Annotated in this window: 32 protein-coding genes and 2 pseudogenes; 17 read left to right on the forward strand and 17 right to left on the reverse strand. The window is 73.1% G+C overall.

All coding sequences use genetic code 11. The features are described from left to right. Window positions 1–562 precede the first annotated feature (562 nt). Window positions 563–1,144 carry a DoxX family membrane protein gene (locus tag IE294_RS39935; RefSeq protein ID WP_373315933.1) on the reverse strand — a complete coding sequence of 194 codons (582 nt, stop codon included), beginning with the start codon at window positions 1,142–1,144 and terminating at the stop codon, window positions 563–565. 414 nt (window positions 1,145–1,558) lie between these two features. Between IE294_RS39935 and IE294_RS39940 the strand changes: the two genes are divergently transcribed. Both IE294_RS39940 and IE294_RS39945 read left to right on the forward strand, forming a co-directional pair. Continuing rightward, window positions 1,559–4,876, forward strand: a complete 3,318-nt coding sequence (locus tag IE294_RS39940) for a phosphodiester glycosidase family protein (protein ID WP_189894298.1) — start codon at window positions 1,559–1,561, stop codon at window positions 4,874–4,876. Between the two features lie 12 nt (window positions 4,877–4,888). Further along, window positions 4,889–5,008 (forward strand): annotated as a pseudogene (locus IE294_RS39945) (Ig-like domain-containing protein); the annotation flags it as partial. A 147-nt stretch (window positions 5,009–5,155) separates the two neighbouring features. On the opposite strand, the gene IE294_RS39950 reads toward IE294_RS39945, so the two are convergent. From IE294_RS39950 to IE294_RS49445, 7 genes are all read right to left on the reverse strand, one after another. Then, window positions 5,156–5,437, reverse strand: a complete 282-nt coding sequence (locus tag IE294_RS39950; RefSeq protein ID WP_189894300.1) for a WhiB family transcriptional regulator — start codon at window positions 5,435–5,437, stop codon at window positions 5,156–5,158. A gap of 79 nt (window positions 5,438–5,516) precedes the next feature. Then, on the reverse strand, window positions 5,517–6,233 hold the full coding sequence (locus tag IE294_RS39955) for an alpha/beta fold hydrolase (RefSeq protein ID WP_189894301.1): 717 nt from the start codon (window positions 6,231–6,233) through the stop codon (window positions 5,517–5,519). Window positions 6,234–6,426: 193 nt separating this feature from the next. Further along, window positions 6,427–7,242 (reverse strand): helix-turn-helix domain-containing protein, encoded by an 816-nt coding sequence (locus IE294_RS39960; RefSeq protein ID WP_229917820.1) that lies wholly within the window; start codon window positions 7,240–7,242, stop codon window positions 6,427–6,429. A gap of 86 nt (window positions 7,243–7,328) precedes the next feature. Then, window positions 7,329–8,198, reverse strand: a complete 870-nt coding sequence (locus IE294_RS39965) for an alpha/beta fold hydrolase (protein ID WP_229917822.1) — start codon at window positions 8,196–8,198, stop codon at window positions 7,329–7,331. A gap of 313 nt (window positions 8,199–8,511) precedes the next feature. Next, entirely contained in the window at window positions 8,512–9,765 is a 1,254-nt protein-coding gene (locus IE294_RS39970; protein WP_189815172.1) for a PucR family transcriptional regulator, read from the reverse strand. Between the two features lie 322 nt (window positions 9,766–10,087). Then, the gene (locus IE294_RS39975) at window positions 10,088–10,378 is read right to left on the reverse strand and encodes a DUF6355 family natural product biosynthesis protein (protein ID WP_189894303.1); all 291 of its coding nucleotides are present in this window, start codon (window positions 10,376–10,378) and stop codon (window positions 10,088–10,090) included. A 223-nt stretch (window positions 10,379–10,601) separates the two neighbouring features. Further along, window positions 10,602–10,841, reverse strand: a complete 240-nt coding sequence (locus tag IE294_RS49445; RefSeq protein WP_306433517.1) for a hypothetical protein — start codon at window positions 10,839–10,841, stop codon at window positions 10,602–10,604. Window positions 10,842–11,059: 218 nt separating this feature from the next. On the opposite strand from IE294_RS49445, the gene IE294_RS49930 reads away from it, so the two are divergent. Continuing rightward, the gene (locus tag IE294_RS49930) at window positions 11,060–11,383 is read left to right on the forward strand and encodes a hypothetical protein (RefSeq protein WP_229917824.1); all 324 of its coding nucleotides are present in this window, start codon (window positions 11,060–11,062) and stop codon (window positions 11,381–11,383) included. On the opposite strand, the gene IE294_RS39990 is transcribed toward IE294_RS49930, so the two are convergent. Continuing rightward, on the reverse strand, window positions 11,340–12,110 hold the full coding sequence (locus IE294_RS39990) for a GNAT family N-acetyltransferase (protein WP_189894325.1): 771 nt from the start codon (window positions 12,108–12,110) through the stop codon (window positions 11,340–11,342). The two genes, IE294_RS49930 and IE294_RS39990, sit on opposite strands and share 44 nt — an antisense overlap. Window positions 12,111–12,381: 271 nt before the next feature. Here IE294_RS39990 and IE294_RS39995 point away from each other — a divergent pair, with 271 nt between their 5' ends. Continuing rightward, a complete protein-coding gene (locus IE294_RS39995; RefSeq protein ID WP_189894304.1) occupies window positions 12,382–13,674 on the forward strand; it encodes a ThuA domain-containing protein in 1,293 nt (430 codons plus the stop codon). A 127-nt stretch (window positions 13,675–13,801) separates the two neighbouring features. On the opposite strand, the gene IE294_RS40000 is transcribed toward IE294_RS39995, so the two are convergent. From IE294_RS40000 to IE294_RS40010, 3 genes are read right to left on the reverse strand one after another with little or no spacing between them, the layout of a single operon-like run. Then, complete coding sequence (locus IE294_RS40000) at window positions 13,802–15,079, reverse strand: protein kinase domain-containing protein (RefSeq protein ID WP_189894305.1); 1,278 nt, start codon at window positions 15,077–15,079, stop codon at window positions 13,802–13,804. 1 nt (window position 15,080) lies between these two features. Continuing rightward, window positions 15,081–18,584 carry a WD40 repeat domain-containing serine/threonine protein kinase gene (locus tag IE294_RS40005; RefSeq protein WP_189894306.1) on the reverse strand — a complete coding sequence of 1,168 codons (3,504 nt, stop codon included), beginning with the start codon at window positions 18,582–18,584 and terminating at the stop codon, window positions 15,081–15,083. A gap of 10 nt (window positions 18,585–18,594) precedes the next feature. Next, window positions 18,595–19,242, reverse strand: coding sequence for a DUF7019 family protein (locus IE294_RS40010; protein ID WP_189894307.1), 648 nt, complete (start codon window positions 19,240–19,242; stop codon window positions 18,595–18,597). Window positions 19,243–19,440: 198 nt separating this feature from the next. Here IE294_RS40010 and IE294_RS40015 point away from each other — a divergent pair, with 198 nt between their 5' ends. Further along, entirely contained in the window at window positions 19,441–20,229 is a 789-nt protein-coding gene (locus IE294_RS40015; protein ID WP_189894308.1) for an SAM-dependent methyltransferase, read from the forward strand. A 220-nt stretch (window positions 20,230–20,449) separates the two neighbouring features. On the opposite strand, the gene IE294_RS40020 is transcribed toward IE294_RS40015, so the two are convergent. Further along, a complete protein-coding gene (locus tag IE294_RS40020; RefSeq protein WP_189894309.1) occupies window positions 20,450–21,550 on the reverse strand; it encodes a PP2C family protein-serine/threonine phosphatase in 1,101 nt (366 codons plus the stop codon). Window positions 21,551–22,420: 870 nt separating this feature from the next. On the opposite strand from IE294_RS40020, the gene IE294_RS40025 reads away from it, so the two are divergent. Continuing rightward, window positions 22,421–25,066, forward strand: a complete 2,646-nt coding sequence (locus tag IE294_RS40025) for a SpoIIE family protein phosphatase (RefSeq protein ID WP_189894310.1) — start codon at window positions 22,421–22,423, stop codon at window positions 25,064–25,066. Window positions 25,067–25,093: 27 nt separating this feature from the next. On the opposite strand, the gene IE294_RS40030 is transcribed toward IE294_RS40025, so the two are convergent. Continuing rightward, entirely contained in the window at window positions 25,094–25,822 is a 729-nt protein-coding gene (locus tag IE294_RS40030) for an SDR family oxidoreductase (RefSeq protein WP_189894311.1), read from the reverse strand. Window positions 25,823–26,006: 184 nt separating this feature from the next. Between IE294_RS40030 and IE294_RS40035 the strand changes: the two genes are divergently transcribed. The 6 genes from IE294_RS40035 (at window position 26,007) to IE294_RS40060 (ending at window position 32,850) form a co-directional block, all read left to right on the forward strand. Continuing rightward, window positions 26,007–27,029 (forward strand): LacI family DNA-binding transcriptional regulator, encoded by a 1,023-nt coding sequence (locus IE294_RS40035; protein WP_189894312.1) that lies wholly within the window; start codon window positions 26,007–26,009, stop codon window positions 27,027–27,029. 254 nt (window positions 27,030–27,283) lie between these two features. Beyond that, window positions 27,284–28,411, forward strand: a complete 1,128-nt coding sequence (locus IE294_RS40040) for a glycoside hydrolase family 12 protein (RefSeq protein WP_189894313.1) — start codon at window positions 27,284–27,286, stop codon at window positions 28,409–28,411. Window positions 28,412–28,565: 154 nt separating this feature from the next. Further along, entirely contained in the window at window positions 28,566–30,752 is a 2,187-nt protein-coding gene (locus tag IE294_RS40045) for a glycoside hydrolase family 3 N-terminal domain-containing protein (RefSeq protein WP_189894314.1), read from the forward strand. Window positions 30,753–30,809: 57 nt separating this feature from the next. Beyond that, entirely contained in the window at window positions 30,810–31,067 is a 258-nt protein-coding gene (locus IE294_RS40050; RefSeq protein WP_189815184.1) for a hypothetical protein, read from the forward strand. Between the two features lie 22 nt (window positions 31,068–31,089). Then, window positions 31,090–32,178 (forward strand): lytic polysaccharide monooxygenase auxiliary activity family 9 protein, encoded by a 1,089-nt coding sequence (locus IE294_RS40055; protein WP_189894315.1) that lies wholly within the window; start codon window positions 31,090–31,092, stop codon window positions 32,176–32,178. A gap of 111 nt (window positions 32,179–32,289) precedes the next feature. Then, window positions 32,290–32,850 carry a DinB family protein gene (locus IE294_RS40060; protein ID WP_189894316.1) on the forward strand — a complete coding sequence of 187 codons (561 nt, stop codon included), beginning with the start codon at window positions 32,290–32,292 and terminating at the stop codon, window positions 32,848–32,850. Window positions 32,851–32,863: 13 nt separating this feature from the next. On the opposite strand, the gene IE294_RS40065 is transcribed toward IE294_RS40060, so the two are convergent. Continuing rightward, entirely contained in the window at window positions 32,864–33,775 is a 912-nt protein-coding gene (locus IE294_RS40065; protein ID WP_189894317.1) for a LysR family transcriptional regulator, read from the reverse strand. A gap of 177 nt (window positions 33,776–33,952) precedes the next feature. Here IE294_RS40065 and IE294_RS40070 point away from each other — a divergent pair, with 177 nt between their 5' ends. Together IE294_RS40070 and IE294_RS40075 are read left to right on the forward strand one after the other, a co-directional pair. After that, window positions 33,953–34,291 (forward strand): SH3 domain-containing protein, encoded by a 339-nt coding sequence (locus IE294_RS40070; protein ID WP_189894318.1) that lies wholly within the window; start codon window positions 33,953–33,955, stop codon window positions 34,289–34,291. 30 nt (window positions 34,292–34,321) lie between these two features. Beyond that, window positions 34,322–34,693, forward strand: a complete 372-nt coding sequence (locus IE294_RS40075; RefSeq protein WP_189894319.1) for a hypothetical protein — start codon at window positions 34,322–34,324, stop codon at window positions 34,691–34,693. 48 nt (window positions 34,694–34,741) lie between these two features. Here the strand turns inward: IE294_RS40075 and IE294_RS40080 are convergent, their stop codons facing one another. Then, window positions 34,742–36,925, reverse strand: a complete 2,184-nt coding sequence (locus tag IE294_RS40080; protein WP_229917826.1) for an FUSC family protein — start codon at window positions 36,923–36,925, stop codon at window positions 34,742–34,744. Window positions 36,926–37,141: 216 nt separating this feature from the next. Between IE294_RS40080 and IE294_RS40085 the strand changes: the two are divergent. The 3 genes and pseudogenes from IE294_RS40085 (at window position 37,142) to IE294_RS40095 (ending at window position 44,070) form a co-directional block, all read left to right on the forward strand. Then, window positions 37,142–38,356, forward strand: a pseudogene (locus IE294_RS40085) (glycosyltransferase). A gap of 190 nt (window positions 38,357–38,546) precedes the next feature. Beyond that, complete coding sequence (gene helR / locus IE294_RS40090) at window positions 38,547–40,703, forward strand: RNA polymerase recycling motor ATPase HelR (RefSeq protein WP_189894320.1); 2,157 nt, start codon at window positions 38,547–38,549, stop codon at window positions 40,701–40,703. Between the two features lie 577 nt (window positions 40,704–41,280). Then, window positions 41,281–44,070: an AAA family ATPase gene (locus tag IE294_RS40095; RefSeq protein WP_189894321.1), complete on the forward strand. Its 2,790-nt coding sequence runs from the start codon at window positions 41,281–41,283 to the stop codon at window positions 44,068–44,070. A 101-nt stretch (window positions 44,071–44,171) separates the two neighbouring features. Here the strand turns inward: IE294_RS40095 and IE294_RS40100 are convergent. Beyond that, on the reverse strand, window positions 44,172–48,293 hold a 4,122-nt coding region (locus IE294_RS40100), incomplete at its 5' end, for a type I polyketide synthase (RefSeq protein ID WP_189894322.1).

Below are 48,293 nucleotides of genomic sequence, written 5' to 3' on the forward strand. Positions count from 1 at the left end.
CTCGACCAGCCGTTCGGCCATCCGCGGTGCCTTCGGACGTATCAGGGTCACGAGCCTGCGGCGCCGCGCTGCACCACCCCTGGTCCGCCGGCCTGCCCGGTGGCCGACCCCACCTCGGGCCGCAGGCGCCGGCCCACATGGAGACCACCCTCACCGCCCTGACCGGGGTCCTGCCCGACGTCGACGCCGTGGCGCGGGCCGCAGAAGCGGTGAGCGCCTACGCGACCGGAGCGATCCGGCGCGATCCGGCGCGAGATCGGACAGACGAGAGTCGTCGGCAGGCCGGGTCCGGCGCGTATCCACCCGGACGCCGGCGACCGGGCGACACCCGCGGCCGGGCCGCTTCGTCACCGAGGCCGACCCCACCGATCCGACGGCGACGTCCGACGCGGGTCTACGGCTGGTCCTGGACGGGATCACCGGCTCTCACGGCTGGGGCCGGACGCCTGTCAGGGCGGTCGCCTCCTCGCTCGTGTGGCCGACTCGACAACCGAGCCGTCTTCGAGCGCGCCTTCCGTCGGCAGGGCCCGCTCATCCGCTGCGCAGCCGCCCCAGAGGGGCGTTAGACGCTGAGTGAGATCGCGGCGCCGATGCCGCCCAGGCCGAGGGCGACGGCCGCCTCCGTCCAGCCGCCCCTGCCCCAGGGGAGGAAGCGGTCAGCGGCCAGCCGGCCGGGGCCGATGGCGGCGACGGCCAAGGCGGCGACGGCGATCGCCACGTTGTACTCCACACCGCCGTACGTGTCCCACAGGCCGTGGGCGGCGGTCACCGTGACCATCGCGTTGATCATGACGCCGATCAGGGCGGCAGCGGCGAGCGGGGTCAGCAGCCCCAGCGCCAGACCGAGACCGCCGAGCAGCTCCGACAGGCCCCCGATCACGGCGAAGAGCTTGCCCGGGCGATACCCCAGGGACTCGAAGGCCTTGCCGGTCGCGGTCAGGCCGCCACCTCCGAAGAGACCGAAGACCTTCTGAGCGCCGTGCGCGGCCATGAACAGGCCGAAGGTCAGCCGGAGGAGCAGCAGCCCGCAGTCGGCCGCGGTCACCATCGGCCCGGTGGCCCTCGCCGTGGGCGCCGTGGCGGTGGGGTGCGCTGTCGACTGCGGGGACTGAGGAGAACGGTTCAGGATGCGTTTGATCAACATGACAATGGTCCGGTTGGAGCGCCGAGACGGGCGTTTCCCCCAGCTCGCGCGGATGCCGAGCGACCGATGACGTGTGGGTGCGCGCGCCGCACACCAGCGCAGGGCACACACGCCTCACAAGCGATCCTTGCCGTGCGGGCCGCGTTGTGCATCTGGGAGGTCCGACACCGAGGTGGGCGGCCGGGCCGACGGCACACCGCTCGCGGCGCGACACCGACAGCGTTCCGGCAGAACAGCGACACCGCCTCGGCGCCCCCACCTCGATGGTGAACGCCGTGTGACCGAAGGTCCGTGGGCGCGCTCCTGATGGTCATCTTCGCCACCGGGTCCGGACACCTGTGCTCCGCCGCACCGGTGTGCGGTGGTCGTGCGCGTCGGTGACCATCGGCGCGCACGTCTTCGAGGAAACGCGTGATGACACTTCGTAACAAGAGACCCGTGGCGGCCGGCTCACGCCGTACCGCGGTGGCGGCGGCGCTGGCGCTGGTGCTCGCCGGTGCCGTGGGCGGGGCGGGAACCGCCTTCGGCTCCGCCGCCGACCCGGCAGGGTCCCGGAACACGGCGCACCGTGACTGGCTGCCGGACACACCGCAGAACTGGCCGGTGGTGGTGAACCACACCCGTACACCGGCCGAGACCGTCACCCGTGGGCTGCGGCACTACAGCGAGACCTACGACACCGTCGGCGGTCGCCAGCACATGCAGGTACTCACGGCTGATCTGACCGATCCGAATCTCCGGGTCGGGATGGTGGAGGCCGGTGACACCCTCACCGACCCGGCGGACGAGACGCCGTCCTCGATGGCCCGGCGCACCGGCGCGGTGGCCGGCGTCAACGGCGACTACTTCGAGATCCACGGCAGTGGACGCCCGCTCGGCGGCATCGTCTCCGACGGGCACATGCTGAAGAGCCCCAAGCCGGGTTTCGCCTCCCAGCTGGGCGTCAAGCCCGACGGCACCATGGTGATGGGCCCGCAGACGTTCTCCGGCACCGTCACGGCCGGTTCCGCGACCCGCTCGCTCACCTCGGTGAACACGGTGAACGACGTGTCGACCGGCGGCATCACCGAGGTCACCCCCGATCTCGGCGAGACCCCGGACCTGGCCGAGCCGTCCACACTGGTGCTCGGCCGGGCCACGGACGGCGGCTTCGTCGTGGACGGTGTGCGGACCGGCGTGACCACCGTGCCGCGGTTGGCCGAGGGCCGGCTCGGCCTGCTGGGCGCCGGCGACGGCGGGCAGTGGCTCGCCGACAGCCTGCACACCGGTGACACGGTCGGCATCGCCACCCGCCTCTCCCCCGACAACGATGTCACCCAGCTGATCAGCGGTGTCGACACCCTGGTCAAGGACGGCAAGGTCTACCGGGACCCGACCGGCACCCCGCCGAGCGGCGCCAACCCGGAGACGGCCGTCGGTATCACCAAGGACGGCGAGCACGCCGTCGTCGTCGCCGTCGACGGCCATGGCGGCGCTGCCACGGCCTTCGGCGTGACCAGGGACGAGGTCGCCGGTTACCTGGTCGCCCACGGCGCCTGGACCGCCATGCTGTTCGACGGCGGCGGCTCCACCACCATGGTCAGCGGTGCTCCCGGCGCCGACCGGGCCGAGGTCGTCAACACGCCGTCCGACCTGCCCGGCAACACCGAACGCCCGGTCGCCAACGGCATCTTCTTCTACTCCACCGCCAAGGAGTCCGGACCGGCCGTCAAGGTCGTCGTGAACGGCGGGAAGACACTCACCACCGTCGCCGGCGGCTCCGTCCCGCTCCCGGTGTACGCCGTCGACCGGTTCGCCAACCCGGCGGCCGGCCACGTCCGGGTCCGCGTCGAGCCCGCCGACCTCGCCACGTACGACAACGGCGTGCTGACCCCGCACCGCACCGGCACGGGCCGGATCATCGCCTCCGACGGCACGGCCTCGGCCGCCGGGAAACTGGAGGTCGTCGGCAGGCTAAAGACCCTCACGGTCGCGCCCGACAAGGCCGACCTCGACAACGGCGCCACCCAGCAACTCACCGTGTCGGCAACGGACAAGGACGGCGACCAGGTGCGGATCCCCGCCGAGGCGGCCACCTGGAAGGTGAGCCCGGCGGGTCTCGGCAGCGTCGACGCCCACGGCCTGTTCACCGCCGACGCCGACGCCGGCGGGCTCGCCGAGGTGACCGCGACGGTCGCGGGCGCCACCGGCAGCACGTCGATCGCCGTCGGCAGCGTCCACAAGGTCATCGACCCCATGACCAGCCTGGACGTCTGGCGGCTCAGCAACAACACCACCGGCAAGCCCGCCACCCTGGCCGCCGACCCGGGCGTCGTCCCGCCGGGATCCGACGAGCCGGGATCGCTGAGGCTGGACTACTCGATGCCGGCCGGGTCCGGCGTGAAGCAGCTGGTGCTCTCCCCGAAGACCACCCTGAGGACCGACACGAACAACGGCCAGGTCCCCACCGGCATCGGCGTGTGGATCAAGGGTGACGGCAACGGCATCGAACTCGCCGAGAAGTACATCGGCGTCAACGGCTCCTCGACCACGCTCTACCCGACGTACGTCACCTGGAAGGACTGGCACCTGGCGGTCGCTCAGCTGCCCGCCGGCATGCAGTTCCCGCTGACGATCAGCTTCATCGACTTCCTGGCGATCAGCCCGAGCACCCCCTACAGCGGCTCGCTCAACGTCGCGGGCCTCCAGGCCCTGTACTCTCCGCGGCCCGTCACAGCGCCCGCGTACCACGCCGTCCCGGAGAATCCGGCGTGGCTTTCCTTCGAGGAGGACTCCGCGGACTTCGCGAGGCGCGGCACCACCCTCCTCACCGGTGACGACGCCCATCTGCTCGCCTCCGACCCCGGGTCGGTGAGCAGCAACGTGATGGACTCGATCGCCGGGCGGCTGCCCACACTCGCCCCGCAGGCCCGGCCGGACGCGGCCCAGTTCCTCGGCGACATGGCCGACGACGGCAAGCTCCCGGATCTGCGGTTCGCCAAGTCGAAGATGGACGCGCTCGGCATTCCCGAGCGTGACATCGTCGGCAACCACGAGATCACCCAGGGCGCCGACGCCGAGAACGGCAACTACAGCGACACGTTCGGCGACACCCACTACGCCTACACCCAGGGCGCGGCGCGGCTGATCGTCACCGACAACTCACACGGAAGCCTTCAGTCCTCGGACCCGTTCCAGGACCCGGAGGGCGCCCAGTACCCGTGGCTGGTCCAGCAGTTGACGGACACCACCGCCAAGGACGTACTGGTCGTCACGCACATGCCCGCCTACGACCCGCACCCTGCCGCGAACAGCCAGTTCACGGACCGCTGGGAGGCCCGTATGTATCTGCGGCTGGTGCAGCGCTACCAGCAGGCGCACCCGGAGCAGCACGTGATCATGATGTACGGTCACGCCCGCGGCTTCGCCGAGCAGATCCTCGATCCCGAGGGGCGGAGCGTGACCGCCGACGAGGGCGGCATCCCGCAGTTCACCTTCGCCGACCTCGGCATGCCGGCCTACGCGCCGGCCGACCAGGGCGGCATCTACCACTTCGGGCTGATCCGGATCGGTGACGACGGTGACCTCCAGTACACCGTGGAGCCGGCGCTCGCGTCGATCACGGTCCACGGTCCGAAGGACCCCGTCGCCCAGGGCGACCGCATCGACCTGAGCGCGACGGGCGAGCAGATCGGCGGCGACAACATCGCGCCGCTCACGATCCCGGTCGCGGACCCGGTCTCCCACGTCTGAACGTCGAGCGATCCCAAGGTCGCCTCGGTGGATCCCGCCACCGGCGCCCTGACCGCCCACCGCCCCGGCACCGTCACCGTCTCGGTGACCGCCGGCGGTGTCACGGGTCGTACCGGGGTCGTCGTCCGGTGACCTGACCCACGGCCGGGGTGCCCGGGTCTCCTCGGGCACCCCGGCCCACCGGGACCGCATCCGGAGCCGGCCGGCCGACCGGCCTCACCGCGCGGATCAGGGCGCCCCGCCTCCGTGCTGCCGACGGCCCACGCCGAGACTGGAAGTTCAGGGGTTCGGCGTGTCCGGGGTGGCGGGGGCGGCGCGGCGATCGGCCTCCGTGCTGCCGCCCCACACGCCGTACCGCTGTTCGGACGTCGCGGCGAATCCCGCGCACGGAACGCGCACCGGGCACTGCCGGCAGATCTCCTGCGCCCTCTGCTCGCGCCGGCGCCGCGCGGAGCCCCGCTCACCGGGCGGTGAGAAGAACACCGAGCTGTCCATGCCCCGGCAGGCGGCCTCGGCCTGCCATTCCCACGTCCGCAGAAGCGGCTTGAGCTGCGTCGTCATCGGCTGGTGCTTCCTTTCGGCTGCGGTCTCATGCGGGGGGGGATTGGCAGGGGGGCCGCGCGGGCGGTCGCATGCGGGGTCAGCTCACCGCGTGGACGGCGTCGCGGATGAGCCGGGCCACGGCCGTGGGCTGCGAGAGGGTGACGGCGTGCGAGGCACCGTCGATCTCGACCACCGTCGCCCCGGCCCGCGCGGCACCGAAGCGCTCCGCATCCGGGGCGATCACCCGGTCCGCGCCGGCCACCAGGGCCCACGACGGTTTGGTCCGCCACGCGGCGGCAGTGGCCTTCTCCTCGACAGCGGCCAGGGCCAGCGGAGGTTGACAGGAGGCGAGCACCTCGGCGACCGGGGCCGAGACATCGGTGGCGAACACGGCCGCGAACGTCTCCACGCCGAGGGTCACTTCGACGCCCGCTCCGCCACCGGGGACCGGGTAGCTCCACCGCCGGAGGCCGCCCGCCGGTCCGGCGGCGGGGAAACGGCCCTGGAGTTCGCCGAGGCTCTCCCCCTCCTGCGGCACATGGGCGGCGACGTAGACCAGGGCGACGACGTTGTCGGCGGTGCCCGCGACGGTGATCACCGCGCCACCGTAGGCATGCCCGACCAGGACGACAGGGCCGTCGATCTGCGCGGCCAGCGACGCGATGCGCGCGGCATCGGCCGCGAGGCCGCGCAGCGGGTTCGGCGGAGCGACGACCGGGATGCCGTAGCTGTGCAGCTCGGCGACGACGCCGAACCAGATCGCCGTGTCGGCGAACGCTCCGTGAACCAGGACGACGGTGGGGGTTGGGGGCATGGCGGTGTTCCTTCCCGGCTCACGGGTGTGTCGGCGAGGGGTGGCCGGCCAGGGGGCGGACGCTGGCGTGCCCGGCGGCCTCGACGGCTTCGCATGGATGGCCTCGTGGGCGGTGGTGGGATGCGGGGCTGCGGCGGCGGGAGATGCCGGCGGACGGGCCCGCGGGTGCGTCTGGCGGTGGCGGGTGGCCGGCTCAGGCGTCGCAGGACACGGCGGCCTGCCACTCCTTGGGGGTGATGCCGTAGGTCTGCCGGAAGAGACGGCTGAAGTGGGAGGGGCTGGCGAAGCCCCAGCTGTTGGCCACGGCGGCCACGGTACGGCGCCGCCCGCGCAGTTCGGCGCGGCAGGCGTCGAGTCTGCGCTGCCGTATCCAGGCGCTCACGGTGGTGCCGCCGGACTGGAAGAGCTTGTGCAGGTAGCGCACCGAGATGTGGTGTGCCCGGGCGATCGACTCGGGCGCGAGGTCCGGGTCCATGAGGTTGTCCTGGATGTGCTGCTGGATCCGCGCCAGCATCTCCTGGGCCCCGGGTGCGGAGCGCCGGCCGCGCGTCTGGAGGACGTCCCCGACGAGGAGGGCCACGAGGTCGGCCGTGTTCAGGGCGAGGCGACGGCCGCCGGTCAGGCGCTGGTGGCGCGGCGTTCTGGCGAGTGCGGTCAGGAACTGCGAGACCAGCGACGTCAGGCCGCTCCGACCGCTGAGGCGGGTGTGCGAGACCTCGTGCAGATCGGCCGCCGACGCGTCCAGCAGGCACAGGGGGATACGGAAGAGGGCCAGCTTCTCGCCGCTGGAAAGGAGCTGGGGGCGGCGGAAGGCGGCGCCGATGACGATGTCACCGGGCTCCAACCGCAGAGGGGAATCGTGCGGGAAAAGCACCGTCTCGTCGGAGACGTTGACGGCCAGATACAGGTGGTCGTCGTCGCCGACGGTCGGCCAGGGCAGGTTGATGAATGGGCCTGAATCATTTCCCGGGGCCGTGGTGGACGGCTCGTGTTCGGGGGTTTCGGGCATGGCAGGGGTGATCGACCGGGTCACATCGGGCTCCCGTCGCTTCTTTTTCATGTTCGGTTTTCCAAAGAGGAAGCCGGAAGGCGGATTCAGACGTCCACGTCGGTGTGATCCACCGGATCCGGCTGCTCGGAGAGGAATGCGCCGACGACGTCGTTGAAGGCCGGCGGATTCTCCAGGAAGGGAAAGTGCGAGTTGGCCACCGTGGCCGGGAAGACATGGAGTCGCGCGCCCGGGATCCGCTGGGCGACGAACTGCTGCGAGCGCGGGTGGACATGACTGCCGTCGCATCCGATGACCAGCGTCGGCACATCGATACGGGGCAGCACGTCCCGCCAGTCCTGGGCACAGTGGTCGAAGAGCAGCGGCACTCCCGCGTGCGCGGGGGTGGCTCTGATCTGCTCGGCCACGAAGGAGAGGATCCCGGGGTCGGGGTCACCGGAGAACATGCCGCGGACGAACTCGTATCGCGCCTGTTCACCGCCCGGACCGGCGAGCTCCGCACCGAGCGCGAGCAGACCGGCCACGTCGAAGATGGCACCCGACTGCCGTTGCTCCTCGACCGACATCCACGGCACCGCGGCGACGGCCGCGGGCTGGTCCACGGCGACGAAGCGCCGGAGACGGCCGGTGCCGTACTGGTCGACGAAGCTCCACCACACCGAGGCCCCCATCGACCAGCCCAGGGCGTCGAACCGGTCGAGACCCAAGTGGTCGACGAGGTCCAGCACATCGGCCGCGAAACGAGCGACGCGATAACCGTGGTACGGCTTGTCGGACACCCCGTGCCCCCGGAAATCCAGGGTGATGACGCGGTGCGCGGGGGAAAGTCCCCGCACCTGGTGACGGAACATCTCCTGCGTCTGTCCCCAGCCGTGCAGCATGACCAGAGGGAATCCCTCTCCCCCGCTGTCCCGGTACACCAGGCGCACTCCGTCGCCGGTCGTCAGCTGTTCCACGGCCCCCACGTCAATCCTTCCTCGTGCTCCACCGCTACGGCGTGCTCCGCGTCGGCGAGTTGCTTCTGTTTCACGGAGCCGGCCTCAGCACGGCTCCCGCATACCGGAATTCTGTGCCACCCGACACCTCGCGCACCACCGCGCTCCGTAGTGATCGACCGGCGGAATCTTCGTCATTCTGTAGGGGGCTGGTACCGCACCCCGGCGCCGCGTAGTGATCGGCCGGCGCGCATTTCCTCACTCTGTAGGGCGGGCCCGGTTCCGCCCGGCACCGGTGGGGTGCCGCGTTCTCGCGCACCGGGAGGCGGCCCGGTCAGACGGCGGCCTGGACATCGGTCTCCGCCTGGAGCAGCTCAAGGGTGCGCAGGCCCAGGTGCAGGACCAGGCGGTCACCGCCGCTGTCGAGGTCGAGGCCGGTGATCTCCTGGATCTGGCGCAGCCGGTAGTACAGGGACGTGCGGTGGATCTGAAGGGCCTCGGCCGTGCGCGGGATGGACCCGGCGTGTTCGAGGAAGCACCGCAGAGTGTCCACCAGCCGCTGGCCGCCGGGGCTGTCCAGCAGCCGGTGCAGCGGTGTGGGCACCAGGGACGGGGTCAGGGCGTGGTCGGGTACTTGAAGGAGTACGGCGAGTTCGCCCAGCGATTCCCACGCGCCGACGCCCTTGAGGTGGGGCAGCCGGCGCGCGGCGCGGGACGCGACCAGGGCCTGCGCGTGCGAGGTCCAGGCGTCGGCGAGGCCGTCCTGGGTGCCGCCGATGCCGAGGACGGGGGCGGCCGAGGCTTCCAGGTAGGCGGCGAGGGCCTCCCGGACGGCCGTGGCCTGGTCTGCCAGTTCCTGTGCCGTCAACGGCCGGGCCGAGACCTGGAGGAGGACCGCGCCGTCCGGCGTGGCGGCCATGGCGCCGTCCGCCGAGCGCGTACGCAGGAACCTCTCCAGGGACGCGCGCAGCGCGATCTCCACCTGTCCCGGCGGCTCCACCGAGCGGGAGACCTGGACGACGCTCACCACCGCGTGCGGGGCGTCGGGCAGAACGCCGCCGTCCAGGATCTGCCGGCGCGCCGCGGCACGGGCCGCCTCGCCGGTGCCGAAGAGGGAGTGCAGTGTCTCGTGCAGGTCCACCTCGTCGGCGGAGGCGGCCAGTTGGTCCGCGCGAAGCTGGGCGCTGATCGCCGGCACCGCCTGCGCGACACGGTCGGTCTCCTCGCGGGTGAGCGTTCCCTCCGGCGCGACGACCATCAGCAGGCCGAGCAGTTCGCCGCGCTCGCGCAGCGGAACGCAGTAGCGGGTGAGCAGCCCCAGGTCGTCGCGGCCCGGGATGAACCCCGGCTTCGTCCAGCGGGCGACGCCCTGGTCGAGGACGTACCGGATGGCGACGTCGTCGGCCCGGCCCCGCAACAGGCTGCGGATGCGGACCGGGTCCTCGTCGCCGAAGTGCTGGCTGGAGCAGATGAGCCGTACCAGGGGGTCGTCGACGACCACGGACCGCTCCAGCCGTTCCGCGAGTTCCTCGATCAGTTCCTGGAGCGCGTCGCTGCCCACCCGGACGCGCAGTCGCCGCTCGGCCATGGCGTCTCCCTCCCTCTGCCCCGGTCTTTCTACAAGGCGTGGAAGGAGAGGTTCAAATGTTCAACAAGGTGCGGAAGACCTTGCCGGGGGCCGCGGGAGCTGCCGGGTGGAGGCGGTACGGAGGCGTACGGACGCGTCGGCGGCCCCGCCGGGGCGGGGAAACGCCGGGTGATTGCCTCAGAGCGCACCGCCCCTGGTCCCCGAGCGCACAGAAGGGCCGGCGTTCTTGCCGTGGCGGGTCGGCCGGCACCCGCGCAAGAGTGCACTCACGGGACAGTCCCGGTGCGCTCGGAGAACACGGGGCCGGAGTGACGCGCCAGGGTCAGCAGGTGCGGCCCACGTAGTGGGCGCCCTGGATCTTGGTGGCGGAGCCCAGCCAGGTCTTGCCGGGGGCGACGCACCGCTCGTAGTCGGGCGCCAGGGCCACCTCGACCTTGATCACCACGTGGGAGCCGTCGGAGGTGCAGTGGTTGTAGTAGGCGTCGGAGCCGGTCTCGTAGAAGCCGCACGGATCGGCCGCCGCCGGGGTCGCGGTGGCGGTGCCGGCGCCCAGGAAGGCGAACGCGAGGGCGAAGGAACCGAGAGTACTGGTGAGCTGACGACGGACACGCACGACGAACTCCTCGTGGGATGCGGGAGGGAGGAAGACGTGCCGCCGGGACGGCGGGGCCGGCCGGGCGGGCACGCGCCCATGCTCACGGACCGCGCCGGCCCGGTACGCCTCCTGCCCTCCCGATTCACCCGCCGAATCATTTCCTCGGTACGCCATCCGGGTCACGTATCCGGACGCGCGCCCCGGAACTGCCCCCGGCCGCCGAACGAAGGGGCCGCTCTCCTCAGGCCGCGGCTCGTCGGCCGAGGGAGTCCGGTGCCGCCGTCACCGTCCGCTTCAGCGCCTGGGCGCCGGCGCCCGCGCGGGAGCGCAGGTTCACTCCGTGGGCGAGCAGGGCCGGCAGGTCGGCCGCGGCTGCCGGACCGGCCCCTGTGGCGAGCTGCCCATGGGTCCGGGCCGTGACGAGCGCCGTGTACATCGCGTCCCGCACCTCCTGGTGGTGCTGGTCGAGGAGCGCGCGCACGCCGGGGTCGCCGTTCCCGGCGCCGGCGTGCGCGTGGGAGACCCGACGGCGGGCAGTCCGCGGTCGTCCCGCGCGAGCCGACGGAACGCCGGCTGGGACCGCCGCTCGACAGAGCGGCGGAGCGCGGCGAGATACAGCTCCTGCTTGCCGCCGAAGGCGGCGTACAGGCTGGACCGGTTGAGGCCGGTCGCGGTCACGACGTCCTTGTTCCAGGAAACGTGACATCACCCTGCGGCCCGCCGTCAGCGCCCTCACCGTCGGCGGCCGGACGGACGGTCGCCCTGGACGACCTGCTCGCCACGGGCCCCGTGGTCCTGACGTTCTTCGACGGCGGCCACCCGCGCACCCTGCCGCTGCCGGCGACGTACGTGATCGACCGGGCGGACACCATCCGCCGGGCCCTCGTGAACACCGACTACACCAGCCGCGCCGAGCCGGCCGGCATCATCACGGCCCTCGACGCACTGGACCGACGCCTGGCACCCGGCGCGGGGTCGGTCACTGCTTCAGCGTGTAGAAGTGGATCGGCGAGTTCGGCCTGAAGCCGATGCGGGGATACACGGGCGCTCCCGCCTCGGTCGCGTGCAGTGTGGCGCGGGTCAGGCCGGTGGCCCGGGAGCCCTCGTACAGAGCCTTGCGCGTCACCGCCTCCCCGTAGCCCCTGCGCTGCCAGTCCGGCGAGGTGGCGACCAGCACGACGAACAGGCGGCCCTCCGCCTCGACGGCTCCGGCGCACGCCACCGGGACACCGTCCCGCAGCCCCAGGTAGGCATGCACCTGGTGCTTCCACAGCGCCGAGCCGAGGAGTCCGTCGCGGCCGTCCTCCAGCGGGAAGCCGTACGCGCGCGAGTTCAGGTCCGCGTACGCCCGCACGTGTTCCTCGGTGCTCACGCGTACGAACGTCAGGTCCGGGTGGGACGGCTCGGGGATGGGGAGGAGGTCGCCGGCCATGCCGGTGCCGGGGAAGGCGTACGCAAGGCCCGCCTCCTCGGCCGCGGTCCGTACGCCCGCGCGCGCCTCGCCGCCGAGGAGGTCCTCGAAGAGCCACAGGAATCCCGGGTGCCGCTTCGCGCGCATGATGTCCGCCGCCTGGCCCAGGCGTTCCCGGACCAGGGCCGTGTCCGCGTCGACGTCCGTCAAGGTGACGCAGTTCCAGAAGGAGAACCGGCAGTCGGCCCAGCGGACGGCGATGCCCGGGAGGTCCCGCACATCGGCGTCCGTGTCACGGTCGAGCACCATGGAGCGCCAGACCACGGCGAGCTGCTCCATCGATTCGACCGACTCGGCACGGCTCTCACGATCCGTCACATCGCCTCCTCAGCAGTGAAGTTGTCGCAGCCTATCCCTGTCCGTTGGCTACAAGTGCTTAACGCATCTGGTCTGCCAGGGACATTCTTGTCGTCGGCTCTTGACTGGTCTGGTCCAGACCTTTAGGTTCACCGGCCAACAGCATCTACGCATACGACCAGCACTCACGTTCATGAACGCCTTCGTTCATGCCTGGCCCCCTTCCCGGGCCCGGCCGAGAAGGGAGCATCGGATGCAACAGGTGAGATCCGGCGTGGCACGCATCCCCATGTGGCTGGCCTTTCTCCTCGCGGCCCTGGTCAGCCTGACAGCACAGCCACCCGCCCAGGCCGCGCCGGCCGCGGAGCCCTTCCGCGTACTGGCGCTGTACAACGGCACCTATGACGCCGCACACATCAGCTTCGTCCACGAAGCCAACCAGTGGTTCCCGCAGCAGGCAGCCGCGAACGGCTTCACCTACACCGCCAGCAACAACTGGGACCTCCTGGCGAACGGCGGTGTCAACAACTACCAGGTGGTCCTCTTCCTCGACGACCTGCCCCAGTCGGCCGCCCAGCGGGCGGGCTTCGAGCAGTACATGCGCAACGGCGGCGCCTGGATGGGCTTCCACGTCTCCGCCTTCACCACCGACGCGCAGAGCTGGCCGTGGTACCACAACCAGTTCCTGGGCAGCGGGAACTTCGTCTCGAACACCTGGGGACCGACCAAGGCCGTCCTGCGTGTGGAGGACCGTACGCACCCCTCCACCCGGAACCTGCCCGCCACCTTCACCTCGTCGGTGAGCGAGTGGTACAGCTGGTCCAACGACCTGCGCCAGAACCCCGACATCAAGATCCTGGCCTCCGTCGACCCCAGCAGCTTCCCGCTCGGCACCGACCCCAACCAGACCTGGTACAGCGGGTACTACCCGATCCTGTGGACGAACACCAAGTACAAGATGCTGTACGCGAACTTCGGCCACAACGCGATGAACTACGACACCAACACGGCCCTGTCGTCCACCTTCGCCAGCGCCACGCAGAACCAGTTCATCCTGGACGGGCTGAAGTGGCTGGGCGGAGCGGCATCGTCCCAGCCGCCCGCGGACGGCATCTCCGAGACCGCCTGGTACACGCTGAGCAACGCCGGGAACGGGACGTGTGTCGACGCCCGTGCCGCCGGCACCGCCAACGGGACCGTCATCCAGCAGTACACCTGCAACTCCACGACGGCACAGCAGTTCCAGTTCCGCTCCACCGACAGCGGCTACACGCGCATCGCCGCTCGCGGCAATCCGCAGCAGGTCATCGACGTCGTCGACCGTTCCACAGCCGACAACGCCCCCTTGCAGCTGTGGTCCTACGGTGGTGGCACCAACCAGCAGTGGCTGCCGGTGAAAGAGGCCACCGGGCGGTACCACTTCACCGCCCGGCACAGCGGAAAGTGCCTGACCGCGTCCGGCACGGCCGCCGACAGCGTCCAGCTCACCCAGCGGACATGTGACGGCTCCGCCGCCCAGAGCTTCCAACTGGCCGCCCAGCCCTGATCACTCGGCCCCGGACCCGCCCCCCTGGCCGGACACCGCCGCCCCGGTGCCACGTCCGCCGCGCAGCCGCGGACACCGCATCGGGGCGGCACTCGTCGCGGCACCCGCCCGCGGGCGGGTGCCTCGTTCACAGCGCCTGACGGATGGCGCGTGCCAGGTCGGCCGCACTGGTCAGGGTGATACGGGGCGTGTCGACGAGAGCGGTGTCGATGACCGCGGCGAGTCGGCGGGGCAGGGTGGGCAGCCGGTCGCGTACGGGCACGACCGGCTCGCGCAGGACCACGGCGACGGGATCGGCACCGGCCGGGAAGTCCCGTGGCGGCGAGCCGGTGAGCATCCAGTACAGACAGGCCGTCATCGCCCACAGATCGACTTCGGGCAGCGCGTACTTGAAGTCGATGACCTGGCCCCGCGGCATGAAGGCCAGGCTGCCGCCCATCGCACCGGTGAGGGTGTGGCCGGACAGGCCGGCGCTGTCGAACGCCTTGGACAGGCCGAAGTCGGCGACTTTGACGGTCGCGCCGTCCCTGGCCCCGGTGAGCAGGAGGTTCTGCGGCTTGATGTCGCGGTGCACCAGTCCCCGGTGCGTCGCCGAGGTCCCGTCGGCCAGCCGTACCGGCACCTTGGCCGCATGCGCGTAGTGCAGTCCCCGGAGCGCCTGGAGGGTCACACCCACCGCCTGGTCCACGCCGAGTCTGCCGCCGGCGCGGGCCACGAGGTCGGCGACGCTGCCCAGACGGCAGAACTCGCAGGTGAAGTAGAAGGTGCTGTCGTGCACGCCGCCGCCGTGGAAGGCGACGACGTGGGGATGGCGCAGGGCGCGCGTGCAGGCGAACTCGCGCAGGAAGCCGTCGCGGGCTGAGGGGTCGACGGCACGGTGGGCCGGCAAGGTCTTCAGGGCGAGGAGTTCGCCGGTCTCCTCGTTCCGGACGAGGTGGACGACGCCCTGTCCGCCGCGGCCGAGTTCCTGGAGCAGCCGGTAGCCGCGGATGCCGGTGAGTCCCGGCTCCCCGGCCTCGGCCGCGTCGAGCAGCGTGTGCAGTGCGTCGACGGGGTCCCGCGCGTCGGCGCGCGCCGGCGAGGGCTCCCCCGCCTGGACGGAGACGCGCAGTACCGCGCCGCCGACGCGGATCTCGTCGTCGTCGGCCAGGTCCCGCCCGGCCGAGCCCGACGGCAGCCGTTCGCCGTTGACGTAGGTGCCGTTGCGGCTGCCGAGGTCCCGCACCCGCAGGTGCGGGGGATTGACGTCGAGCAGGCAGTGGTGCCGGGAGACCTTCGTCTCGGTGCGGGCCAGCCGGATCCCGCACTCGCTCGCCCGGCCGACCAGGCAGGTGGTGCGGTGGGTGAAGACGTACGCCGCGGCCGTGGGCGCGCCGTCGGGGGTCAGGGTGACGGAGGACGGCATGTCACCAGTCGTAGTCCCAGTCGAGTTCCCAGCAGCGCACGGAGTCGACCCCGGCTGCCAGCAGGTGCCGGGCGTCGGCGCTCAAGGCCAGGCCGAAGACCTGGCCCTGGTGTCCTGACAGGACGCGCAGCCGCCGCCCCTGGTCGAGGTCCCACACGTGTACCTCCTGGTGTGCGAGGCCGGCGAGGGCGAACCGGCCGTCGGAGGTGAGTGTGAGGGCGTTGACCAGGCCGGGGTCGCGGATCTCCCGGAGCACGCCGCCCATGGCCAGGTCGAGGACGACCAGGGTCCCGTATCCGGCGATCACCGCGCGCCGGCTGTCGGCGGAGGTCACCAGCGTCCTGACGCTGTAGTGGCCGTCCACCGTGCAGAGCCGGCGCCCGCTCGCGGCGTCGTAGGCGTGCACGCTGGAGAGGCCGTACTCCAGCAGGGTCCGGCCGTCCGGGGTGAACCGCAGGCCCGCTCGGCCGGGGCGCCCGGTGTGCCGCCACAGACGCTCCCCGGAGACCAGGTCCCATCCGCAGAGGTCGTCCTGGTCGTAGCGCCGCTGCCGGTCCTCCGCGGCGCCGGCGAAAGCGTTCGACGCGCCGTACCGGCCATCGGGGCTGATCGCGGCCGACTCCACCTGCCCCTGGTGGGCGCGGAACGCGAGGGAGGGCTTCGCGTGGTCGCGGCGCCTCGCCACGTCCTCGATGTCCCAGCGGCACAGGTGTCCGCTGTCGTCGCCGGTCAGCAGCCATCCGCTGTCGTCGGCCAATGCCACGGCCCTGACGTCGTCGTGCGGCAGCGTGACGGTCCTGTCGTCCCGCAGATCGAGCAGGGCCGCCTCTCCCATGCCGTGGACGACGGCTCGGGTGCCGTCGCCGGTCATCACAAGGGCCACGTCGGCCGTGGCCGTCGAGTCGATCACGCGGTACTGCCGTGCGTTGGCGGCGTCGCACAGCAGGAATTTGTCACCGTGCAGCGCCGCGAGGAACAGGCTCGTGTCCCCGACGAACGCGAGCGCCGAAGGGTGCGCCACTCTGCCGGTGAAGTCGAACGTCTGCCACGCACCGAGCAGTCCGGTACGGCGCCCGTGCCGGCCCAGCGCGTTCCACGCGTGCCGCAGGTCGGGATGCCGTGCGTGGCCGGGCACCGCCCGCGCGGTGCGCAGACAGGCGGCCGACCGGGCGTAGCGGCCTTCGTCCAGGAGCCGTTCGCCCTCGCGCATGGCCGCCCGGAACCGCCCGGCGTGATCGGACAGTTCACCGGCGGCCCGGGGCCGGGCGTACGCCCACGGCGCACGGTAGCCCGGGACCGGAAGGGGTTGCACCCTGATCCGCACGCCGTCCGTCGTGGGCAGTACGGCGTAGCGGCCGTCGGCGCTCACCGCCAGATGGCACACGTACCGTGCCGTGCCGTCGTCGAACGTGCGCAGGCAGCGGCCGGTCGCCGTCTGCACCACCAGGAGCGGGGTGCCGCCCCCGACGACGGCGAGGGAGCCGTCGGGGGTGAGGGCGAGCGCCGTGACATCCGTCAGGTGGTGAGGCGCCTGGGTCGCGATCCGGCCCGTCCGCACGTCCCACAGCACCATCGGTCCACCCCACACCTGCACGGCGTACCGCGCGCCCGGGGCCGCGGCGGCTCTCCGCACGAAGCCGCCCCAGGCCGAGTGGAGGGGATTGGCCCGCGGCTCGGTGAGGACTGCCCCGCAGACGCCCGTGGCGACGTCCCACAGGCGGATCTTGTCGTCTCGCAGGTCGCCGGCCGTCAGCGCGACGGCGCCGTCGTCACTGAGCGCCAGCACGGTCATCAGCTCCACCTGGCTCTGGACCGGCCCCAGGACTCGTCCCGTGCGCAGGTGCCAGAACAGGAGGGTGCCGTCCGCGTGCCCGGTGGCGGCGACCGACCCGTCACCGCTGAGCGCGACCGCGGTGACGCCGGCGGCAACGGGGCCCTGCGGCAGGGGAAGCCGCTCGCCGTGCGCGAGGTCCCATGCCTCCGGCGGACCCTGCTCGCGTCCGACCAGGCCGATCCGCCCCTCGGCGTCCAGGGCGGTCACCACGACGGCCGGGCCCTCGGAGGTCAGCTCCCGCAGGCAGCGGCCTCCGGCCGTTTCCCACACCCGCAGGCTGCCTCGATGGTCGCCGGACAGCACCAGGCCCCCGTCGGCCGACACCGCCACCGCGCTCACGCCGGCCTCGTGGCCGGCGAGGACCACGGGGCGCGTCCCCGGATCGTGTGTCAGCTCCGCCAGCGCGGCCTCGGTCTCGGCCGGGTCCGGTTCGCCCGGGGCCGCCGGGCGCAGCAGTTCGGCTGCGCGCTCGCGGTCGTCGCGCTCAAGGTGGACCAGACCGATCAGCCGCGCGCCCAGGACGTCGTCCCCGCTGATCTCACGGGCGGACTCCAGTTCGGCGATGAGGTCGAGATCGGTCTTCTGCGCCGTACGCCAGCGGTGCAGGCCGAAATTGAAGGTCGCGATCAGGTGGTGGGGTTCCGCCGTCATCGCCTCCCGCCACCGCGCCTCGGCCTCCTCGGTCCGGCCGAGGTCGAGCAGGGACAGCGCCTGGTTGGAGAGCCCGTCCGCCAGCAGGGCGGCGGCCTCCGGAGCCCGCCGCGGGAACGGTGTGCCGGTGAGGTCGCCGTACTCGGCGCGCAGCACGCCGGCGACTTCGTCCAGCCGAGCCGGCCGCGCCGTCGCCTCGGTCTGGAAGCACTGGCGCAGCAGTCCCACGACCGCCGGCGGCATGGGCGGCACGCGGGGGTCGGCCGGGCCGGCGTCCAGCAGCGCTTCGAGTACGGCTGCGGCGGCTTGGCCGTACCGGGTGGGACGGCGGCCGGTGAACATCTCCAGCACGGTCAGCGCCCACGACCACACGTCCGTGGCGGGGGTCAGCCGGATCTCCCGGCGTCCGGCCGCGGCGAGCGCCTGCTCGGGGGAGCAGTAGGCCGGCGTCATACCGCCGAAGGTGACGGCGGACGGGGCGGCGGGTGTCCCGCCGGTGTCCGCCGGACGCGCTCCGGCCAGCCCGAAGTCGGTGACCTTGGCGGTCCCGTCGGGTTCGAGCATGACGTTGGCGGGCTTGACGTCCTGGTGGACCAGGCCGGTGTCGTGGGCGTGCTGGAGGCCCCACGCGGTCTGGACGGCGATGTCCAGCACGCGCGCGAGGGCGGCCCGGGGACCGCCCTCGTAGAGGCTGCCGCCGGTGATCGCCTCGGCGAGGCTGCCGCCGTCGACCCACTCGGCGAAGACACGGGGCAGGCCGTCGACCGTGCGGACGTAGGCGCAGTTGACGGTGTGCGGGTGCAGGCCCAGGCCCACCCAGGTGCCGGCTTCGGCTTCGAACCGGCGCCTGCCCGTCTCGGAGGCGACCAGCTCCGGGCGGGGCGTCTTGACCGCGAGGTCCACGTTCCAGCCGCGGTGCCGGACGCGGTGGACCACGCCCATGCCGCCGCTGCGCACGTCGTCGAGTACCTCGTACAGATCGAGGACCACCTCGCCGGGCCGCCAGGTGCCGAGGGCCATCGCCGCGCCGTCAGTCGGCCAGGGCCACGTACAGGGGGCTGCCGAGCAGTACCCGCATGCCGGGACGGGCGTCGAGTTCGGGGTAGGGGCTGGGGCCGGACAGCAGGCGCCGGGCGACGAACTCCACCTGCTGCCGGGGGCCGCGCAGCAGGCGTCCGGCGGTGTGCACCCAGGCCAGGGACGACTGCTCGGCAGGCAACTCGGCGCTGTCGGCGGCGAACGCCGAGGCCAGGCCGGCCAGGAGCGTCGGCACCGAGGAGGGTGCGAACTCCTGGGCCTGCGGGGCGCTCGCGCCGAGCACATGGCCACTGGCGCCGCCGAGACCGAGGATCGTCTGCTCCGTCCGGCCGCCGAAGTACACCAGCGACCCGCCGTTCTCGCCGTTCAGGGGCCCCCACTGCATGGGCACGCTGCCGCGGAAGTACGGTCCCGGGTCGTCCACCGATCCGGTCTGCCCGGTCTCCTCCAGGTGCCGCAGGACGCGCTCCAGCTTGGCCGTCCGGTCCGGCGCCGGTGCTTCGACACTGCGTCTGACGCTGAACAGCTTGACGCTCACGCCGGCTTCGGTGGTGCTCCTGCGGCCGAAAGCGGGGTCGATCTGGGAGAGCAGCATGTCGACCTTGGAGTCGCTGATGTACACGTAGTACCGGACCGTCACCCCCCGAGGCTATCGCGCAACCGCCGTCCGGGTCCCCGGTTTTGACCCCGGCATCGGAAGTCGCCGGGAGCCGGGGAGCCGAGGACGACCGCCGTCCGCTTCAACTCCCCTTCCTCGCGCGGCGCGAGGCACGGCCGGGGCGCGAGTAGGATGATCGAACACATGGCCTGAACCGCTCACCCGCGCAACGGAGCTGCTATGACGACCGATTCACTGCCGCCCCTGGGGATCGACACCAGCAGGGCGCACCCCGCGCGGGTCTACGACTGGCTGTTGGGCGGCAAGGACAACTACCCGGTCGACGAGGCCGTGGGCAAGCGGCTGCCGGCCGAGGCGCGGGACGCGGCGCGGCAGAACCGCCAGTTCATGCACCGGGCCGCCGCCTGGCTCGCCGGGCAGGGAATCGACCAGTTCCTGGACATCGGTACGGGCATCCCCACCCAGCCCAATCTGCACCAGATCGTCCAGGCGATCGTGCCGACGGCGAAGGTCGTCTACACCGACTACGACCCGATCGTCCTGCGCCACGCCGAGGCGCTGCTGATCAGCGGCGACGACGGTGTCACCGACTACATCCAGGCCGATGTGCGGGAGCCGGACTCCATCGTCCGGCACGCCCGCCGGATCCTGGACTTCGACCGGCCGATCGCGCTGTCGCTGATCGCGCTGATGCACTTCGTCACCGACGAGCAGGACGCCCACGGAATCGTCCGGAACCTGATCGCCACGCTGCCTCCCGGCAGTCACCTGGTGCTGTCGCACGCCGCGTCCGACATCCATCCGGAACTCGCCGCGCAGGTCACGGCCGAGTACGCCAAGGGCGGCATCCAGCTCGGTTTCCGCTCGCGCCAGGAGGTGGAGCGCTTCTTCGACGGCCTGGATCTCGTGCCGCCCGGCCTGGTGACCGCCACGGAGTGGGGCGTGTCGGGTACGGACGCGGTGCCGGAGGACAGCGGGATCTATGCGGCGGTGGCCCGCATTCCGTGACTCCGCTTCCGCCCTGCGGCGGTGCGCCGCCGGTGCACGGGCCCCGGTGACACGGCCGGCGGGGCGGCGACGGGTACGGCTGGACGCGAACGGCTCCCGGCCGCTGCCGGCCGGCGACGACGCCGAGTCCGAGCCGGAGAGGGTGGCGGTGCGCGGGGAGGCTGCGGGTCCTCTGCCGCCCTCCTGATCCGGTGGCGGCCCGGGGCACCGCGTGCCGTGCTCAGCCGGGCGGCGGCGTGGCCGGTACAGCCGGCTCGTCGGCCGGGAGGCGGACGGCGAGCGCCGCGATGTCGTCCTGGAGCCGGTCGCCGCTGTAGGCCAGCAGGTCGCGGTGGAGGCGTTCCAGGAGCTCCCGGGGCGGCAGGGCGGACCAGGAACGCAGGCGCTGGAGCAGGGGGTAGAAGGAGCCGGCCGCGTCACGTGTCTCGGTGATGCCGTCCGTGTACAGCAGGAGCTGGTCACCGGGCCGGAAGGTGTAGGCGTCCACGTGGTACGGCTCCCCCAGCAGCACCCCGAGGTTCAGCGGCGGCGCCGACCGCCCCCGGTCGAGTTCGCACACCTCGCCGGAGCGGATGCGGACCGGGGGCGGATGGCCGCAGTTGACGACGCGGATCAGCGCCTCTCCGAAGGGGATCTCGGCGAAGACCGCGGTGACGAACCGTTCGCCCACCTCGCTGCCGCCCAGCAGCACGGCCCTGCGGTTCATGCTCGTCTCCACCCGGTCGGCCAGGGCGGGCAGAGTGGGTTCGTCCTGCGCCGCCTCGCGGAACGCGCCGAGCAGGGCCGCGGCGGTCTCCACCGCGAGCAGCCCCTTGCCCCGGACGTCGCCGATGAGCAGTCGGACGCCGTACCGGGTGGGGACGGCCTCGTACAGGTCGCCGCCGATGCGTGCCTCCGCGGCGGCGGACCGGTACAGGCTCTCCAGGTGGAGGCTGCCGATCTGGTGCGGAACCGGCCGGAGCAGGACCCGCTGGGCGATGTCGGCCACGAAGCGCAGGTCGGCCAGTGTGCGCTCACGGCGGACGCGGTGCGCGGCCAGGATCATGCCGAGGACGCCGACCAGGCCGGTGCAGATGTAGGAGGCCACGTAGTGGCGGTCCCACAGGTAGCCGACCTCACGGCCCGCGCAGCACGGGGTGCCGGCCAGCACCCCTTCCAGGACGACGGCGAACACGGTGGCGCCGCCGACGACGGCCGGGCCGTGGGCGAAGGCGGCCACGAGGGGCAGGGCGATCAGCACGAAGCTGACCGGCCACTCCACGGGCGTCGCGGGTTCCAGCAGCAGGAGGGCCGCGACGTACAGGACCGGTAGCCATCGCATCCATGCCGGAGGGGCCGACAACCGCGTGCGCGCACCGGCTCCGTCCTCCGGATCCCGACCGGTATGTCCAGGCTTCGGCATACGTGGTCTTCGCACACGGACTCCTGTCACAGGAACTCGACAAGACGTCCAGCCTGGTGCGCGGGGCCGCGACGCGCCGTGATTGCTCCACTCAGCGGCATGTTCCATGGGGTGGCCACGCGCGTACGGGACGTCCTGCGCCGGGGCGGAGCCGATCCGCTGCCCCTGCTCGTGCGCCGCAGCCCCGACCGGATCGGATCGGTGGGGTCTTCGAGGCCCGCCGCGGTAGCGGTGCGTCGACCGCCGAACGTGCCGCGGCCCGCCACGGGCCACCGCGTCTCCGTGCTGCCGACCAGCACCTGGTTCACCGCGTACCCGCCGGTGCGCGCCACGCCGGCCGGACCGTTCGAGGACCCCGGGCCGCGCACGACCGCCCGGCACGGGTCGTCGGGGCGGTGGCCAGGTTCGTGGGCACCCTGGACCCGTCCGTCGGCGGTTCCGGGTCCCGAGGCCCGGCGGAGCACACGACCGCCCCGGCCTCGATCCCCGCCGCCCGTGCCACGCCCCGCCCCACGCATCGGCGGCCACATCACAGGCCGGCCGCCCGCCCACCCCGGCACAGCACGCCCCGCCCCCACCCATCGGCGGACGCACCGGTCGCCGAGCGTGGAGGCGCAGTGCTAGAAAAGGGAGATGAGCGGACGTTCCCGCTGGCCATGGGCGAGCGCGGCGTCGCCGCCCGGTTCACGGGGGTCATCCGGTCCGACCCGTGACCGCGGGCTCTGGCCGCCACGCAGACGCCGTCTTTCGCCGTCCCTGAGCGTCCGCACGCTCGCCGCGCAGGTCTTCGTGCTGCAAGCGCTGATCATGCTGGTGCTGGTGGCGGCGGGGGCCACCGCCCTGGTGGTGCAGGGGCGGTACGACGCCCAGCGCACCGCCGAGGACCGCTCCCTGGCCGTGGCGGAGGCGTTCGCGCACGCGCCCGGAACGGCGCCCGCCCTGCGGTCACCGCATCCGGCCGTCCAGTTGCAGCCGGCGACGGAACAGGTGCAGAAGGGTTCCGGCGTCGACTTCGTCAGCGTCCTCGACCGGCGCGGAACCCGGATCACCGACAACGACCCCACCCTGATCGGCACGAAGGCCGAGGGCGTCGGCCGGGCCGCCATGGGCGAGATGTACACCGAGACGTTCCACGGCCCGCCCGCCGACGCCGTGCGGGCCGTCGTACCGGTGACGGACCCCGGCAGGCGCGTGGTCGGCATCGTCACCGCCGGGATCCGGTACAGCAACGTCGGCCAGGTGCTGAACCAGCAGCTGCCTCTGCTGCTCGGCATGGCCGCGGGGGCGCTGCTGCTGGCGACCGGGGGCACGGCGCTGGTCAGCCGGCGGCTGCTGCGGCAGACCCACGGGCTCGGGCCGGCCGAGATGACCCGGATGTACGAGCACCACGACGCCGTGCTGCACGCGGTGCGCGAGGGGGTGGTGATCGTCGGCGGCGACGGGTGCGTGGTGCTGGCCAACGACGAGGCGCACCGGCTGCTGGGTCTGCCCGGGGACGCCGACCAGCGGCATGTGCGGGAGCTGGGGCTGGGGCCGGTCCTGGCGCGGCTGCTGCTGTCGGGTGAGACGGCGTCCGACCAGGTCGTCCCGGCCGGGGACCGGCTGCTGGCGGTGAATATCCGGCCCACCGCCCCGTACGGCGGCGCCCAGGGCCTGGTCGCCACCTTCCGTGACACCACGGAGCTGAGGGCGCTCTCCGGGCAGGCCGAGGTGGCGCGGAGCCGGCTGTCGTTCCTGTACGAGGCGGGGGTGCGGATCGGCACCACACTCGACGTACGGCGTACGGCGGAGGAGCTGTCCGAGGTGGCGGTCCCCCGCATGGCCGACATCGTCACCGTGGAACTGCTCGACTCCGTGCTGCGCGGTGAGGAGCCCACGAGCGCGGTCCGCGAGATGCGCCGTACCGCGCTGCGGGCCTCGCGGGGCGGACACCCCTTGCAGCCGGTGGGCGAGGTGATCCGGTTCCTGGCGGCCGACACGCCGAGGGCGGCGGCGCTGCGGCGGGGCAAGGCCGTCCTGGTCCCGGACCTGCACTCCGCCGGGGACTGGCGGGCGCAGGACCCCGAGGGGGCGCGGCGGGCGCTGGACTACGGCATCCATTCGCTGATCACGGTGCCGCTCCGGGCGCGCGGGGTGGTCCTCGGCATGGTCAACTTCTGGCGTGGTGCGAGCTTCCCCCGGTTCGATGAGGAGGACGTCGCCGTGGCCGAGGAGCTGGTGGCCCGCGCCGCCGTCGCGATCGACAACGCGCGCCGGTACTCCCGGGAACACGCGCTCGCCGTGACGCTGCAACGCAATCTGCTGCCGCTGGGCCTGCCGGACCAGGACGCGCTGGAGGTCGCCTCGCGGTATCTGCCGGCGGAGTCGGGCGTGGGCGGCGACTGGTTCGACGTCATCCCGCTGCCCGGGTTCCGGGTGGCGCTGGTCGTCGGGGACATCGTGGGGCACGGGCTCCAGGCCGCGGTCACCATGGGACGGCTGCGCACGGCCGTGCTGAACTTCTCGTCGCTGGACCTGGCCCCGGACGAACTGCTCGGGCATCTGGACGAGATGGTGACCCGGCTGGACACCCAGCTGGACACCCCGAGCGCGACCGCCGGCGACGACGACCGGGTACCGCTCACCGGTGCCACCTGCCTCTACGCCGTCTACGACCCGGTCGGCGGGCACTGCACCGTCTCCCGCGCCGGGCACCTCGCACCCGCCGTGGTGGATCCGCAGGGCAGGGTGTCCTTCCCCGACCTCCCGCTGTCGCCGCCTCTGGGGGTGGGCGGTCATCCCTTCGAGGCCGGGGAGCTGCAGCTGCCCGAGGGCAGTCGCCTCGTCCTGTTCACCGACGGGCTGATCGAGAACCGTGGACGGGACGTCGACGAGGGCCTGGCGATGCTGTCCTCGGCCATCGCCGACGCGGACCGGACGCCGGAGGAGACCTGCCGCGCCCTCGTGGAGACGATGCTGCCCGGGCATCCCAGTGACGACGTGGCGCTGCTGGTCGCCCGGACCCGGCTGCTCGACCCGGCGTGCGTCGCGACCTGGGACGTCCCCTTCGACGTGGAGGCCGTGCCCCAGGTGCGCGGCGAGGCGGGCCGGCGGCTCGCCGACTGGGGGCTGGAGGAGACGGCGTTCGGCACGGAGCTGATCCTCAGCGAACTCCTGACCAACGCGATGCGCTACGGCGCTCCGCCCGTACGGGTGAGGCTGCTGCTGGGCCGCACCCTGGTGTGCGAGGTGGCGGACGGCAGCAACACCTCACCCCGGCTGCGGCGCGCGGCGAGCACCGACGAAGGGGGCCGCGGTCTGTTCCTGGTCTCCCAGTTCGCGGACATGTGGGGGACGCGCTACGCGCCGCGGGGCAAGGTCATCTGGGCGGAGCAGCGGCTGGAGGGCGTCCCGGAACCGGACCCTTCGGCCCTCCTGGACGTCCTGGGCATCTGACGTCCCGGCCCGGCTCCGGGGGGCGGGTCAGGAGAGCCAGTCCTCGTAGCGGGTGGGGGCGAGCCGGGCCTGCGGGTCGGTGAGCACGTCCCCCTTGACGACGGCGAACATGCCGGCGGTCGGATCGGTGACGACGCCGCGGTTGTCGCCCTTGCGGGACAGGGTCGTGCGGCCCAGCTCGTCCAGGGTGAAGACCTCGGGGCCGGCGATGTTGCGGATGCCGTTCAGCGGGGCGCCCACGGCGACCTCCGCCACCGCGTCGGCCACGTCCCGGGCGGCGATCGGCTGGATCGGCGTGGCGGGCAGCCGGACGGTGTCGCCGTCGGTGGTCCAGGACAGGACGTCGTCCATGAACTCCATGAACTGCGTGGCGCGGACGATCGAGTACGGGACGCCGCCGGCCGCGAGGATGTCCTCCTGGAGCACCTTGGCCCGGTAGTAGTCCAGCTCCGGCACCTGGTCCACGCCGACGATCGAGAGGATCACGATGTGGCCGACGCCGCCCTTCCGGGCCGCGGCCAGGAGGTTGTCCATCGAGGTCTGGAAGAACGCCAGGGAGGCCGCGTCGAAGGTCGGGGAGTTCGTCGTGTTGACCACCACGTCGGCTCCCGCCACGGCCGCGTCCAGCCCCTGGCCGCTGATGACGTCGACCCCGGTGGAGTGCGAGTGCGGCACCGCCTCGTGCCCTGCGGCCTTCAGATTCCTGACGACCTGCGACCCGATCAGCCCGGTACCGCCGATGACTGCCACCTTCATGACACACCTTTCGTCGGGATTACCCGCAATATGGCATACGCGCCACGGAGGAGCGCGGGCTGGGACGGTGAGCGGGGCAAGGGGGTGACCGGTCACGACGCCCGTCCGGCAGCCCGTTCGAAACTTTCCGTGGGCCCGCCGTCGCCGGACCCGTACTATCGGTGATCTCTTGGGGGAGGTGGTCATGGGCAAGCGGCGCCCTGGCTCGCCGACGCTGGAGGAGGTGGCCGCTCACGCCGGAGTGGGCCGGGGCACGGTCTCCCGCGTCGTCAACAACGCGGCCGGCGTGAAGGAGTCGACACGCCGGGCCGTGCAGCAGGCGATCGCGGAACTGGGCTACGTCCCCAATCTCGCGGCCCGTTCACTCGCCGGGCGACGGGCCGACGCGGTCGCGCTCGTCATGACGGAGCCGGACTGGCGGAAGTTCGCGGAGCCCTTCTTCTCCGAGATCGTCCGTTCGCTCGGCGACGCCCTGACCGACACCGGGATGCAGCTGCTGCTCACCCTGGTTCGCTCGGACACCGACCGGGAGCGCTTCCTGGAGTACGCCCGCGGCGGCCGGGTCGACGGGGTGCTGGTGATGTCCGTGCACGCCGACGATCCGCTGCCCGACATGCTCGCCGAGGCCCGGCTGCCGACCGTCCTGCTGGGCCGCCGTTCGGCCGACGAGCACGTCAGCTACGTCGACGCGGACAACGTCGGCGGCGCCCGCAGCGCGGTCGCCCACCTGCTGGACAAGGGCCGGCGGACGATCGCCACGATCACCGGGCCGCTCGACATGTACGTCACCCGGTGCCGGCTGCGCGGTTACCGCGAGGCCCTGGCCCACGCCGGGCTGGACGCCCCGCCGTCCTGGGTCGCGGAGGGCGATTTCACCGCGGAGAGCGGCCGGCGCGCCATGGCCCGGCTGATCGAACGGCACCCGGAGATCGACGGTGTGCTCGCCGCCTCGGACACCACCGCCGCCGGCGCCCTTGAGGCGCTGCGCGCGGCGGGACGCCGGGTGCCGCAGGACGTCGCCGTCATCGGTTTCGACGACTTCCCGCTGGCCGAGCGGACCGAGCCGCGGCTGACCACGGTGCGACAGCCGCTGGAGGAGATCGGGCGGGCCATGGTGCGGCTGCTGCTGGAGGAGATGGAGGAGTCGTCCGTGGCGTGGCGGCACGTGATCCTCCGTACGGAGCTGGTGGTGCGCGAGTCGGCGTAGCGTCGTCGGGAACACCGGGTGCGCTGCGGCCGGTCCCTGTTTCGGGAGCGCTCCCAGGCGGCGGCGACCGCACCGACCGGGCCGCTTCGGACCTGCGGCTTCGAGATTTCTTCGACACTCACCCTGCACGGAGCCTTGTCAGGGACATGAACTCTCCCTACAGTCCCTGCCCAACGGAGGGAATGGGAGCGCTCCCATTCAGCTGCGCCCGGGAGCGCTCCCCAACTCCCCTCACCGTCATGGAGAGGACCCGCATGCGACCGTACAAGCACCCTGTCCGTGGAGCGCGCGGCCTGCTGGGCGCACTGCTCACCGCGCTCGCCGCCCTGGCGGCGCTGCTCACCGTCGCTCCCGCGGCCCAGGCCGGCACCACGATCTGCGAACAGTACGGCTCGACGACGATCCAGGGCCGCTACGTCGTCCAGAACAACCGCTGGGGCACCGGCGAGGCCCAGTGCATCGACGTCACGGACTCCGGATTCCGCGTCACCCAGGCCGACGGCTCCGTTGCGACGAACGGGGCCCCGAAGTCCTACCCGTCCGTCTACAACGGCTGTCACTACACCAACTGCTCGCCCGGGACGAACCTTCCGGCCCGGCTCGGCAGCATCTCCCGCGCTCCCACGAGCATTTCCTACGGCTATGTGAGCAACGCGGTGTACGACGCCGCGTACGACATCTGGCTCGACCCCACGCCCCGCACCGACGGCGTCAACAAGACCGAGATCATGGTGTGGTTCAACAAGGTGGGCTCCATCCAGCCGGTGGGCTCGCAGGTCGGCACCGCGACCGTGGCCGGGCGCCAGTGGCAGGTGTGGTCCGGCAACAACGGCGGCAACGACGTGCTGTCCTTCGTCGCACCGTCGACGATCACCAGCTGGAGCTTCGACGTCATGGACTTCGTCCGGCAGGCCGTGTCCCGCGGGCTCGCGCAGGACAGCTGGTACCTGACCAGCGTGCAGGCGGGCTTCGAGCCCTGGCAGAACGGCGCCGGCCTGGCCGTGACCTCGTTCTCCTCCACGGTCGACACCGGCAGCGGCGACCCGGGCGGCCCCGGGAACCCGGCGGCCTGCAAGGTGGCGTACGGGACCAACGTCTGGCAGGGCGGCTTCACCGCCGAGGTCACCGTCACCAACACCGGCTCCTCCCCCGTCAGCGGCTGGCGGCTGGCCTTCACCCTGCCCGCGGGGCAGCGGATCACCAGCGCCTGGGGCGCCGCCGTGACGCCGTCCTCGGGGGCGGTCACGGCGAGCGATCTCGCCTACAACGCACAGATCGCGCCCGGCGGTCAGGTGACCTTCGGGTTCCAGGGCGGCTACGGCGGCACGTTCGCCAAGCCCTCCGGATTCAGCCTGAACGGGGCCGCGTGCGCCACCGCGTGACCCGCGCACCGTCCGTGTGACACACCCACCCGCTCCGGGACCCGCCCGTCTCGCACCGGCCGATCGGGCGGGTCCCGGCTCCACCCCCGGCACCGCCCCGCTCAACGGACCTGACCCAGCCGCTCCCGGACCGTTCCAGGAAAGGCCCGCCCGCATGAGCCTCCCGCTCGCCCGCCGCCCGGTGACGGCCCTGGCCGTGTGTGCCGCGGCCCTGGCCCTCACCGCGTCGGCCGCCGCCGCACCGGAGTCCGTCGCCGACTCCCCGGCCGCGGTCCTGCCGTACCAGGACCCGTCCGCACCCGTGCCGGACCGCGTCACCGATCTGCTGGCGCGGATGACCCTGGACGACAAGCTCGGCCAGATGACACAGATCGAGAAGGACGCCCTCGTTCCGCGGTCCGACCTCGCCGCCTGCCGGATCGGCTCCGTGCTCTCCGGCGGTGACTCGACCGTCAGCCCCAACAACGCGCAGACCTGGGCGGACACGTACGACTCGCTCCAGCGCACGGCCCTGACGACTCCGCTCGGCATTCCGATGATCTACGGCATCGACGCGGTGCACGGCCACAACGCGGTGCGCGGGGCCACGCTCTTCCCGCACGACATCGGCCTCGGCGCCACCCGGGACCCCGCGCTCGTCCAGCGGATCGGGCGGGCGGTGGCCGAGGAGGTGTCGGACACCGGGATCGACTGGGGCTTCGCGCCGTGCCTGTGCGTGGCCCGCGACGACCGGTGGGGCCGTACCTACGAGTCGTACGGCGAGACACCCGAACTGCCCTCCTCCCTCACCACGTTCGTCACCGGGCTCCAGGGCGAGACCCTGGGCGAGGGGCCGGCGCCCGTGCCGGCCACCGCCAAGCACTACCTCGGGGACGGCGGCACGGCCGGCGGTGTGGACCAGGGCGACACCAAGCTGTCCGAGGCCGAGCTGCGCGCCGTCCACCTGCCGCCGTTCAGGGAGGCGGTGCGCCGGGGCGTGGGCGCGGTGATGCTGTCGTACAGCAGTTGGAACGGGGTGCGGTCCCACGCCAACTCGTACCTGGTGACCGACCTGCTGAAGGGTGAACTCGGCTTCGGCGGGTTCGTGGTGTCCGACTGGGCCGCGGTCGACCAGTTCGACGGGCAGAGCGGCTTCACCGGCGCCGAGATCACCACGGCCGTCAACGCGGGCGTCGACATGGTGATGGTCCCGCACGACTACAGGAAGTTCCTCACCCTGTTGCGCGGCGAGGTCACCGCGGGCCGGATCGCGCAGTCCCGGATCGACGACGCCAACCGGCGCATCCTCACCAAGAAGTTTCAGCTCGGCCTGTTCGAGCGCCCGTTCACCGACCGCGCGTACACCCCCACGGTCGGTTCGGCCGCGCACCGGGAGCTGGCCCGGCAGGCGGTGCGCGCCTCGCAGGTGCTGCTGAAGAACGAGGGCGGTGTGCTGCCCCTGCCGAAGTCGGCCAGGCTGTTCGTCGCGGGCAAGTCCGCCGACGACATCGGCAACCAGAGCGGCGGCTGGACCGTCGGCTGGCAGGGGCGCAGCGGTCCCGTCACGGACGGCACCACGGTCCTGGAGGGTATCCGGGCCGCCGTCACCGACCCGTCCCGGGTCACCTACGACCGGTACGGCAACGGCATCGACTCACGTTACCGCGCCGCTGTCGCCGTGGTCGGCGAGACCCCGTACGCCGAGGGCCGGGGCGACCGGCCGGGCGGCCTCGGGCTGGACCAGGAGGACCTCCGGACCCCCGCCCGGCTGAAGGCGAGCGGGGTGCCGGTCGTCGTGGTCCTCGTCTCGGGCCGTCCGCTCGACGTCTCCGGCCGACTGCCCGACTGGAAGGCGCTGCTGGCCGCCTGGCTGCCCGGCACGGAGGGCTCCGGCGTGTCCGACGTCCTGTTCGGCGACTACGCACCCACCGGGAAGCTGCCGGTGAGCTGGCCGCGGACCTCCTCGCAGGAACCGGTCAACGACGGTGACGGCAAGGACCCGCTCTTCCCGTACGGGTGCGGGCTGACGTACTCCGGTGCCGGTCCCACGCCCCCGCCGGCGCCCGCAACGTGCACCGCGCGGTTCCGCGCGGCCTCCTCCTGGCAGGGCGGCCACCAGGCGGAGGTGACGGTCGAGAACACCGGCTCGACCTCGCTGACGGGCTGGTCGGTGGAGTGGGACCTGGGCGGCTCCCGCGTCACCAGCCTCTGGAACGGCTCGCTGACCACGGGCGACGGCCGGGCCACCGTCCGCAACGCCGCCTTCGACGGCTCCCTGCGACCCGGCGACACCACGGCGTTCGGCTTCACCGCGGAGGGCCCCGCCGGCACACCCGCCCGCACTGCGCCGGGAGCTGAATGACGTGCCCGTCGACCGCACCTGTCCCCTACCACCCGCAGCCCCGCACCAGGAGGACGCATGACACACCCCACCCGCCGGACACCCGCGCACCGGCCGAGACCGGGGCGCCGGCGGCACCGGGCGGCCTCGCTGGGCGCGATGTTCGCCACCCTGGCGCTCGGTCTGACCGGGCAGCTCACCGCGCACCCCGCCGTCGAGACCAGCGCCGGCACCCCGTTCGCCGGCCCGCTCGGCGCCGGCGTGACGTACACCGACGCCCCGGCGGTCCCGGCGTACTCCGGTACGACGCCCGCCCGGGGTTTACCGCCCGTCTGATCCGAATCGGAAGGAGCTGAACGTGGCTCGACGCAACAGACTGATGTCGGTGGCAGCGGCTCTGTCGACGCTGCTGGCGGCACTCGCCCTCACCCTCCTGGGGCAGACCAGCGCCCAGGCGCACGGGGTGGCGATGCTGCCCGGATCCCGCACCTACCTGTGCTACCTGGACGCGCACACGACGACCGGCGGGCTGGACCCGACCAACCCGGCGTGCCGGGACGCGCTGGCCAAGAGCGGTGCGACGGCGCTGTACAACTGGTTCGCCGTGCTCGACTCCAACGCCGGTGGCCGGGGCGCCGGTTATGTCCCGGACGGCACCCTGTGCAGCGCGGGTGACCGGTCGCCGTACGACTTCCGCGCCTACAACGCGGCGCGCTCGGACTGGCCGCGCACCCATCTGACCAGCGGGGCGACGATCCAGGCGCAGTACAGCAACTGGGCGGCGCACCCGGGTGACTTCCGCATCTACGTCACCAAGCAGGGCTGGTCGCCCACCTCCGCCCTGCGCTGGGCCGACCTCGACCTGGTCCAGACGGTCACCAATCCGCCGCAGCAGGGGTCGCCGGGCACCGACGGCGGCCACTACTACTGGGACCTGAAGCTGCCCTCCGGGCGGTCCGGTGACGCCCTGCTGTTCATCCAGTGGGTCCGTTCGGACAGCCAGGAGAACTTCTTCTCCTGCTCGGACATCGTGTTCGACGGCGGCCACGGCGAGGTCACGGGCATCCGCACCTCCGGCGGTACGCCGACGCCCACGCCCACGCCGACACCCACGGATCCGCACACCGGTTCCTGCATGGCCACGTACTCCGTGGTGAACTCCTGGAGCGGTGGCTTCCAGGCCTCCGTCGAGGTCATGAACCACGGCACGGCGCCGCTCGACGGGTGGGCCGTGGCCTGGCAGCCCGGGGCGGGCACCAAGATCAGCAGCGTGTGGAACGGCACGCTGTCCACCGGTACCGACGGCACGGTCACGGTCCGCAACGTGGACCACAACCGGGTCGTGCCGGCCGACGGCAGTGTCACCTTCGGCTTCACCGCCACGTCGTCCGGCAACAACGTCCCCGCCGGTTCCATCGGCTGCGTCACGGCACAAGGCACCACCTGACGCAGACGGCCCCGCCGCCTCCCCGGCCGGTTCCGGGAGGCGGCGGGCGCCCCGGGAGAGACATGACCTGACACTGGCGAACTCAGGCCCTGCGGGACGACCATGGCACGCATGAATGAGCAACTCGCGCGCTGGAGCCAGGCAACCGTCCACCCCGACATGTGGGTCGACCCCGCGGACGATCCCCGGCACAGCGAAGGAGCCGGTCCGGAGGGTGAGTCGGCGACCCTGGAGGACTTCCTGACGGGGTACCGCACCACCCTGCGGATGAAGTGCGAGGGCCTGGAGCCGGAGCAGCTCGCCCGCCGCTCGGTACCGCCGTCGACCATGTCGCTGCTCGGCCTGCTGCGCCACCTCGCCGAGGTGGAGCGGGACTGGCGCGGCTGGATCGGCGACGGTGACCCGCTGCCGAAGCTGTACGGCGAGCCGGACGGGGACTTCCTCGGAGCCGTCGCCGAGCAGGCCGTGGTCGACGCCGCGTACGCCGATCTGGAGCGCGAGCAGGCCGCGACCGACGCGGCGCTGGCCGAGCACCCCGATCTGGGTGAGCGGCTGGGGAAGGACAGGATCGCGGTGCGCGAGCTGCTGGTGCACAGGATCGAGGAGTACGCCCGCCACTGCGGACACGCCGATCTGCTGCGCGAGTGCGTCGACGGACGGGTGGGCCAGTGACCGGTGCGGAGTGTCACGGGAGTTGCTCACCCTCCTGTGCGGTGGCGCGGGCCGCCTCGCGCAGGGCGCGTACGGCGAGCACGTCCCGGTGTGCCGGGAGCCATGCCAGGTAGGACTCCGATTCGCCCAGCTCGGGCGCGTCCACGTAGACGAGGCCCGGTCGTGGGTAGAGCTGGCGCGCGGCTGCCGGGAGGAAGGTGATGGCCCGTGCCTGTAGCACGGCGAGCACCATGGCCTCGGTGTCCCGGACGACGGGGCCGAACCGCACCGGCGTACCGTCCGGTCGTGGATTGACCGTGAGGTGGTCCCACCACAGCCGCGGGACGTCGCGTGGCATGTCGACCACCGTGCGGTCCGCGAGCTGGGCCAGGGTGAGCGTGGTCTCGGCGGCCAGGGGGTCGTCCGCCGGGAGGCAGACGACCCGCGGCTCACTGGCCAGCCGGACGCTCTGGAGGCCCGGGGGCAGGGGGCCGCGCAGGAAGGCCGCGTCGACCTCCCCGTTCGCCAGTGCGTCGAACTGCTCGACGAAGTTCAGGTTGCGCACCTCGACCTGGAGGTGCGGGTGGTGCTCACGCAGGTGGGCGAGGACGGCCCTGGCGTGCGGCATGGCCGCCTCGGCGCCGAGGGAGCCGACGCACAACTCCCCCCGGATGGCGTCGGCCTGCGCGTCGGACACCCGCAGCAGTCGTTCCATCGCCGCGAGGACGGCCCTGGCCTCCTCGACGACGGCCGCACCGGCGGTCGTCAGCCGCGCACCGCCGCTTCCGCGCTCGACCAGGCCGATCCCCAGACGCTCCTCCAGCGCCCGGATCTGCTGGCTGAGCGCCGGTTGCGAGATGAACATCCGCGCGGCCGCCCGCTTGAAGTGCAGTTCCTCCGCCACCGCCAGGAGCAGGCGCAGCTGATGGACGCTCGGCTCCCGCACCTTCCCGCGACGTCCTTGAGCAGGGACCATAGTCAAAAGGCTATCGAAGCATCGCCCTTTCTCCTACGGACCGTCCCTGTCCCGGTCGCCGGGACGGCGGGCAGCATGGTCCGAGGACAGCAGCAGGACATGACCGCGTCACCGACCGCCTGCTGCGCTGAGACTGGGGGAATCCACATGCGTCGTACCCGCGTGCTCGCCGCCCTCGGCGTCCTCACCGCGGCGGTGGTCGTCGCACCGGTGGGGACGGCCGTCGCGGCGGCCGACGAGACGTCGTACAGCGTGGTGCCGTACCAGAACGTGAACGTCCGCAAACTGCCGACCAAGGACAGCGCGTATCTGGCCACGCTCACCGCCGGCCAGACCTACCAGGCCTATTGCTGGACACACGGTCAGACCATCACCGACAACGGCTACACCAACGACATCTGGATCGGCTTCGCGGACGGCTACAGCAGCGCCGTGTACTTCAAGGGCGACGCGTACGCCAACCTGCCCGCCTCGGCGCAGTGTTGAGCGCGTACCCGCTCAGGACAGGGGGATGACATGAACAAGATCTCGCGCGGCCTCGCCGTAGCGGTGACCGCCGCGGCCTCCGTCGTGGCGCTGAGCGGCGCGGCGCAGGCGCGGCCCGCCGCAGGTGACTGGAACGGCTGCCCGTACGGGGCCGTCTGCATCTGGGGGCAGGACCGCAACCCGTACCTCGACCCGCACCCGACCAACGTGTACTGGAGCTACGGCGCGCACAACCTGAGCAACCAGTACGGCGATCATTACGTCTTCAACAATCAGTACGGCGGTGCCAGCATGAGCCTGTGCACCGGCTACAACGGTGTCGGGTGCCATCTGGCGCTCGCGGAGCAGGAGATCGGGAGCTTCAACCTGACGCCGTACAACTCGGTCACCCTCAACCGGTAGCCGCGGGCGCGACACCTCCTGAGCCGGGCGCCACGCCAGGCGCCCGGCTCAGGAGGTGTCGGCTGTCGTCCTCGCCGACGCGTGCCACGGGACGGCGTACGTGATGCGTGTCAGGTCGGTCATGAGGGAGTCCAGCCACGCGACGGTCGCGTAGTACCGGCGGGGAGCGCCGGGCGGCTCGGCGGTGAGACCGGGCAGGGCCGGATCGATCAGCGGTGTCGCCGCGACGGGGGTGTCGTCTCCCGGGTCCAGCGCCGCCGAGACCAGCAGCATCCGGCCCGCCACCCGCTCCCCCAGCATGCCGGCCGACAGGGCCGCCGCCGGGCTCAGCGGGGTGAGCGGCGGCTCCAGCAGCCGTGTCGAGCCCCACAGGGTGTGATGCCCGGCGATCAGCGTCGCCTGCCAGTCCACGGCGGGTGGCCGCACCCGGCGCCCGCTGCCGCCGAAGGGCGGTGCCGGCTCACTCTGCACCTGCGCGTACGCGGACTCCGCGAGGACGATGGCACGTTGCAGACAGCGGTGATGGGGCGCCCTGGACAGCGGGGGCGACACCGTGCCGCACGCCACCGAGGCACTGGTGGCCACGACGATCTCCGCTGCCCTGCGCAGCAGGTCCGCCGCCGTCCGGCGCAGCTCCTCATGGCCGCCCCGGGGCCAGGCCAGCACGCCGAAGACCGCGCCGATCGCGCTGCCGACGAGCACGTTCAGCACGCGGACCTCCGCCAGCCGCCAGGTCGGCGGCGCGAGCTGTGCGAAGACCAGCGCCACGAGCACGGTGAACAGTCCCTGCGCCCACCCCACGCCCCTGACCGGCCCCACCGTGAAGCCGAGCAGCATCCACAGCGGCAGGAGGACGGCGTACACGGTGGTGTCGGAGCCCACGCAGATCAGGACGCCGGCGCTCAGCAGGGCCCCGGCCAGCGTGCCCGCCAGCGCCAGGCGGATGGTGCTCCAGGTCTCGCCCATGGTGGTGCGGGTCAGGGTGAGGGTCGCCAGCATCGCCCAGAAGCCGTGCGGCAGCGTGTCCACCCCGGCCACCAGCCGGGCCGCCGTCAGGGCCAGCGCGATGCGCACCGCGTTCTGGAAGAACACCGAGCGGCGCCCGGCATGGCCGCGCAGCCGGTGCCACCACAGGACGGGGGCCCAGGTGGTGGCGTACCAGAACCGGCCGGGCTGGAGTTCCACCGAGGCGTGCCGGCCCCGCACCGCCAGATCGGCCGCCGCGCCCATGGCCAGCGCCGCGTCGGCGATCTCCAGCACGGCGGCGTGGCAGCGCAGGACGGCGGGCGGGAGAAGGGCGCCGGCCGGGGTGGCCGGGGGACCCGCGGACACGGCGGACAGGTCGGCGCGTGCCGCGGTCAGCTCCTTCTGCCGTGCCGCGGGGGACGTCCCGGCCCGCAGACAGCTCGCGGTCGCCGTGGCCGTGCGCGCCACCGCCCGCAGTACGGCGGTCACCTCGGGTGCCGGGCCCTGGTGCGGCAGGGCGGGCAGCTCGGCCAGCCTGCCGAGCAGGGTACGGGTGGCCAGGCCGGTGTGGGCGAGGGCGCGGGCGCGCACCCCGGGCCCCGCCGGCCGCTCCGCCTCGGGCACGCTGAGCGACCGCAGCGACTGGCTCACCTCCTGGGCCGCCAGGATGTCGGTGCCGGACAGGGCGTCCCGGCGTGCCGCGAGCTTCGCCGCGCACCGCTCGGCGACCCCCGCCGCCCGGGCGACCCGCTCCCGGTACGTCAGCGGAGCGGGCTCCCGGAAGAGCAGCGCCTCGGCCGCGACGAAGAGGGCCAGCCCCGTCGTCGTACCGATCAGCCGGTCGCCCAGCGAGCCGGGGTCGTAGGGCGGGAAGGAGGGGAGGATGTAGAGGAGTTGGAGGCCCGGCGCCGCGCCGGCCGGGCGGGGTCCGCCCACGGCGGCGAAGGCCAGCGTGAAGCCGACCACCAGCATGCCGACGACCGCGCTCCAGGTCCGCACCGACAGATAGGTGCCGGCGGCCACCAGCACCCAGCACACCGGCAGCAGGCGCGTCATCACCGCCGCGCGCTGCCGCCCGGTACCGGGGATCCTGGCCAGGCCGCCCAGCGCGACCACGGTGAACAGCGCGTAGGTCGCCGCCACGGGGCGGCCGAAGCCGTAGCGGAAGGCGTAGAAGCCGGTCGCGGCCACGAGTGTCACACGCAGCGCACGACGGCCGGAGGCGGCGTAGGCCGCCTGGAGCCGCGCACCTCGCTCACCCCACACGCCTCCAGAATCACCCACCGCGGGGCATCCGGCACCTCACTGGGCAGGCGGGTCACCGAGGCGGCGCCGAGGGGTATCGCTTGGGCGCACACACAAAGGCGAGGAGTCAGCCACTCCTCGCCACTCTTAACTTATACCGCACCGGGGGGCTTGCGGCAAGGCCCCCGTCGTACCGCAGAATTGCCGGCCGAGGCCAGGAAGCTGCGGAAATAGGTGATGCGCGAAGTGCGGGTACTTCTGTCGACATATGGATCGCGTGGGGACGTCGAACCCCTGGCGGGACTCGCGGCGCGGTTGCGGGGACTCGGCGCTCAGGTGCGGGTGTGCGCGCCGTCGGACGAGGACTTCGCGCAGCGGCCGGCCGAGGTCGGCGTCCCGCTGATCCCGGTCGGCCCGTCGGCGCGCGCTGACGAAGGCGGCGCCCCCGCCCGCGTCCCTGCCCCGGCGCGCGGCCGAGCTGATCGCCGGTCAGTTCGACACGGTCACCGAGGCGGCGCAGGGCTGCGAGGTGCTGGTGGCGACCGGCGCGCTGCCCGCCGCGGCCGGCGCGCTGTCGGTGGCGGAGCAGCTCGGCGTCCGCTCGGTGTCCGTGACCTTCCAGCAGCTCACCCGGCCCGCGCCGCACCGCCGGCCGCCGGCGTACCCGGCCGCCCGCTCCCGCCGGAGGTGACCGACAACGAGGTGCTGTGGGAGCTGGACGCCCGGAACGCCGACGCGCTGTTCGGTGAGGCGCTCAACACCCGGGCGTCGGTCGGCCTGCCCCCGGTGGGGAACGTACGCGACTGCGTCATCGGCGACCGGCCGTGGCCGGCGACGGACCCGGTGCTGGACCCCTGGCGGAAGAGCCCGGACCTCGACGTCGTCCGGACCGGCGCCTGGCTCCTGCCCGGCGGTCGCCCGCTGCCGGCCGACCTGGCGGCGTTCCTGGAGGCCGGTGCACCACCGGTGTACGGGGGTTTCGGCAGCATGCCCCTGCACGCGGCGGCGGACATCGGCCAGGTCGCCGTCGCGGCGGTCCGCGCGCAGGGGCGGCGCGTGGTGGTGGCCCGGGGCTGGGCCGGTCTGGCCCCGGTCGACGACCGGGGCGACTGCTTCGTCGTCGGCGGGGTCGACCAGCGGGCCCTGTTCGGCCGGGTGGCCGCCGTCGTGCACCACGGCGGCGCCGGTACGACGACGACCGCGGCGCGGGCCGGCGTGCCCCAGGTGGTCGTGCCCCAGCCGGCGGACCATCCGTACTGGGCGGGCCGGGTGGCGGAGCTGGGCATCGGCGCGGCGCACGACGGTCCCACACCGACGTTCGCCTCCCTGTCGGCCGCTCTGCGGACGGCCCTCGCCCCGAAGACCCGCGGACGAGCGGCGGCCGTGGCCGGCCGCGTCCGCACCGACGGGACGTCGGTGGCCGCGCGGCTGCTGCTCGACGCGCACGGCTGAGCCCGCCGGCCTGGAGCGAGAGCGGCCACGCGGCACACGGAACACCGCACCCCGTGGCCGCGAGTTCGCCGCCGCCCGTCCCCTCGTCCTACCGTCCCCTCGTCCTACCGTCCCCTCGTCCCCTCGTCCCCTCGTCCCACCGTCCTGCCACCTGCCACGGCCGTAACCGGCCTCACAAGGAGCCCCTGACGTGAAACTTCCCCTGCCCACCCGTGCCTTCGACCTCCCCGACCGCCTCGCCGCGAAGGCCGATCCGGCGCTGATCGCCGACGACGAGCGGCACTTCGCGGCCATCGCGGAGTGCCTTGAGGAGTCGATCGCCGAACTCTCCGACCGTCTCGACGCCGAGCGCAGGGCGCCGGGCGGCAAGGGCCGGCAGGCGATGGACCGGGACGCCGAGATCCACCGGCTGACCGGTCGCCTGCACACCCTGCGCCGCTACGGACTGGACCTGTGCCTCGGACGCATGGTCGGCACGGACAGCCAGGAGCCCGTCTACGTCGGCCGGCTCGGGCTCACCGACAGCGCGGGCCGCCGGCTGCTGGTCGACTGGCGCTCCCCCGCCGCCGAGCCGTTCTTCGGAGCCACCCACGCCCGCCCGATGGGTCTGGCGAGCCGGCGCAGGTACCGCTGGACCGATGGCCGGATCACCGACTACTGGGACGAGGTGTTCACCCCGGACGGGCTGGTCGGGCATGCCGCGCTGGACGACCAGTCCGCGTTCATCGCCAGTCTGGGCGGCAGCCGGTCGCCGCGGATGCGGGACGTGCTCGGCACCATCCAGGCCGACCAGGACGCCGTCATCCGGGCGGGCTCGCGCGGTGCCCTCGTCGTGGACGGCGGTCCGGGTACGGGGAAGACCGTCGTCGCCCTGCACCGCTCCGCCTACCTCCTGCACGCCGACCCGCGCCTGGGTCACCGCCGGGGCGGCGTCCTGTTCGTCGGTCCGCACCGGCCGTACCTGGCCTACGTCGCCGACGTCCTGCCCAGCCTCGGCGAGGAGGGCGTGCAGACGTGCACCCTGCGGGACCTGGTCGCCGAGGGAGCCGGAGCCGTGGCCGAGGCCGATCCGGAGGTGGCCCGGCTGAAGTCGTCCGCCGACATGGTGAAGGCGATCGAGAAGGCCGTCGGGTTCTACGAGGAGCCGCCCGCCGAGGGGATGACGGTCACCACGCACTGGTCCGACATCCGGCTGAGCGCCGACGACTGGGCCGTGGCGTTCGAGGCGGCGGAACCCGGTACCCCGCACAACGAGGCGCGGGAGCAGGTGTGGGAGGAACTGCTCACGATCCTGGTGGACAAGCACGACGGTGACGCCCCGCCCGAACTGCTGCGCAGGTCGCTGCTGCGGAACCGGGACCTGCTCGCGGCCTTCGGCCGTGCCTGGCCGCTGCTGGAGGCGGCCGATCTCGTCGGAGACCTGTGGTCGGTACCGGCGTATCTGCGGATGTGCGCCCCGTGGCTGAGCCGCGAGGAGGTACGGCTGTTGCAGCGCACGGAGGCCCAGGCGTGGACGGTGTCCGACCTGCCGCTCGTGGACGCGGCCCGGCAGCGGCTCGGCGACCCGGAGGCGGCCCGGCGAAAGCGCCGCCACGCCGCCGTCCTCGCCGCCGAACGCGAGCGCATGGACAGGGTCGTCGACAACCTGCTGGAAGCGCACACCTATGACGACGGCGAAGGCGTGCTGGTCATGCTGCACGGGCAGGACATGCGCAACTCACTGGTCGACGACAGCGCCCTGCCCGCCGCCGACCCCGACCTGCTCGCCGGGCCGTTCGCGCACATCGTCGTGGACGAGGCGCAGGAACTGACCGACGCGGAGTGGCAGATGCTGCTCCTGCGGTGCCCGTCCCGCAGCTTCACCATCGTCGGGGACCGTGCCCAGGCCCGGCACGGGTTCACGGAGTCGTGGCGGGAGCGGCTCGCCCGGGTGGGGTTCGACCGGATCCGTCTGGCGTCCCTGACCGTCAACTACCGGACGCCCGAGGAGATCATGGCGGAGGCCGAACCGGTCATCCGGGCGGTGCTGCCGGACGCCAACGTGCCGGCGTCCATCCGCAGCAACGGCGTCCCCGTCGTCCACGGCTCGGTCTCCGAGCTCCGTTCGATCCTCGACAGCTGGCTCGCCACGCACGCCGACGGGACCGCCTGTGTCATCGGCGATCCCGCGTTCCGGCCGACCGCCCGCGTCCGTTCCCTGACGCCGGAGCTCTCGAAGGGACTCGAATTCGACCTGGTCGTCCTCGTCGACCCGGAGAGGTTCGGCGAGGGCGTCGAAGGGGCGGTCGACCACTATGTCGCGATGACCCGGGCGACCCGGCAGCTGGTCGTCCTCACGAGTCCCTGACCCGAGGGCCGGTGGAGGAAGGTCCGGCGGTGGCCGGAGGCGTGCCCCTTCGTATACCGCCTCCGGCCTAAAGGGTTCACAGGCCCCCGGGCCATGACCTTGCCCGAACGGGCAGCGGAAGCGCCTTCCGGTGACCGATGTCACGATTGACCGTGCCCGGCCCCTTTCTTTAACCGTCCGGTAAATCAACAGACTGTAAAAGGACGCCTCGGTGGACCATCCGCACAGTAGGGCAGGAGGCCGTCAAGGGCGACAGTTGACAACGTTGACCTAGACAGATAGCGTTTCTGCCTGCTATGAGCACCTAATATTTATTCGGTACTTCACCAGCAAAGCCGCGGACATCCGAACCAAAGTCAGCCATGTAATTGGCCGAAATCATTCGGGTACATCGATGCGACACTCTTCGCCGCCGGTCAGAGGCCATTCCGACCGATTCCGGGCCGAACCGGCGCGCCGCCTTCGCGACAGTGCCGTCGCCTTACAAACTCTCCACGCAGCGTCGCGCGACGCCGCCTCGTCACGGGGGAAACGGGGCACCATCTCGCTCGAAAAAATGAATCTAGGGGGAACCTCGATGCACCTTTTCGGCCGTACGCGAGAACTCCAGGCCCTGGGTGAGGCGTTCACTGACAGCGCGCGAGGACACAGCCGTCTCGTGATCATCACGGGTGGTCCCGGATCAGGCAAGACCCAGCTGGTGCATGAATTCCTGACCACGCTGAACAGCACCGGCGCGCACATACTGACCGGTACTGCCGATTCGGCCGAACGAGATCAGCCGATGGGTCTGGCCGGGCAATTGCTCCGCACCGCCCAGGCGGAGTGCGCCATGTCACACCCTGTCCCGTCGGCGGTGCACTCCTCGGCGGATGTCCGCCGGCCCACGGACCCCGTGCACCAGCCCGTCGGCGCGTCCGCCGGGCACGACACGGCGGTCGAAACGCTCCTGCGTCTCGCCGGTGGCGACCGGCCCCTGGTCATCGCCGTGGACGACGCCCACGCCATGGACCGGGCCTCCTTACAGACGATCGTCCACCTGCTGCACCGCAGCCGATCCCGGCGGGTGCTCGTGGTGTGCGCCACCTCGGGACACCTCGGCGAGACCCGCTCGCCCGCGCACACGGAACTGCTCCGCCAGCCGCACCGACGCGTACGCCTGGCTCCCCTGTCCGAGGCGAGCGTCGGCGAACTGCTCGCCGCACAGGCCGGCCGGGCCCTGCCCGGACACATCCGCGACGCCTACCACCGGGCCACCGCCGGCAGCCCGCTCCTCGTCCACGCCCTGCTCGACGACAGCACCCACTTCGCCCCCGAGATCGGCCCGCCCATCGCCGGCGCCGCCTACCGCCAGGCGGTGCTGTCCCTGCTGCACCGCGGCGAGCCGGGCCACGTCCGGGTGGCCCGTGCGCTGGCCGCGCTCGGCACCCTGGCGGGAACCGTCCCCGTGGGAGAGCTGGCCGGCACCACACCGGCCGGCACCCAGGAAGCCGTGGACGTCCTCAACTCCTCGGGCCTGCTGGACGGTCACGCCTTCCGGCACCCGACCGCCGCCGCGACGGTGCTGGAGGACATGGACGCCGTCGCCCGCACCCGGCTGCACGGCCGGATCGCCCACCTGCTGTACCGTTCCGGCGCGCCCGCCGTCGAGGTGGCGCGCCACCTCCGTCTCGCGGACCTGGTCCCGGCAGGCTGGGGCGCGGGCATCCTGCGCACCGCCGCGGAGCAGGCACTGGCCGCCGACGACGTGGAGCGCTGCACCGGCTACCTCGGCCTGGTCCTGCGCGACTGCGCCGACGAGCGGGAGCGCCACGCCCTGTCGGTGGCCCTCGCGCGCGCGGAGTGGCGCACCAACCCTGCGGCGGCCACCCCCCATCTGGAACCGCTGCGCGAGGCCGCGCTCGCCGGCGAACTGAGCATGCGGGACGCCGCCACCGTCCTGCGGTACCTGCTGTGGCAGGGCGACACCGAACTGGCCGCCCAGGCCGTCGCCACCCTCGTCCACGCGCAGTCGCCCGCCGACGCCCAGATCGTCGCCGAGGTCGAGTTCGTACGGCAGTGGTTCTACGGCGTGGCGCTCCCCGGCAAGGGCGCCCCCGTGGCCGGTCTCGACCCGCGCCGCCGGCAGGCGCACGCCGGTGCCGGCGGACTGGCCGCCCGGGTGGCCGCGCTCATCGGCGGTGAGGCCACCGACGACTCCGCGGCGGCCGTCGCCCAGGCCCTCCAGGGTCATCAACTCGACCACCTCAACCTGGAGTTGGCCGCCATGTCCCTGCTCGCGGTCGCCCACGCGGACCGGCCGGCGATCGCCGCCGACGCCTGCGACGCGCTGCTGGAGCGGGCCGTGGAACGCCGGGCGACGACCTGGCGGGCCCTGCTCGGCAGCATCCGGGCGGAGATCGCCCTGCTCCAGGGGGACGTGACCACCGCGTCACAGGGCGCGCTCGCCGCGCTCGGCACCCTGCGCGCCGAGAGCTGGGGGGTCCTCATCGGCCTCCCGCTGTCGACGGCGATCTCCGCGCACACCGCCCTGGGCTCCTACGACGAGGCCGAGGAACTGCTCAAGCACGACGTGCCCGAACCGATGTTCCGCACCGTGTTCGGCATCCAGTACCTGCGTGCCCGCGGTCACCACTTCCTCGCCACCGACCGGCCCTTCGCGGCACTGGGCGACTTCGAGACCTGCGGACGGCTGCTCCGGGAAGGCAACCCCAGCCTCCAGAAGGGCATCCCCTGGCGCTCCGACCTCGCCCTGGCCAACCTGCGGATCGGCAAGGCCCGCACCGCCCGGGAGTGGGCCGAGGAACAACTGCGGCTGCCCGGAGGGCACAGTTCCAGGGCCCGTGCGATGGCGCTGCGCCTGCTGGCCGCCACCTGCAAGCCGCACCGCCGGGCCTCGCTGCTGCGCGAGTCGATCGACCTGCTCAAGGCGTGCGGCGACCGGTACGCGCTGGCACAGGCGTACGCCGACCTGTCCGCGGCGCACTACGAACTCGGCGAGTACGCGCGGGCCCGGCTGGTGGCACGGCAGGCGGCACGGGAGGCCGAGGCCTGCCGCATCGAGTCGCCGGTCGACGCACACCTGCTGGAGGACCCGGTACGGACCGACAGCGCCGAGTCCGACGCCGGCCCCGCCATCCTGAGCGACGCGGAGTGCCGGGTCGCCGGGCTGGCCGCGCTCGGGTACACCAATCGGGAGATCAGCGCCCGCCTGCACGTCACGATCAGCACGGTGGAACAGCACCTCACCCGGGTCTACCGCAAGCTGAACGTGGCCAACCGCTCGGAGCTTCCGTCGAAGATGCTGGACCACCGCATACCGAAGCTGTCGGACCGCTGGGCCGGCACCCACTCGTCCGCCGGCTGAGCGGTCCCCGCGGCTCGCCGTCCACGGACCGGGATCACCGGACGCAGCGCGGCCCCACCGGAGGTGTCTCCGGTGGGGCCGCGCTGCGTCGGGCGTAAGCCTCAGCTGAAGCTGCCCAGTTCATCGTCCAGGATGTCGAACAGCTCGTCGGCCGTGGCCGTCTCCAGCTCCGTGTCCCCGGTGGGACCGGTGCCGCTCTCCCGCCACTCGCCGGTGCCGTCCCAGCGCGCGCTCAGGGTGCGCAGCCGGGCCGCCACCCGGGCCCGCTGCTCCTCGTCCGGCGCGGCCGAGTCCAGCGCCGTATCCAACAGCGCCTCCAGGCGGACCACTTCGGCCTCGATGTCGACCGCATCGCCGGAGGTGTCCCCGCCCAGTTCCTCGAAGAGGTGCCGGGCGAGGGCGTCGGAGGTCGGGTAGTCGAAGGTGAGGGTGGTGGACAGCCGGAGGCCGGTCTCGGCGCCGAGCCGGTTGCGCAGGTCCAGGGCGGCGAGCGAGTCCACGCCCAGGTCGCCCAGGGAACGCTGGGGGTCGACCGCGCTGCCGGAGCCGTGTCCGAGGACGTCGGCGACGTGCCCGCACACCGTCTCCACCAGCAGCCGCACGGCGTCGGCGGAGCTCAGCCGGGCCAGCCGCCGCGGCAGCGGCTCGACGGCTGCCGGTGTCTCGGTGGCCGCCGCCCGGGCGGTGCGGCGTACGGCCGCGGGGGCGAGGCCCCGCACCAGGGCGGGGGCGTCGGCGGTGACCTGGACGCGGACCGGGAGCAGCAGGGCGCGGTCGGCGGCCGTGGCGCCCGCCTCGGTCAGCGCCCGGTCCCACAGGTCCAGCGCGCGGTCGGCGGGCAGCGGCAGGATGCCGTCGCGGGCCAGCCGGCGCAGCTCCGTCGCACCGAGACCGGCCGCCATGCCCTCCCCCGTGTCCCACAGCCCCCAGCCCAGCGACAGGGCCGGCAGGCCCTCGGCACGGCGCCGCGCGGCGAGGGCGTCCAGGAAGGCGTTCCCGGCCGCGTAGTTGGCCTGCCCCGCCGCGCCCAGGGTGCCGGCGGCGGAGGAGAACAGGACGAACGCGGCGAGGCCGAGGTCACGGGTCAGCTCGTGCAGGTGCCAGGCGGCGTCGGTCTTCGGGCGCATCACCGCCTCCAGCCGCTCGGGGGTGAGGTCGGTGAGCAGCCCGTCGTCCAGGACGCCGGCGGCGTGCACCACGGCGGTCAGCGGGTGCTCGGCCGGCACGGACGCCAGCAGGGCGGCGAGCGCGTCCCGGTCGGTGGCGTCGCAGGCGGCGACGGTCAGCTTGGCGCCGAGGGCGGCCAGGTCGTCCAGGGCGCCGGGCTCGGGCAGCCGCCCGCCCCGGCCGGTGAGCAGCAGGTGGCGTACGCCGTGCCGGGTGACCAGGTGCCGGGCCAGCAGTCGGCCGAGGCTGCCGGTGCCGCCGGTCACGAGCACGGTGCCGTCCGGGTCGAGCGCGGGCGCCGGTCCGGGCTCCGCGTCCGTGGCCCTGGCCAGTTCCGGCACGTACACCGTGCCCGCCCGCAGGGCGAGTTCGGGTGCGCCGGTGGCGACGGCGGCCGGGAGGACGGCGGCCGAGGCCGGGTCGTCGTCGGTGTCGACGAGCACGAACCGGCCGGGGTGCTCGACCGCCGCCGCCCGCACCATGCCCCAGAGCACGGCCTGCTCCGGGTCGGGCACGGCGTCGGCGTGGACGGCGACGGCGGACCGGGTCACCACCACCAGCGGCGCGCCGTCCGGCACGTCGACGAGGTCCCGCCGCAGCGCGGCCAGGGCCCGCACGGCGGTCCGACGGGCCAGCGCGGGCAGGTCGTCACCGGGGTCGCCCTCCGCCGTCACGGTGAGGGTGCGGGGCTCGGGTGCCGAGTCGGCGGCGGTGAGCGGGAGTTCGGTCCAGCGCACGCGGAACAGGTCGCCGGGGGCCGGTGTGGCCGCGTTCAGTTGCTCGGTGGTCACCTGGCGGACGCGCAGCGCGGTCACCTCGGCGACGGGGGCGCCCGTGCCGTCGTACAGGCGCAGGGTCATGTGGTCGGTGCCGTGCGGGGTGAGGCGCAGCCGGACGGCCGTGGCGCCGGTGGCGTACAGGGTGACGCCCTCCCAGGAGAAGGGCAGGGTCATCACGGTCGGGTCCTGGCCGTCGAGCAGGTCGATGGCGTGCAGCGTGGCGTCGAGCAGCGCGGGGTGCAGTCCGAAACCGTCGGCCGCCTCGGCGTCGGGCAGGGCGAGTTCGGCCCAGACCTCCTCGCCGAGCCGCCAGGCGCCGCGCAGGCAGCGGAAGGACGGGCCGTAGTGGTAGCCCTGTCCGGCGAGGTGGTCGTAGGTGCCGGTGACGTCCACGGGTACGGCTCCGGCGGGCGGCCAGTCGGTGACCGGGGCCGGTTCGGGGGCGGTGTGCGGGGCGAGGACGCCGGTGGCGTGCCGGGTCCACTCGCCGTCCGCGCCCTCCGGACGTGCGTGCACGGTCAGCCGCCGGCGCCCGTCGGCGTCGGGGGCCGCGACGGCCGCCTGGAGGTGGACGGCGCCCCGCTCGGGCAGGACCAGGGGCCGTTCCAGGGTGAGTTCCTCCACGCGCGGGCAGTGCGTGCGGTCGCCGGCCTGCACGGCCAGTTCCACGAAGGCGCTGCCCGGGACGAGCACGACCCCGGCCACGGCGTGGTCCGCGAGCCACGGGTGGGTGGCGAGGGACAGCCGGCCGGTGAGGGCCAGCCGGTCGTCGCCGGCGAGTTCCAGGGCGGCGCCGAGCAGCGGGTGCCCGGCCGGTGCCTGGCCCAGCCCGCCGGCGTCGGTGACCGCGCCGGGCCCGTCGTCCAGCCACAGCCGCCGCCGCTGGAAGGCGTAGGTCGGCAGATCGGTGCGGCGGGCGTCGGTGCCGGCGAAGACCCGCTGCCAGTCGACGGTCACGCCGCGCACGTGGGCGGTGCCGAGCAGCGTCGCGAAGGTCCGCTCCTCGTCGCGGTCGCGGCGCAGCGCGGGGACGAACGCCGACCGTTCGGCGTCGGCGACGGCCTGCGCGCCCATGGCCGACAGGACGGCGTCGGGGCCGAGTTCGAGGAAGGTGCGCACGCCGTCGGCCTCCAGCGTCCGGACTACGTCGCCGAAGCGGACCGCCTCCCGGACGTGCCGGACCCAGTACTCGGGCGCGCACAGTTCGTCCTCGCCGGCACGTACGCCGGTCACGTCGGACACGACGGGGATCGCGGGCGGCGCGTACGGCAGTTCGCGGGCCGTCTTCTCGAACTCCGCCAGCATCGGGTCCATCAGCGGGGAGTGGAAGGCGTGGCTGACCCGCAGCCGCTTGGTGCGGCGGTCGGAGAAGGCCTCGGCGACGGCGGCGACGGCGGCCTCGGTGCCGGAGACGACGACGGCGCGGGGCCCGTTGACGGCGGCGACGGACACCTCGGGGCCGAGGTGCTCCAGCACCTCCTCCTCGGTGGCGTCGACGGCGAGCATCGCGCCGCCGGCGGGCAGCGCCTGCATCAGCCGGCCGCGCGCGGCGACCAGCCGGGCGGCGTCCGCCAGGTCCCAGACGCCGGCGACGTGCGCGGCCGTCAGTTCGCCGATGGAGTGCCCGGCGAGCCAGTCGGGCCGTACGCCGGAGGACTCCAGCAGCCGGAACAGGGCGGTCCCGACGGCGAACAGGGCGCTCTGCGTGTAGAGGGTGTGGTCGAGCAGGCCGGCGTCCTCGGTGCCGGGCTCCGCCCACATCACGTCCCGCAGCGGGCGGTCGAGGTGGGCGTCGAGCGCCTGGCAGACCTCGTCGAGGGCCTGCCGGAAGGCCGGGTGGGCGGCGTACAGGGCGCGGCCCGTGCCGGGACGCTGGGCGCCCTGTCCGGTGAAGAGAAAGGCGACCTTGCCGTCGCCGGGCCGGCCGCGGACCACGGTGTCCGAGGCGGTGCCGTCGCTCAGCGCGGCGAGGCCGGCGAGGAGTTCGTCCCGGTCGCCGGCGACGACGGCGGCCCGGTGGGTGAGAGCGGCGCGGCCCGTGGCCAGGGAGCGGGCGAGGTCGGGCAGGGGCCGGCCGGCGACCGCGCTCAGCCGTGCGGCCTGCGCGGCCAGGGCCTCGGGGGTGGCGCCGGAGAGCACGAGGGGCAGCAGCGGGGCCGGCGCCGCGTCCGTGTCCGGTGCGGGCTCCCCGGCGGGGGCCTCCTCGATGATGGTGTGGGCGTTGGTGCCGCTGATGCCGAAGGAGGACACACCCGCCCGGCGTGGACGGCCGGTCCG

The sequence above is a fragment of the Streptomyces canarius genome, assembly GCF_014650735.1.
Classification (GTDB): Bacteria; Actinomycetota; Actinomycetes; order Streptomycetales; family Streptomycetaceae; genus Streptomyces; species Streptomyces olivaceoviridis.

Coding starts and splice junctions, on each gene's coding strand:
- IE294_RS39970 (WP_189815172.1), bottom strand. CDS start 9,765: ATGGCCGAGCGGCGACTGCGCGTCCGGGTGGGCAGCGACGCGCTCCAG.
- IE294_RS40015 (WP_189894308.1), top strand. CDS start 19,441: ATGACGACCGATTCACTGCCGCCCCTGGGGATCGACACCAGCAGGGCG.
- IE294_RS40035 (WP_189894312.1), top strand. CDS start 26,007: ATGGGCAAGCGGCGCCCTGGCTCGCCGACGCTGGAGGAGGTGGCCGCT.
- IE294_RS40040 (WP_189894313.1), top strand. CDS start 27,284: ATGCGACCGTACAAGCACCCTGTCCGTGGAGCGCGCGGCCTGCTGGGC.
- IE294_RS40000 (WP_189894305.1), bottom strand. CDS start 15,079: ATGCCGTCCTCCGTCACCCTGACCCCCGACGGCGCGCCCACGGCCGCG.
- IE294_RS39950 (WP_189894300.1), bottom strand. CDS start 5,437: ATGACGACGCAGCTCAAGCCGCTTCTGCGGACGTGGGAATGGCAGGCC.
- IE294_RS40070 (WP_189894318.1), top strand. CDS start 33,953: ATGCGTCGTACCCGCGTGCTCGCCGCCCTCGGCGTCCTCACCGCGGCG.
- IE294_RS40045 (WP_189894314.1), top strand. CDS start 28,566: ATGAGCCTCCCGCTCGCCCGCCGCCCGGTGACGGCCCTGGCCGTGTGT.
- IE294_RS40030 (WP_189894311.1), bottom strand. CDS start 25,822: ATGAAGGTGGCAGTCATCGGCGGTACCGGGCTGATCGGGTCGCAGGTC.
- IE294_RS40020 (WP_189894309.1), bottom strand. CDS start 21,550: ATGCGATGGCTACCGGTCCTGTACGTCGCGGCCCTCCTGCTGCTGGAA.
- IE294_RS40095 (WP_189894321.1), top strand. CDS start 41,281: ATGCACCTTTTCGGCCGTACGCGAGAACTCCAGGCCCTGGGTGAGGCG.
- IE294_RS39940 (WP_189894298.1), top strand. CDS start 1,559: ATGACACTTCGTAACAAGAGACCCGTGGCGGCCGGCTCACGCCGTACC.
- IE294_RS40005 (WP_189894306.1), bottom strand. CDS start 18,584: ATGGCCCTCGGCACCTGGCGGCCCGGCGAGGTGGTCCTCGATCTGTAC.
- IE294_RS40050 (WP_189815184.1), top strand. CDS start 30,810: ATGACACACCCCACCCGCCGGACACCCGCGCACCGGCCGAGACCGGGG.
- IE294_RS39935 (WP_373315933.1), bottom strand. CDS start 1,144: ATGTTGATCAAACGCATCCTGAACCGTTCTCCTCAGTCCCCGCAGTCG.
- IE294_RS40075 (WP_189894319.1), top strand. CDS start 34,322: ATGAACAAGATCTCGCGCGGCCTCGCCGTAGCGGTGACCGCCGCGGCC.
- IE294_RS40060 (WP_189894316.1), top strand. CDS start 32,290: ATGAATGAGCAACTCGCGCGCTGGAGCCAGGCAACCGTCCACCCCGAC.
- IE294_RS39955 (WP_189894301.1), bottom strand. CDS start 6,233: ATGCCCCCAACCCCCACCGTCGTCCTGGTTCACGGAGCGTTCGCCGAC.
- IE294_RS39960 (WP_229917820.1), bottom strand. CDS start 7,242: ATGCCCGAAACCCCCGAACACGAGCCGTCCACCACGGCCCCGGGAAAT.
- IE294_RS39995 (WP_189894304.1), top strand. CDS start 12,382: ATGCAACAGGTGAGATCCGGCGTGGCACGCATCCCCATGTGGCTGGCC.
- IE294_RS39990 (WP_189894325.1), bottom strand. CDS start 12,110: ATGGAGCAGCTCGCCGTGGTCTGGCGCTCCATGGTGCTCGACCGTGAC.